This window comes from Leptolyngbya sp. UWPOB_LEPTO1 (assembly GCF_017302695.1).
GTDB lineage: Bacteria > Cyanobacteriota > Cyanobacteriia > Leptolyngbyales > Leptolyngbyaceae > Leptolyngbya > Leptolyngbya boryana.
In genome coordinates this window covers 57,672-115,342 of the sequence record NZ_JAFLCJ010000007.1, presented here as the reverse complement: position 1 = coordinate 115,342, position 57,671 = coordinate 57,672, and the positions used below count along the sequence as shown (strand labels likewise).

52 protein-coding genes (2 of these 52 cut by a window edge) are annotated in these 57,671 nt (G+C 47.3%); 25 read left to right on the top strand and 27 right to left on the bottom strand.

Annotated elements, in window-relative coordinates:
- The 4 genes from J0L70_RS12955 to J0L70_RS12940 all read right to left on the bottom strand — a co-directional run.
- Positions 1-163: the beginning of an HmpF-related protein gene (locus J0L70_RS12955; RefSeq protein WP_017287232.1), read on the bottom strand. Its footprint begins 293 nt before the window's first position; the window shows 163 of its 456 coding nt (coding positions 1-163); the start codon lies at positions 161-163; its stop codon lies off the left edge, out of view.
- A 317-nt stretch (positions 164-480) separates the two neighbouring features.
- Positions 481-3,597: a valine--tRNA ligase gene (locus J0L70_RS12950; protein WP_287454867.1), complete on the bottom strand. Its 3,117-nt coding sequence runs from the start codon at positions 3,595-3,597 to the stop codon at positions 481-483.
- A 118-nt stretch (positions 3,598-3,715) separates the two neighbouring features.
- Positions 3,716-4,453 (bottom strand): hypothetical protein, encoded by a 738-nt coding sequence (locus J0L70_RS12945; protein ID WP_017287230.1) that lies wholly within the window; start codon positions 4,451-4,453, stop codon positions 3,716-3,718.
- 381 nt (positions 4,454-4,834) lie between these two features.
- The gene (locus tag J0L70_RS12940) at positions 4,835-5,845 is read right to left on the bottom strand and encodes a phosphoribulokinase (protein WP_017287228.1); all 1,011 of its coding nucleotides are present in this window, start codon (positions 5,843-5,845) and stop codon (positions 4,835-4,837) included.
- 483 nt (positions 5,846-6,328) lie between these two features.
- On the opposite strand from J0L70_RS12940, the gene cpcD/petH reads away from it, so the two are divergent.
- The 3 genes from cpcD/petH (at position 6,329) to J0L70_RS12925 (ending at position 11,837) form a co-directional block, all read left to right on the top strand.
- Positions 6,329-7,570, top strand: coding sequence for a bifunctional rod-capping linker CpcD/ferredoxin--NADP reductase PetH (gene cpcD/petH / locus J0L70_RS12935; protein WP_026148517.1), 1,242 nt, complete (start codon positions 6,329-6,331; stop codon positions 7,568-7,570).
- 192 nt (positions 7,571-7,762) lie between these two features.
- The gene (locus tag J0L70_RS12930; RefSeq protein WP_287454865.1) at positions 7,763-10,360 is read left to right on the top strand and encodes a hypothetical protein; all 2,598 of its coding nucleotides are present in this window, start codon (positions 7,763-7,765) and stop codon (positions 10,358-10,360) included.
- Positions 10,317-11,837 carry a thioredoxin-like domain-containing protein gene (locus J0L70_RS12925; RefSeq protein WP_287454864.1) on the top strand — a complete coding sequence of 507 codons (1,521 nt, stop codon included), beginning with the start codon at positions 10,317-10,319 and terminating at the stop codon, positions 11,835-11,837. The genes J0L70_RS12930 and J0L70_RS12925 overlap by 44 nt, the downstream gene beginning before the upstream one ends.
- 4 nt (positions 11,838-11,841) lie before the next feature.
- On the opposite strand, the gene J0L70_RS12920 is transcribed toward J0L70_RS12925, so the two are convergent.
- From J0L70_RS12920 to J0L70_RS12905, 4 genes are all read right to left on the bottom strand, one after another.
- Positions 11,842-12,792 (bottom strand): GDP-L-fucose synthase family protein, encoded by a 951-nt coding sequence (locus tag J0L70_RS12920; protein WP_287454863.1) that lies wholly within the window; start codon positions 12,790-12,792, stop codon positions 11,842-11,844.
- 16 nt (positions 12,793-12,808) lie between these two features.
- On the bottom strand, positions 12,809-13,885 hold the full coding sequence (gene gmd, locus J0L70_RS12915) for a GDP-mannose 4,6-dehydratase (RefSeq protein ID WP_017287223.1): 1,077 nt from the start codon (positions 13,883-13,885) through the stop codon (positions 12,809-12,811).
- A 414-nt stretch (positions 13,886-14,299) separates the two neighbouring features.
- Positions 14,300-15,022 (bottom strand): undecaprenyl-phosphate galactose phosphotransferase family protein, encoded by a 723-nt coding sequence (locus J0L70_RS12910; protein ID WP_017287221.1) that lies wholly within the window; start codon positions 15,020-15,022, stop codon positions 14,300-14,302.
- A gap of 99 nt (positions 15,023-15,121) precedes the next feature.
- Positions 15,122-16,261 (bottom strand): glycosyltransferase, encoded by a 1,140-nt coding sequence (locus J0L70_RS12905; protein WP_017287220.1) that lies wholly within the window; start codon positions 16,259-16,261, stop codon positions 15,122-15,124.
- Positions 16,262-16,350: 89 nt separating this feature from the next.
- Here J0L70_RS12905 and J0L70_RS12900 point away from each other — a divergent pair, with 89 nt between their 5' ends.
- From J0L70_RS12900 to J0L70_RS12880, 5 genes are all read left to right on the top strand, one after another.
- Positions 16,351-17,913: a site-2 protease family protein gene (locus tag J0L70_RS12900; RefSeq protein ID WP_017287219.1), complete on the top strand. Its 1,563-nt coding sequence runs from the start codon at positions 16,351-16,353 to the stop codon at positions 17,911-17,913.
- A 21-nt stretch (positions 17,914-17,934) separates the two neighbouring features.
- Positions 17,935-18,648 carry a PIN domain-containing protein gene (locus J0L70_RS12895; protein ID WP_287454860.1) on the top strand — a complete coding sequence of 238 codons (714 nt, stop codon included), beginning with the start codon at positions 17,935-17,937 and terminating at the stop codon, positions 18,646-18,648.
- Positions 18,649-18,704: 56 nt separating this feature from the next.
- A complete protein-coding gene (locus tag J0L70_RS12890) occupies positions 18,705-19,484 on the top strand; it encodes a DUF8738 domain-containing protein (RefSeq protein WP_017287217.1) in 780 nt (259 codons plus the stop codon).
- A gap of 119 nt (positions 19,485-19,603) precedes the next feature.
- Complete coding sequence (locus tag J0L70_RS12885; RefSeq protein WP_017287216.1) at positions 19,604-21,244, top strand: SpoIIE family protein phosphatase; 1,641 nt, start codon at positions 19,604-19,606, stop codon at positions 21,242-21,244.
- A 3-nt stretch (positions 21,245-21,247) separates the two neighbouring features.
- A complete protein-coding gene (locus J0L70_RS12880; protein ID WP_017287215.1) occupies positions 21,248-21,685 on the top strand; it encodes an ATP-binding protein in 438 nt (145 codons plus the stop codon).
- A 120-nt stretch (positions 21,686-21,805) separates the two neighbouring features.
- Here the strand turns inward: J0L70_RS12880 and J0L70_RS12875 are convergent, their stop codons facing one another.
- The 4 genes from J0L70_RS12875 to plsX all read right to left on the bottom strand — a co-directional run bounded on the left by J0L70_RS12875 (position 21,806) and on the right by plsX (position 25,488).
- The gene (locus J0L70_RS12875; protein WP_268241988.1) at positions 21,806-22,474 is read right to left on the bottom strand and encodes a lysophospholipid acyltransferase family protein; all 669 of its coding nucleotides are present in this window, start codon (positions 22,472-22,474) and stop codon (positions 21,806-21,808) included.
- Complete coding sequence (fabD, locus tag J0L70_RS12870) at positions 22,471-23,349, bottom strand: ACP S-malonyltransferase (RefSeq protein ID WP_017287213.1); 879 nt, start codon at positions 23,347-23,349, stop codon at positions 22,471-22,473. The genes J0L70_RS12875 and fabD overlap by 4 nt, the downstream gene beginning before the upstream one ends.
- Before the next feature lie 75 nt (positions 23,350-23,424).
- On the bottom strand, positions 23,425-24,423 hold the full coding sequence (locus J0L70_RS12865) for a beta-ketoacyl-ACP synthase III (protein WP_017287212.1): 999 nt from the start codon (positions 24,421-24,423) through the stop codon (positions 23,425-23,427).
- Between the two features lie 33 nt (positions 24,424-24,456).
- A complete protein-coding gene (plsX, locus tag J0L70_RS12860) occupies positions 24,457-25,488 on the bottom strand; it encodes a phosphate acyltransferase PlsX (RefSeq protein ID WP_017287211.1) in 1,032 nt (343 codons plus the stop codon).
- A gap of 197 nt (positions 25,489-25,685) precedes the next feature.
- On the opposite strand from plsX, the gene J0L70_RS12855 reads away from it, so the two are divergent.
- Together J0L70_RS12855 and J0L70_RS12850 are read left to right on the top strand one after the other, a co-directional pair.
- On the top strand, positions 25,686-27,083 hold the full coding sequence (locus tag J0L70_RS12855; protein WP_287454859.1) for a DUF2079 domain-containing protein: 1,398 nt from the start codon (positions 25,686-25,688) through the stop codon (positions 27,081-27,083).
- Between the two features lie 408 nt (positions 27,084-27,491).
- Positions 27,492-28,034, top strand: coding sequence for an FHA domain-containing protein (locus J0L70_RS12850; RefSeq protein ID WP_017287209.1), 543 nt, complete (start codon positions 27,492-27,494; stop codon positions 28,032-28,034).
- Between the two features lie 160 nt (positions 28,035-28,194).
- Here J0L70_RS12850 and J0L70_RS12845 read toward each other — a convergent pair whose 3' ends face one another.
- From J0L70_RS12845 to J0L70_RS12830, 4 genes are all read right to left on the bottom strand, one after another.
- The gene (locus J0L70_RS12845) at positions 28,195-30,702 is read right to left on the bottom strand and encodes a phosphoketolase family protein (protein WP_287454857.1); all 2,508 of its coding nucleotides are present in this window, start codon (positions 30,700-30,702) and stop codon (positions 28,195-28,197) included.
- 203 nt (positions 30,703-30,905) lie between these two features.
- Entirely contained in the window at positions 30,906-31,595 is a 690-nt protein-coding gene (locus tag J0L70_RS12840; protein ID WP_017287207.1) for a pentapeptide repeat-containing protein, read from the bottom strand.
- 248 nt (positions 31,596-31,843) lie between these two features.
- On the bottom strand, positions 31,844-32,032 hold the full coding sequence (locus J0L70_RS12835) for a hypothetical protein (protein WP_017287206.1): 189 nt from the start codon (positions 32,030-32,032) through the stop codon (positions 31,844-31,846).
- Between the two features lie 226 nt (positions 32,033-32,258).
- Positions 32,259-34,850: an adenylate/guanylate cyclase domain-containing protein gene (locus J0L70_RS12830; RefSeq protein WP_190647709.1), complete on the bottom strand. Its 2,592-nt coding sequence runs from the start codon at positions 34,848-34,850 to the stop codon at positions 32,259-32,261.
- A gap of 220 nt (positions 34,851-35,070) precedes the next feature.
- Here J0L70_RS12830 and J0L70_RS12825 point away from each other — a divergent pair, with 220 nt between their 5' ends.
- Complete coding sequence (locus tag J0L70_RS12825; RefSeq protein WP_017287204.1) at positions 35,071-35,703, top strand: DUF1294 domain-containing protein; 633 nt, start codon at positions 35,071-35,073, stop codon at positions 35,701-35,703.
- Between the two features lie 39 nt (positions 35,704-35,742).
- Here the strand turns inward: J0L70_RS12825 and ccmO are convergent, their stop codons facing one another.
- The 3 genes from ccmO to J0L70_RS12810 form a co-directional block, all read right to left on the bottom strand.
- Positions 35,743-36,621, bottom strand: coding sequence for a beta-carboxysome assembly protein CcmO (ccmO, locus tag J0L70_RS12820; RefSeq protein ID WP_287454856.1), 879 nt, complete (start codon positions 36,619-36,621; stop codon positions 35,743-35,745).
- A gap of 47 nt (positions 36,622-36,668) precedes the next feature.
- Positions 36,669-37,130, bottom strand: a complete 462-nt coding sequence (locus tag J0L70_RS12815; protein WP_268241984.1) for a TspO/MBR family protein — start codon at positions 37,128-37,130, stop codon at positions 36,669-36,671.
- A gap of 175 nt (positions 37,131-37,305) precedes the next feature.
- On the bottom strand, positions 37,306-38,148 hold the full coding sequence (locus tag J0L70_RS12810; RefSeq protein WP_287454855.1) for a fasciclin domain-containing protein: 843 nt from the start codon (positions 38,146-38,148) through the stop codon (positions 37,306-37,308).
- A 169-nt stretch (positions 38,149-38,317) separates the two neighbouring features.
- Between J0L70_RS12810 and J0L70_RS12805 the strand changes: the two genes are divergently transcribed.
- From J0L70_RS12805 to J0L70_RS12785, 5 genes are all read left to right on the top strand, one after another.
- Complete coding sequence (locus J0L70_RS12805; protein WP_017287200.1) at positions 38,318-38,698, top strand: hypothetical protein; 381 nt, start codon at positions 38,318-38,320, stop codon at positions 38,696-38,698.
- A gap of 6 nt (positions 38,699-38,704) precedes the next feature.
- Positions 38,705-39,418: a DUF429 domain-containing protein gene (locus tag J0L70_RS12800; protein ID WP_287454852.1), complete on the top strand. Its 714-nt coding sequence runs from the start codon at positions 38,705-38,707 to the stop codon at positions 39,416-39,418.
- Positions 39,419-39,421: 3 nt separating this feature from the next.
- The gene (locus tag J0L70_RS12795; RefSeq protein ID WP_017287198.1) at positions 39,422-39,835 is read left to right on the top strand and encodes a DUF2752 domain-containing protein; all 414 of its coding nucleotides are present in this window, start codon (positions 39,422-39,424) and stop codon (positions 39,833-39,835) included.
- Positions 39,836-39,972: 137 nt separating this feature from the next.
- Positions 39,973-40,224, top strand: a complete 252-nt coding sequence (locus J0L70_RS12790; protein WP_190647697.1) for a forkhead box protein — start codon at positions 39,973-39,975, stop codon at positions 40,222-40,224.
- 95 nt (positions 40,225-40,319) lie between these two features.
- Entirely contained in the window at positions 40,320-41,384 is a 1,065-nt protein-coding gene (locus J0L70_RS12785; RefSeq protein ID WP_287454850.1) for an aromatic ring-hydroxylating dioxygenase subunit alpha, read from the top strand.
- On the opposite strand, the gene J0L70_RS12780 is transcribed toward J0L70_RS12785, so the two are convergent.
- Positions 41,378-41,578: a hypothetical protein gene (locus J0L70_RS12780; RefSeq protein WP_287454849.1), complete on the bottom strand. Its 201-nt coding sequence runs from the start codon at positions 41,576-41,578 to the stop codon at positions 41,378-41,380. The two genes, J0L70_RS12785 and J0L70_RS12780, sit on opposite strands and share 7 nt — an antisense overlap.
- Here J0L70_RS12780 and J0L70_RS12775 point away from each other — a divergent pair.
- The 3 genes from J0L70_RS12775 to J0L70_RS12765 all read left to right on the top strand — a co-directional run bounded on the left by J0L70_RS12775 (position 41,578) and on the right by J0L70_RS12765 (position 44,517).
- The gene (locus J0L70_RS12775; protein WP_239741306.1) at positions 41,578-42,087 is read left to right on the top strand and encodes a hypothetical protein; all 510 of its coding nucleotides are present in this window, start codon (positions 41,578-41,580) and stop codon (positions 42,085-42,087) included. The genes J0L70_RS12780 and J0L70_RS12775 overlap by 1 nt on opposite strands.
- 39 nt (positions 42,088-42,126) lie before the next feature.
- Positions 42,127-43,014 (top strand): hypothetical protein, encoded by an 888-nt coding sequence (locus J0L70_RS12770; RefSeq protein ID WP_017287193.1) that lies wholly within the window; start codon positions 42,127-42,129, stop codon positions 43,012-43,014.
- 216 nt (positions 43,015-43,230) lie between these two features.
- Positions 43,231-44,517, top strand: coding sequence for an aminotransferase class I/II-fold pyridoxal phosphate-dependent enzyme (locus J0L70_RS12765; RefSeq protein WP_017287192.1), 1,287 nt, complete (start codon positions 43,231-43,233; stop codon positions 44,515-44,517).
- Positions 44,518-44,620: 103 nt separating this feature from the next.
- Here the strand turns inward: J0L70_RS12765 and J0L70_RS12760 are convergent, their stop codons facing one another.
- The gene (locus tag J0L70_RS12760; protein ID WP_287454846.1) at positions 44,621-45,592 is read right to left on the bottom strand and encodes a HEAT repeat domain-containing protein; all 972 of its coding nucleotides are present in this window, start codon (positions 45,590-45,592) and stop codon (positions 44,621-44,623) included.
- A 68-nt stretch (positions 45,593-45,660) separates the two neighbouring features.
- On the opposite strand from J0L70_RS12760, the gene J0L70_RS12755 reads away from it, so the two are divergent.
- Positions 45,661-46,092 carry an SRPBCC family protein gene (locus tag J0L70_RS12755; RefSeq protein WP_017287190.1) on the top strand — a complete coding sequence of 144 codons (432 nt, stop codon included), beginning with the start codon at positions 45,661-45,663 and terminating at the stop codon, positions 46,090-46,092.
- Here J0L70_RS12755 and J0L70_RS12750 read toward each other — a convergent pair.
- The 4 genes from J0L70_RS12750 to J0L70_RS12735 form a co-directional block, all read right to left on the bottom strand.
- Complete coding sequence (locus J0L70_RS12750; protein WP_017287189.1) at positions 46,089-46,673, bottom strand: LURP-one-related family protein; 585 nt, start codon at positions 46,671-46,673, stop codon at positions 46,089-46,091. The two genes, J0L70_RS12755 and J0L70_RS12750, sit on opposite strands and share 4 nt — an antisense overlap.
- Before the next feature lie 102 nt (positions 46,674-46,775).
- Complete coding sequence (locus J0L70_RS12745; protein WP_017287188.1) at positions 46,776-47,714, bottom strand: branched-chain amino acid ABC transporter permease; 939 nt, start codon at positions 47,712-47,714, stop codon at positions 46,776-46,778.
- Positions 47,715-47,916: 202 nt separating this feature from the next.
- Positions 47,917-48,540 (bottom strand): phosphoribosylglycinamide formyltransferase, encoded by a 624-nt coding sequence (gene purN, locus J0L70_RS12740; RefSeq protein ID WP_225885708.1) that lies wholly within the window; start codon positions 48,538-48,540, stop codon positions 47,917-47,919.
- A gap of 68 nt (positions 48,541-48,608) precedes the next feature.
- A complete protein-coding gene (locus J0L70_RS12735) occupies positions 48,609-49,463 on the bottom strand; it encodes a type IV pilin-like G/H family protein (protein WP_287454845.1) in 855 nt (284 codons plus the stop codon).
- A gap of 344 nt (positions 49,464-49,807) precedes the next feature.
- On the opposite strand from J0L70_RS12735, the gene J0L70_RS12730 reads away from it, so the two are divergent.
- A complete protein-coding gene (locus tag J0L70_RS12730; RefSeq protein ID WP_287454844.1) occupies positions 49,808-50,851 on the top strand; it encodes a glycosyltransferase 61 family protein in 1,044 nt (347 codons plus the stop codon).
- Between the two features lie 111 nt (positions 50,852-50,962).
- The gene (locus J0L70_RS12725) at positions 50,963-51,889 is read left to right on the top strand and encodes a carbohydrate ABC transporter permease (protein WP_287454842.1); all 927 of its coding nucleotides are present in this window, start codon (positions 50,963-50,965) and stop codon (positions 51,887-51,889) included.
- Between the two features lie 122 nt (positions 51,890-52,011).
- Here J0L70_RS12725 and J0L70_RS12720 read toward each other — a convergent pair whose 3' ends face one another.
- On the bottom strand, positions 52,012-52,185 hold the full coding sequence (locus J0L70_RS12720) for a hypothetical protein (RefSeq protein ID WP_017287183.1): 174 nt from the start codon (positions 52,183-52,185) through the stop codon (positions 52,012-52,014).
- 238 nt (positions 52,186-52,423) lie between these two features.
- Here J0L70_RS12720 and J0L70_RS12715 point away from each other — a divergent pair, with 238 nt between their 5' ends.
- A complete protein-coding gene (locus J0L70_RS12715; RefSeq protein ID WP_036044499.1) occupies positions 52,424-52,672 on the top strand; it encodes a hypothetical protein in 249 nt (82 codons plus the stop codon).
- 22 nt (positions 52,673-52,694) lie between these two features.
- Here the strand turns inward: J0L70_RS12715 and J0L70_RS12710 are convergent, their stop codons facing one another.
- On the bottom strand, positions 52,695-54,059 hold the full coding sequence (locus tag J0L70_RS12710; protein WP_287454840.1) for a DUF2157 domain-containing protein: 1,365 nt from the start codon (positions 54,057-54,059) through the stop codon (positions 52,695-52,697).
- Between the two features lie 236 nt (positions 54,060-54,295).
- On the opposite strand from J0L70_RS12710, the gene J0L70_RS12705 reads away from it, so the two are divergent.
- Positions 54,296-56,464 carry a pentapeptide repeat-containing protein gene (locus J0L70_RS12705; protein ID WP_017287180.1) on the top strand — a complete coding sequence of 723 codons (2,169 nt, stop codon included), beginning with the start codon at positions 54,296-54,298 and terminating at the stop codon, positions 56,462-56,464.
- A 312-nt stretch (positions 56,465-56,776) separates the two neighbouring features.
- Positions 56,777-57,671: the 5' portion of an LCP family protein gene (locus J0L70_RS12700; RefSeq protein WP_287454839.1), read on the top strand. The gene runs 593 nt beyond the window's last position; the window shows 895 of its 1,488 coding nt (coding positions 1-895); the start codon lies at positions 56,777-56,779; the stop codon falls past the right edge of the window.

Here is a 57,671-nt window from a genome sequence, read left to right as displayed (position 1 = left end):
CCAAAACTAGCAAGCCATCCGCATACGTATTGGCTTCAGCCGAAAGAACCGTTTCTTCTTCCGGGAGCCTCGTCCAAACATGCTCAGACTTTTGAGCAGCCAATAAGCGCAATCCTGCCTTGCCTAGATAGCCTTTTTTTTGAACTTGCGCCAAGTGCAGCATTAATTTACTCTCGATATCATCTCAAAGGGAACGATGCAAGTCAGGGGTGTCTACAAGACGCTGGAGATGCTGCCTGGGCTGATTCGACAACATACTACGCTGTATCCCCGTTTCATCGCCCGTAGGTGCACTGACCTGATAAGTACCGTTATTGAACTGCCTCCGTTATAACCCGGGTGCTTCCACTATCTGTACCTAACATGACAGTATAACTTTTCCGTTTTCTCTGGCGATGCTCATTCTCCCTGCCTCATCGAATTAAAAAAAAAGACGCTAGATTTCAGCGTCTCTTGTTGAAAAATTAAGAATTGATAAATTTATAGGCGATCGAGCTTCGACTTGAGAATTTCTGCCTGTTTTTCTGCTTCGGCTAATGCATCGCGATTTGATTGCACCACTTCAGGCGGTGCTTTATCCACAAATTTCGGATTACTCAAGCGTCCCCTCAAAGATTGAATCTCGGCATCGACTTTCTTCAAATCCCGCTCAATCTTAGCTTTCATCGCTTCAAAATCGACCAGTCCAGCCAGAGGGATCGAGATTTTCACAGTTCCAGTAACCCCGACGATCGTTTGAACATCATCTATTTCGACATTATCCGCTGCTTCCGAGATCTGCGGTTCTTCAACGGGTGCAACTGCGACGATTGGCGCAGGTTCTCCAATCACTTCACGAGTAAAGGTTTGCACTTGCTTGAAGAAAACTTGGCGATCGTCTTTGTTCCAGAGTCGCGCTTTGGTAACCCAGATTGTATAGATAATCCCAACCACTTCAAGGAATGGTGCGAGCAATGGAATTTCGTGAATTCCACTGGTGACTGTCGCAGCAATCTTAATGGCGAAAATAATCGAGCCAATCAGCAACAGCGACAACAAAATGTTCTGATTCTTGGCAATAAAAGAACCAACGATGTCGAGAGCCATGACTAAAACTGGAGCATCGTCCGCGATCGCACTCGCTTTCGGGGCAGATACGGTTCTAGCAGGCTGATCTGCCGTACTCGTAATCGACAAGGTTTCAACTCTTGCCAAGTCTTTGATATAAGACTGTCCCGCAATCAGAGTTTGCTTTTCTTGCGGATCTTCGGTTTGCATCGCAACCGTGATTCTCGCTCCTGGCTTAATTTCCGCCCCGGCTCTCAAGTTCCGAATTGTGCGAATCGAGTTGATAATCAGGTCAAACTGCCGCTCTAAGTTGGCATCGATCGCACTTACGTCTGGGTTCGGATAAGGTTGGAGCGCTAACGATTCTGTGTCAGGCGCTTGAGTCAGCGTGTGCCAAATCTCTTCGGTAATGTGTGGCATAAACGGATGTAAGAGTTTCAGCGTTCCTTCCAACACATACGCCAGAGTTTGCTGAGCCGCCAAACGCGAAGTTGTCGGCTCTCCTTGTAAGCGCGATTTTACAAGCTCGATATATTGGTCGCAAAAATCGCCCCAAATGAACTCATAGAGACTCTTTGCGGCTTCTCCGAATCCATAGCGATCGAGCGCTGTTCGGACATCCTGCGCCACTTGATGAAATCGCGACAAAATCCAGCGATCGCTCAACTCCAACTGATCCGGCGCACCCAATTGAGCGGGAGTCTTCCCGTCCAAGTTGAGCATGACGAACCGCGACGCATTCCAAAGTTTGTTGGTGAAATTGCGCGAGGCTTCAACTGTTTCGGATTCATCGGTTTTGCGATCGTATGCGATGCGAATGTCTTGCCCTGCACCCGTCACTTCTCGAATCAGGGTATATCTCAGCGCATCCGTGCCATATTTATCGATCAAGATTAGAGGATCGATGCCGTTGTTGGCAGATTTCGACATCTTTTTATTGTTCTCATCCCGGACTAACCCGTGAATGTAGACATCCTTAAACGGCATTTGTCCGGTGAAATGTCCTGCCATCATCGTCATCCGGGCAACCCAGAAAAAGATAATGTCGAATCCTGTCACCAGCGTGGCAGTGGGATAGTAGCGCTTGTAATCCTCGGCATCGGTATCCGACCAGCCCAACGTCGAAAAAGGCCACAATCCAGAAGAAAACCAAGTATCCAACACATCCGGATCTTGCTCAATCTGAACCGATTCGCCAAACTGCTCGATCGCTTTCTGTTGCGCTTCGGCTTGAGATCTCGCCACAATAAACGGCGTATAGTCGGTGATCTCCCCATTGGTTTCACTCACTGCATACCAGGCTGGAATCTGATGTCCCCACCACAACTGCCGCGAGATACACCAATCTTTCAAACTCACCAACCAATCGCGATACACTTTCGTCCAGCGATCGGGCACGAATTTCGGAGAAGTCTGATCGTCTAAAAACGATAACGCCCGACTCGCCAGCGGCTCAATTTTGACAAACCACTGCGTTGACAGTAACGGTTCAACGGGAACTTTTCCGCGATCGCTATACGGAACCGTGTGCTTATACGGCTCAATTTTCTCTAAACAGCCTTCTTCTTCCAATCGTTTGACAACATTTTTACGAGCGACAAAACGATCTTGTCCCTGGAATTCTCCAGCATTCTCATTCATCGTGCCGTCTTTGTTCATCACATTGATTGACGGCAATTTGTGACGCTGACCCATCTCGAAATCGTTTGGATCGTGAGCAGGCGTGACTTTTACGCAACCTGTTCCGAAACTTGGATCAACGTGATCATCTCCAATAATTGGGATTTCGCGATATACCAGCGGCAAGATCAGCGTTTTACCGATCAGATGTTTATAGCGATCGTCATTCGGATTCACTGCAACAGCTGTATCTCCCAACATCGTTTCCGGTCGAGTCGTTGCCACAACTAAAAAACCGTCTCCATCCACGATCGGATATTTGAAGTACCAGAGATTTCCGTCTACTTCTTTGTTTTCAACTTCGAGATCTGACACAGCAGACTGACTGGACGGACACCAGTTGACTAAATAATTACCGCGATAGATCAAGCCTTCGTCGTGCAGCTTCACGAAGGCATCTAACACCGCAGCTGAAAGTCCTTCATCCATCGTGAAGCGTTCACGCGACCAATCGACGGACACCCCTAAACGTCGAAGTTGATTCACGATCGTGCCGCCGGATTCGGCTTTCCATTTCCAGGCACGTTCTAAAAACTGCTCGCGCCCTAAATCATTGCGCGTCTTACCTTCTTCTTTTAATTGCCGCTCCAGAATCGTTTGAACCGCAATACTCGCGTGATCGGTTCCAGGTAGCCACAGCGTATTCTTACCGAGCATCCGCTGATATCGAATTAACACATCGATCAGCGAACTCTCAAAGGCGTGACCCATATGTAAGCTACCCGTGACATTTGGTGGCGGAATCACGACACAATACGGCTCGCCAGGTTGACTCGGATCAGCCTTAAAGACCTGATTTTCCTCCCAGAACTTTTGCCATTTCGCTTCGGTGGTGCTTGCGTTGTATTGAGTTGGGAGAGAGGCAATCATGAGAAGTTTTAAAAAATCGGGGACATTTAGCCATCATAAACGCTTCTCAGCGTGAGCAGGCGTTAAAAATGGGCACTCCTTTTCAGAAGCGCCCATCGATTCAGATTGAATGAAATCTCTAGTCGATGAAGCCCATGAGCGTCGAAGGATCGTCAACATCGTTTGTGAAAATCGGTCGATCGCCCGGCAGTTTCTCAGCGTGCATCAAGCCGGATGCGCTTGCCATCACGGGACGATCGCCCGCTAGGGTCAATGCCGAGACAGAATGGAAATCGCTGTAAAAAATTGGACGATTGCCAGGCAGCATTTCAGCGACTTTCAAATTGCTTGCCAGAATGGGACGACCATTCAAAATCGTGCCGAATACTGCAAGATGGCTTGCTTCGATCGGGCGTTCACCGGACGAAGTAATGGTGCCAACAATTTCGATATCACTGGGCATGACGGGACGATTCCAAATCGAGAGACTGGGAACATCGCTACGAATTTCAATCGCGCTACCGTTTCCTTCAGCGGGAGTTGCTGTTGCTTCGATCACGTCTGCGTTACTCATAGGAGGTTCCTCCGGGATTGATTCTTTTGGAGTTGATTCTGTGGATGCTTCTTGAAAATCGCTGTCTAAAGCGGTTTCTGAAATGGGGTCAGTCGGTTCGCTGACTTCGGGTTGTTCACTGACGATGGGCGGTTCGTTAACTTCTAGCGATTCGCCAACGTCTGGACTTGGAGATTCTGAAGTCGCTTCTGGGGTCTCAGCCGGAGCAGGAGCCGAACTCTCAGGAGTTTCTGTGACCTTCGCGGCAGTGCGTCGATTACTGGTCCTGCGAGTACTGGTTTGAGTTCTGCGGCTGGTTGCCATCGCGCCATAACCTCAATATTGTTTACAGAATTACACTGTGCCAACCACCGGAAGAGTTTACCCAGGGCGCAGTATGTAAATTAGAAAATTACGATTCTTAGGAGATCATTATAAATTAAAGCGTTGCTTCAGATTGCATCAGATTCCGAAGCAGAACTTATCAAACCGATTAGTCGATCGCAACTCATTGCCGCGTTTCAGCTTCCCTTCGATCCGGATCAAGACTCAAGCACGAACTTTTCAAGATGCTTTGACCAAAACTGATTCGCTACGCGAGTTGAGTCGATTCAGACCGAACGCGATCGTCCAAAACCTTTATGACGAAATTTCTGACAAAAAAGGGACGCATTTCGCGCCCCATCATCATCATTTCAAATGGTTCTAGACATTTGCAGGCACTTTTGTTGCACCAGCTTGATTGGTCAGACGCTCGTACGTTGCACGCATCTTCAGACCCGTCAACACCTGGAACAAGCCTGTTCCATTGTTAGAGCCAGGATACTCACGGTGTTGCAACAACAATTCGGTTACTTCCCCGTTGTACTTCGCAGAAGTCTTGCTCAAATGCTGTTCGATGTAGATGACTTCTTCGAGCTTGTCGAATTGACCATCCACTTCGAGCACCGAAACTCCGTGCTTGTAGTACACATCCGGTCCGTAGTGCATTCTGATGCCGGGATATGAACAGGTCAGCTTCCGTCCACAAGGAGTCCAATCGATCGTCGAACCCTCATCAAACAGATAAACCGGGTCGTAGCCTTCAATGCCATCGCGTTGAATCATTTGAACACGCAGAACTTTCCGTTCTTTGTCCTCTTTGATCAACTGGGTCGGCAACACCTGAATCACAACATCTGCAAACTCTTTCTGCGGATCAATGTACGCATCAAAGTCAGGTTTGCGTGAGTTAATTTGTGCCAACACATCTTCGTAGCTATGACCACGCTCAGCCATATCGCGTTGAATCTTCCAAGCGATTTTGACTTCATCGCTAATGTCGAGATAGACGCTGAAATCAATCAAGTCGCGCACGCGCTTGTCATACAGCGGATGCAAGCCTTCGATCACAACGATGTGGTTCGGTTCGATCTTCTCAGGTGGATCAATTTCCCCGGTTTCATGGTTGTAAATCGGCTTATCGATGGTTTCTCCACTCTTGAGCGCTTTGATCTGCTCTGCCATCAGGTCAAAATTATTTGCCTTTGGGTTGAGTGCAGTGATGCCCGTTTCCTTGCGTTGTTTCCGATCCAGACTGTGGTAGTCGTCCAGGCAGATGACGGTGACGAAATCTTCCCCAAACAAATCTGTGATTCGGCGCAGAAACGTGGACTTACCGCACCCGGAGTCTCCGGCAACGCCAATCAGAACCACGCGGTCTGGCTTACTGGTCATAAGTTTCCTCTAAAAACAAAAAGTCAACGACGTTTTTTTGGGTCAGCCAGGAGAGTCTGGACTGTCTCGATAGCACTCTACCCTCACAAGTCACAGCACAAGGGTCTTTGGGCAAGAGCGATTGCCACAAAAAAACACCCTGCAAGCAGCCCCGCAAAGGCTCAAGGCATAGCGTAAGTATTTAGTACTATCAGCTAAGGGGATTCTACCAAATCGCGATCCCACGGACAAGGCTTAAAAGAACTTAAAATTTGAAATTATTTTTTATTGTGAAATTAAAAAGATTAATCTGAGTTTTATATTTTAGAGTGATCGAACGGTTCCAAGCCTCTGTAAAGTAGGGACGGTAGCGAAGTTGTCGCGTCCGATACGGTCTTGGCAGGTTGGGGAAATTTGCGATCGATCCCCAAACCATGCATATTTATGTAAATGGGCAGCTTGCAGCACAATTCATTCTAAATTAGGTCGGAGAAACACACAGCGATGTATTATTCCAGCGCGTCGGGTGCTGCGAACACCCAATCGGGGAACCGAGTTTTTCGGTATGAGGTCATTGGTTTGGGTCAAAGTGACGCAGACGGTTCCTCAGGTTCCACGGTTCGGAAAAGCGGGAGCACTTTTTTTAATGTCCCTTATAGCCGCATGAATTCGTTTATGCAGCGGATCTCCCGAATGGGGGGCACGATTGTTAGCATTCAGCCTTTAGATGCAAACGGCAGTGGCACTGGAAACGTTACTGTTGAACAGAAAGCTCCTGCGATCGCGCAGGAAAATGCTTCTGCGAGCAGCTCAACAGGATCTAAGCCGATGACACAAGCCAAGGCTAAAAAACACGCAGATGTTCCAGTCAACATTTACAAGCCGAACAGTCCGTTTATCGGGAAATGTATTTCTAACGATGAATTAGTGGGCGAAGGCGGAATTGGAACTGTCCGTCATATCAAATTTGATATTTCAGCAGGCGATCTGACTTATGTAGAAGGTCAAAGTATTGGGATTATTCCTCCCGGTCTTGACAAGAATGGTAAGCCAGAGAAGCTGAGACTGTATTCGATCGCATCGACTCGCCACGGCGATGATGTGGATGACAAAACCGTGTCGCTTTGCGTGCGCCAACTCGAATACAAGCACCCTGAAACAGGCGAAACTGTTTATGGGGTTTGTTCGACCTATCTCTGTAACCTAGAGCCAGGTGCAGATGTGAAGATCACAGGGCCGACCGGAAAAGAAATGCTCTTACCGGAAGAGACCGATACGAATGTGATCATGATGGCAACCGGAACCGGGATTGCTCCGATGCGGGCATACTTGTGGCGGCAATTCAAAGATAACGAGAGAGCAGCGAACCCCAACTATCAGTTCAATGGTTTCTCTTGGTTGATCTTCGGGATTCCCACCAGCGCAAATATTCTCTACAAGGGCGAACTTGAAGAGATGGCGCAGAAGTATCCGAATAACTTCCGCTTGACGACTGCGATCAGCCGTGAGCAGCAGAATAAAGATGGCGGCAGAATGTACATTCAAGACCGCGTCGCTGAAAATGCGGCTGAGTTGTACAAGCTGATGAAAGATGAGAAAACTCATACCTACATTTGCGGTCTGAAAGGCATGGAAGATGGTATTGATGCCGCTCTCGGTGCTGAAGCTGCAAAAGAAGGCGTGGAGTGGAAAGAGTTCCGCAGCGCGATGAAGAAAGCAGGTCGCTGGCACGTTGAAACGTACTAGAGTTCTGTAATTTTTAGCATAAGAAACCGGGGAAACTGAAAGGTTTTCTCGGTTTTTTGTTGAGATCCCACTCCCCACTCCCTACTCCCTACTTCTCTCACCGTGGAGATTCATCACGATCGCGTTCTGATCTACCAGATTTTCCGCTATAGTGCCGAAGGGAAAGCGTGATTTGATGTTAGGAGAGTACTGGTGTTAGGGATCATGCGCTGGCGAGGGACGGCTAAAACTCTTTCAGTCTCATTCGTGTTGGCAATGTTGTTGAATTGGGGGACAGCCCCTGCGTTTGCTGCCTCTTCAACTAAGCTAGCAGGCAAGATTTCAGAAGTGTCGCCGCCTGATGTAATTCAGCAGTTGCACGATCTGACTGATCAATATCAGCCTCAAGTCTCGATCGTATCTCCTCGTCAAAATGAGGTGCTGCAAGACAATACCGTTTCGGTGAAGCTGAATGTCAAAGACTTGCCGCTGCGCAAAGACGAGAAATTTGGGCTAGGGTCGCATTTGCACGTCTTTCTTGACGATCAGCCGTATCAAGCGGTTTACGATACGAGTCAGCCGCTCATTTTCAAGGATTTAGCAGCCGGAACCCATACTTTGCGAGTCTTTGCGGGTCGTCCTTGGCACGAAAGCTTTAAGAATGACGGAGCATTTGCTCAGACGACTTTCCATGTGTTTACAAAAACACCGACCAATAATCCTGATCCAAAATTACCGCTTTTAACTTATAACCGACCGCAAGCGACCTATGGCGCAGAGCCGATCTTATTAGATTTCTATTTAACGAATGCTCCGTTGCATCTGGTCGCTCAGGAAGACGATAAAGATGATGTGTCGGATTGGAAAGTCAAAGTAACGGTCAATGGCGATAGTTTTACCGTCGATCGCTGGCAACCGATCTATCTCCAAGGCTTTAAACCTGGCAAAAACTGGGTACAACTGGAGTACGTTGACGACAAAGGCAATCCCGTTGCCAATGTATATAACAATACGGCTCGCGTCTTCACGTATGAGCCGAACGGGAAAGATCCACTGTCAAGGTTAGTTCGTGGCGAAATTCCGTTTGCAGAGGCGGTGTCGATCGTTGATCCAACCTTTAAACCCGCAGCCAAAGCGCCTGAAGTTGCTCCAACTCTAGAACCTGCACCCGTAATTCCGCCTGTTGTTGTCCCTGCTCCTGAACCAGAATTCTCCAAGCCTGTTGAAGAACCGAAGGCAATTGAAGAACCCAAGCCTGTTGAGGAAGCTCCAAAACCGAAAGAAGCTGAAAAACCCGCAGGTGGATTCTTTAATCGATTCAAACGGTCTGAACCTACGAAACCGGAACCAGCCGTTGTAGCTCCTGCCGTTGTAGAACCCGAAGTTTCCGAACCGGAAGTCATTGAGCCAGAAGTGTCTCAACCCGAGGAACCAGTCATGGTCGCCCCTGAGACTCCTAAAGTGCCAGAGAAACCTAAAGGTGGATTCTTTAATCGCTTCAAGCGCCCCGAAGCTCCAGTCGTTCCGCCTGAACCGAGTCCTGCACCCGAAGTCATCACAGAACCAGAAGTGAAGGCAGAAGAGCCGGAAGTTTTAACGCCAATTGAAGTTCCGCCTGTGAAGGCTACCCCTGCACCAGGTGGATTCTTTAATCGCACTCAGCCGCCGATCATTCCAGTCGTTCCAGCTCCAACGGAAGTACCAACAATCGAGCCGTCACCCGTCGAAACAATCCCAGAACCTGTCGAAGTTGCGCCTGCTCCAGCAGTTCAAGAAAAACCAAAATCGAACTTCTTCGATCGCTTTAAGCGTCCAGAACCCAAACCCGCTCCAGTCGAAGTAGCGCCCGTTGAAGAACCGAAACCTGTTGAAGAACCACCAACAGTTGAAGCAGAACCTGAAGTAATTGAAGTTTCGCCTGCTCCGGCAGTCCAAGAAAAACCGAAATCGAACTTCTTCGATCGCTTTAAGCGCCCAGAAATCAAACCTAATCCGGTCGAAGTAGCGCCCGTTGAAGAAACGGCTCCAATCGTTGAAGAAACGCCAACGGTTGAAGCAGAACCCGAAGCAATTGAGGTCGCTCCGGCTCCAGAGGTTAAAGAGAAGCCAAAATCAAGTTTCTTCGATCGCTTTAAGCGCCCAGAATTCAAACCTGCTCCAGTCGAAGTAGCACCCGTTGAGGAACCGAAACCTGTTGAGGAACCATCAACCGTTGAAGCAGAACCTGAAGCAATTGAGGTCGCTCCGGCTCCAGAGGTTAAAGAGAAGCCAAAATCGAGTTTCTTCGATCGCTTCAAGCGTCCAGAACCTAAACCTGCTCCAGTCGAAGTAACGCCGATTGAAGAATCAAAACCCGTTGAGGTTATCCCTACGCCAGAAGTGAAAGAAACGCCAGTTGAAACACCGAAACCCGTTGAAACTGAGCCAGAAGTAAAAGCGACACCGAAAGTTAATCCGTTCGATCGCTTCAAACGCCCTGAGCCGAAACCCATCATTGTTGCTCCAAGCCCAACTCCAGTTCCTGATGCCGTTTCTGCTCCAGCAGTCGAACCTCCAGTCGTTCTAGAAACAAAGCCTGCTGAAGAAGTTAAACCCGAACCCAAGCTGAATCCTTTGGAAAAATTGCGTCAGGCAGTTCCCAAACCTGTTGAACCGCCAGTCGTGGAGAAAGTAGAACCGCCCGTAACCGAGGCAGAACCTGCTGCCCCTTCAGACTTTGAGCCTCAGACTGAGCTTGAGCGTCGTCTCGGTATGCCTCTGAAGCCTCGTGTTGCTGCACCTGCGCTATCGTCAGAAGGAAACGCAGAATAAAACGCTCATGGTTCGCGCACCGGAGTTTCCGAAAAATCTCACTTGGTTAAATGTTCAGCGTCCTCTGTCTCTCAAAGAGTTTAGGGGACGCATTCTTTTGCTAGATTTCTGGACGTATGGCTGTATTAATTGCATTCACAGCCTACCGGATTTGAAATATTTGGAAGATAAGTATCACGATCGCTTAACTATCCTCAGCATTCACTCCGCAAAATTCGAGAATGAAAGTTCGATCGAGAATATTCGCCAAGCCATTTTGCGCTATGAAATTACGCATCCGGTCTTAGTCGATCGCGATTTTCAAGTTTGGGAGTCTTATGCTGTTCGCGCTTATCCAACCTTCGTTTTGATTGACGCAAATGGGCGAATTGTAAGAACGATCGCTGGAGAAGGCAGAAGAGAATTACTCGATCAACTGATTGGCGAATTAGTCAACGGAATCGAGCCAAAAGACATCCAGTTTGAGTTAGAAGACATGCCAATTTCGCCATTAGCTTTCCCGGGAAAAGTTTTGGCGAGCGATCGCTTATTCATTGCCGATTCAGGACATCATCGAATTGTCGTTACAACCTTTGAAGGTGAAGTCTTAGACATTATTGGCACAGGTTTTTCAGGCTTAAAAGACGGTTCATTTGATGAGGCACAATTCTCAAATCCCCAGGGAATGACGATTCACCAAAATATTCTCTATGTTGCTGACACTGGAAATCATGCAATTCGCTGTATTGATTTAGAGAAGAGAATTGTCTCGACGATCGCTGGAACTGGCAATCAAAGCAAAACAATCTATCCGCATGGTGGCAAAGCTTTAGAAGTGGATCTGAATTCACCTTGGGATTTGGTGTGGAACGGCTATCGCTTATTTATCGCGATGGCAGGCGCACATCAGATTTGGGAAATGAAAGAAAATGTCATTCAAACTTTTGCCGGAACTGGAGCCGAAGCCAGTTTTGATGGAGCCATTCAAGAAGCGGCTTTTGCTCAACCGAGTGGGATTACGACAAATGGAAAAGAATTATGGATTGCCGACAGTGAAACAAGTTCGATTCGATCAATTGATTTAGCAACTTCTCAAGTGAAAACAGTTTGCGGTGGTGGAGATTTGTATAACTTCGGTGATGTTGATAGCATCGGGGAAACGGCTCGATTACAACATTGTTTAGATGTCGAATTTGCAGAACAATTGTGGATTGCAGATACTTACAATCACAAAATCAAGCGCGTAAACTCCGATGGATTTTGTCAAACCGTTTTCACAGAATCGTTTTCTGAACCATCTGGAATTAGCGCAACTGCAACGCACTTATTTATTGCAGATACAAATCATCATGCGATTCGGAAAATTGATTTGAAAACTTTGGAAATTTCATCGATCGACTTTCCAAGTCTCTGTGCTCCAACCGTCTGCTTTCCGCACTACATTTCAGCACTAAAAAAGGGGGACTCCAAAGAGCGCCCCCATGAACAAGGTGAATAGAAACTTACTGAGGATTTTGGCGATACCAATCGATCGTCTTTTTCAGTCCTTCTTCAAAGCTCACCTGAGCTGAGAATCCAAACTTCTCCTTCGCCCGCTGCGTATCCAAACAGCGGCGAGGCTGACCATTCGGCTTATCCGTTTCCCAAACGATCTCGCCCTTAAATTCCATCAAATCGCAGAGCAACGTAATCAAATCCCGAATCGAGATTTCATAACCCGTGCCTAAATTCACAGGTTCGCCCTCGCTGTAATGCTGAAGCGCAGTGATAATCCCGCGCGCTGCATCATCCACATAGAGAAACTCACGCGTCGGACTGCCATCTCCCCAAACGGGTAACGTCGCCGCACCCGCTTGTTGAGCTTCATAGACCTTCCGAATCAAAGCGGGAATCACATGCGAACTGCTCGGATCAAAATTGTCCTCCGGCCCATACAGATTTACAGGCAGGAGATAAATGCCATCAAATCCATACTGTTGACGATACGACTGAAGTTGCACTAAAAGCGCTTTCTTCGCGACACCATACGGCGCATTCGTCTCTTCTGGATAACCGTTCCAGATATCATCTTCTTTGAACGGAACAGGTGTGAATTTGGGATACGCACAAATCGTTCCTGCACAGACAAACTTCTGTACCCCTGCTTCGTAAGCAGCATGAATCAATTGCGTTCCCATCATCAAGTTGTCGTAAAACAACTCAGCAGGTTTTTCGCGATTTAGCCCGATGCCCCCAACATGTGCCGCCAAATGCACCACGACATCTTGTTGATCAACCGCTCGTTGGCAATTTTCCATCTTGCGAAGATCGAGATCGTGCGATCGCGGTACGGTAATTTTTTGTGGGTCAGCCCCCGATTCGCACAACTGACGAACCACTTGGCGACCCAAGAATCCTGCTCCACCTGTAACCAGAATGCGCTTATTGTGAAGATCAAACGTTGTTGAGGTCATGACTTAATTTCCTTGCTTAGAAAGAGACTCCAGCGAGGTTCTGGCGAACAGTTGCATAATCTGCTACCTTCGCGTGCCCATTACCAGGGGTACTGATTCCCAAAGCTTGCAGATCAGCATCCACCATCAGATGCACCAACTCTTCAAACGTTACAGAAGGTTCCCAACCCAACTGTTTCTTCGCCTTCGCTGGATCGCCAATCAAGAGATCGACTTCCGCCGGACGCAAGTAGCGTTCGTCAAATTCAACATAGTCCTTCCAATCTAAGTTGACGCGACCGAAAGCAATATCTAGAAACTCATGCACTGAATGCGTTTCACCCGTTGCTACAACGTAATCGTCTGGCTGCTCTTGCTGCAACATTAACCACATTGCCCGCACATAATCTTTCGCATAGCCCCAGTCGCGTTTTGCGTCGAGGTTACCCATGAACAGCTTCTTCTGACGACCTGCAACGATTTGTGCTACGGCACGAGTAATTTTGCGGGTCACAAATGTTTCACCCCGGCGTGGAGACTCGTGATTGAACAGAATGCCATTACAAGCAAACATGTCATACGACTCACGATAGTTCACGGTCTGCCAGTGCGCGAATACTTTTGCACACGCATAAGGACTGCGAGGATAGAACGGTGTTTCTTCGGTTTGCGGAACTTGCTGAACTTTTCCGTACATTTCTGAAGAACCCGCTTGGTAGTAGCGGACTTGTTCCCCGATGCGTTGCTGATAGTCCCGAACCGCTTCGAGAATTCTTAACGCGCCCATGCCAACCGCATCAGCCGTATATTCTGGAGCATCAAAACTGACGCGAACATGAGACTGCGCCCCTAAGTTATACACTTCCGAAGGCTTCACTTCTTCAAGAATGCGCCGGAACGTCGTACCATCGGTCAAATCCCCGTAGTGCAGGAAGAGGCGTGCGCCTTCAACATGAGGATCTTCGTAAATGTGATCGATACGATCGGTATTAAACGTCGAAGTTCTTCGGATAATTCCGTGGACTTCATACCCTTGTTCGAGTAAAAGTTCACTTAGATAGGAACCATCTTGACCCGTGATACCCGTTACCAGTGCGCGTTTACGTTGCGTCATTCTTTACTTTCCTCACCTGCAATTACAGAAACTGCTGGACATCAATTAAACCTGGGTTGTTGCGCTCGATCGCCATTTTCGGCGCACGAAACAAGCTGTACCTAGTTAACCCTAAGTGCAGCGCAAATAACACCAAAATAACACCCAACCTTACAGCAAAAGGTTCAACTTGTCTGTGAAAGAACCATGGACTTAGAATAAGATTCGCTAAATTTTAGAAGTTTCAGCCGCTTCAGTCACAATTTATCCCAGTCACAATTCGTTGATGGAGTCATCGATATGGCATCAGAACTCAATCGCTTCCAACTCGAAAATGGAAAGGATGCGAACTCGCCAAACTGCTAACCATTACGGAGATGATTCACGTAATCCGGATTACTCGACTCAATTTCGCAAGTTTGAACGCCAAACGGCTTAATACGCTCCGTTATTTTTCGGAAAGACAACGACTCCGATCGTTTTGACAATGATCCAGAGGTCGAGCAGAAAATTGTGACAGCTCGCATAATAGACATCAATGCGAACCCGCTGCGGGTAGGGAATATCATTACGACCCGACACTTGCCACAAGCCGGTAATTCCTGGGCGAATCGTTAAGACTTTATCGATATGAGCGCCGTATTTGGGGAGTTCTTCGACGACAAGCGGGCGTGGACCGACAACACTCATGTCTCCGACCAAGACATTCCAAAACTGGGGAAACTCGTCCAGGCTAGTAATTCGTAAGAACTTGCCGATCCAGGTAATGCGTGGATCAGATTTCAGTTTGAACGTCGTTTCAAATTCTTCGCGCATTTGTGGGGAGGTGCTGATTAGATCCATCAGCACTTCATCCGCGTTTCTCACCATTGTTCTAAATTTGATGCAGCCGAAGCGCTTGAAATCTTTTCCAACTCGCTCTTGGACATAAAAGATCGGCCCTGAAGAACTCAGAGCAATCAACAATGCCAAGATGAAATAGACCGGAGAGAAAAGAATCAGAACGGACAGCGAAAATACGATATCAAACAGACGTTTGGCAAAATCGGTTTCAAGCGCATTCCGAGTATTGAAAATTGACGGTTTACCAATCGGCTTACCACGCTTGAAGATTGACCGAATCCGCTTGCCGGGAACAAATTGGCTATCGGCAGTCATCTTACTCCTTACTTTTTCCACACCACACACACACAGTCCTGATCATAAAGCCATAGACTCGTTTCGCGTTAAATTTGCTCCCCAATTCGGCGAGTATTTTTAACGAGATTGAAATTCTCGATAGGCTCGATCGATGAAATCAAGATATCGTTGTTTGAAAATATCCGGGTGAAAGTTCATGGCAAATGATCTCGAAGCTTCGGGCTGAAAGATTGCCTGATGCTGTTCAAACGCTTGAACGGCTTCGACGATCGCGGCTTCTGTCTGATTTGGAAACAGAATTCCTGTACCTTGAGATTGGTATTCTCGTAAGTCTCTCACAGTTTCAGCCGTTCCACCCGCACCATAGGCAATAACAGGCGTACCACAGGCTTGCGCTTCGACCGGGGCAATTCCAAAATCTTCGTAGGCAGCATAGACAAACGCTTTTGCTTGTTTCATATATTGCTCTACAACGTCATCGGGCTGCCATCCTAAAATTTTGATATTCGGTTTTGCAATCTTCTGAATTGTTGACAATTCTGCGCCGCTACCGATCACAACTAAGGGAAGATCGAGTTGATTAAATGCCTGAACAATTAGGGGTATTTTTTTATAGCCAACCAGCCTTGAAACAGTCAGGTAATAATCTTGTTTTTGCGGTTCATAAGAGAAGCGATCGACTTCAACAGGCGGATAGATCACTTCAGCAGATCGTCGATAACATCGCCAAATTCTGCGCGCGGTATGGTGAGAATTGGCAATGAAATAGTCCACTCGATTCGATGAGATGACATCCCATTGTCGTAATTGATGCAAAAGATATCGCGTGAAAATTCCAGCAATTCCATGCCCAACCCGACTATTGCGGAGATATTCAAACGTCATATCCCAGACATACCGCATGGGAGCGTGACAGTAGCAAATGTGCAGTTGATGGGGAGAGGTGATTACGCCCTTGGCAACAGCATGATACGACGAGAGAATAACGTCGTATTCGTGGAGATCGAGTTGTTCGATCGCGATCGGTAAAAACGGCAAATATTTTTGCACCCCGTTTTTGGCGAAGGGAAAATGCTGCAAAAAGGTAGTTCCGATTTTGCGCCGATAGAGATAGCTGTTGGGATTGACCGATTCAAAATCGATCAAGGCATAGAGATCGGCATCAATATGTTTGAGAATTTCTTGAACGACGAGTTCTGATCCGCCTGTTGCTTTAGGGGTCAGCCACTCATGGACTAGGGCGTACTTTAAATTCACGATCGCGTATTTCTCATCTCTGGCACAGATTCTATCGTTATTTATGAGTGCAGACTGTCTGAGATTGCATTGTAGAGTAGATCAAAGTGATGGGCTTAGCGAATGAGAACTCGCTAGGGTACGAGAAGTCGTATATCGTCGATCTTGTAGTGTTCCATGCAATTGTGCGATCGAGTTTGGGGGTTGAGATGATTACTGCACTTGCCGTATTAGTGGCTTTAGGAATTTTAGCCGTAGGATTTAATCGTGCTCGTCCTTACGGCAAACTTGGCATTCTGGCTTGGTTTCAGTCTGTAGTACTGATGTCTCCGTGGATTATTTTTTTCGGCTTATTTTCGGCAGGAATTTATCTCAATTTGGCGGGAATGCTCCTGCTGTTTGTGATTTCGACGGGAATTTATATCTGGATTGGGCGAAAGCTGAGAGCCGAAGGGCAGGAATTCTTGGCACAAAGAGCAGCAGCGAAAGTCGCGATCGAGTCTGCTTTTCCTAAATCGGATGACGCGACTGAAGCGCCAGTCATGATTCCACCTGAGAGCCTATCGATTCCGAATGAAGATCTCCAAGCCATTAAAAGTATTTTTGGCATTGATACTTACTTTTTAACTGAAACGATTTCATATCAAGATGGCGCAATTTTCAAAGGGAATTTGCGCGGCGATCCAGACTCTACCCATGCAAAACTAACCGAGAATTTGAAAGCCCAAGTCGGCGATCGCTATCGGTTATTCCTCATCGAAAATCAGGAAGAAAAGCCTGTCGTCGTCGTGTTACCGAGCAAAAACGACCCGAAGCCGTTGACGTTAACACAAACTTTATTGTCGATCGTGCTGTTTCTTGCCACGATCGCTGCAAGTTTAGAAACAGGGGGCATTTTACTCGGATTTGATTTTTACGGTTCTCCAGAGCGATACGCAGAAGTACTGCCGTTTAGCATAGGGATTCTAGCGGTTTTGTTAGCGCATGAATTTGGGCATTGGATTGTCGCAAAACGTTACCAAATCAAATTAAATTTGCCGTTTTTTATTCCCACCTGGCAGATTGGCTCGTTTGGAGCGATCACCAAATTCGCGTCGTTGTTGCCTAATCGATCGACGTTATTTGATATTTCAGTTGCAGGGCCACTCGCTGGTGGAGCCGTTGCATTCGGGATGTTAATTGCTGGATTGCTGATGTCGCATGAAGGCAGTGGGTTTAAAGTTCCGACACAATTCTTTGAAGGATCGATCTTGGTTGGAACCTTGGCGCGTGTAATTATGGGAGCGGAGATTCAGCGATCGATTGTTGAAGTCAGCCCCTTGGTGGTACTGGGCTGGATTGGCTTAGTCGTGACGGCCATTAATGTCATGCCCGCAGGACAGCTCGACGGCGGTCGGATTGTACAAGCCATCTATGGACGCAAGATTGCGGCTCGCGCTACAGTCGCGACGATCATTATTTTGGGATTAGCTTCGTTTGTCAATCCGCTAGCGTTATATTGGGCGATCGTGATTGTTGTTTTACAACGCACACCAGAACGTCCCAGTCTCAACGAACTGACTGAACCCGATGATGCCCGTGCCGGGATTGCCTTAGTTGTGCTGTTTCTCATGCTGATGATTCTTCTCCCACTGACCCCAAGTCTCGCCGGTCGCCTAGGCATTGGCGGCTAGTTGTTTCACCTGCCCCAGATTATGTTGGATGCCCCTGAAATTTTCTTGCTCATCGACCTCAATACACTCTTCGCCTGTAAACCCTATGAGTGGCTGGAATTTAGCCCGATGGGTCGCTGTTTTGTACCAGAGGCAGTTCATCAAGAGTTAGAAGCTTGGGCAGGTCATCGGAGCGACACAGCCGAATCAAAAATTGCGCGGGAATATTGCCGATTGATGTTAGAAGGCGATTGGTACCTGGCACGATCGCCCATTCACGCCGACACACAGCGCCCATTCACGAGACGCGCCAGACTCGCCATCGATGTGCGCAACTCAGCCGAGTCCTTAGCGCAATCGAGTCCCAGACAATTAGTCGTAGTGGTATCGAACGATCGAGCTTTGCTTCAACAACTTCACGCCCTGCGTCTGGATAATCTCACTGGCGTTCCAGTGAGTACTTTCCTGACTTGGAGCCGCACGAAACGCCAGCCGCCTGTTGTAATTCAGCATGTGCGATCGATGCAGTCGCATTCTCTCCAAGTACTGAGTGCTGGAAATCACAGACACTTACGCCCATTCTTGACCTCAAATTATCCGAAGTTCTCTTCTCAGCCTGTGTATCAATCTACGTGGCGCGATCGTGTATTGCCACTGCTGCCTCTGATTTTAATTCTGAGTGGCTTAACGTTGGGGTGGTGCTTCGCACAGCCTTTCATTCAGCAACTTCCCTCTACCTCAGAGCAAAATCAGTAAGTAACTTGTGATCGCATCCGCGCGTCCTCTCTCCATGAAGCCCTCTGCGAGTGTTTATGCGTTCCCCTGTTCAGATCATTTCTGCGATCGTCTTGATGAGTGCCTTATCTCTTGGTAGTGGCATTCCGCTTTTGCAAGCCTCTGCCGCCCCAATACGTCATCCGACAGTCCTGCTGACCACTGCTTATCCAAAAACATTGAGTTGGCGAGTGCGAAAAGATCTAGCACGCCGAGTTGGAATTCCCACGACTGAGTTGAGGGTCATGCAAGCAGAACGCAAAACTTGGGGAGATGGCTGTCTCGAATTGCCAAAAACAGATGAATTTTGCACCCAACAACTCATTGAAGGCTGGAAAGTTGTGGTTGCTCATCAGAATCAAACGTGGGTTTATCACACAGATTTGCAAGGTCGATTGCTCAGACTCGCTGAATCTCAACCGTCCGAACTTCTACCCAAGAATGTTGTGTTTCGATCGCGCATGAGCGGCGGATTTGCAGGTCAAACGTATGACACCATTTTGTTGAGCGATGGCACAATGCAGCAAGCCATTGATATGGGGGGAGATCCACGACGAACTCAAAGCGCTTCTTCATCAGCATCACTGCGAGCTTGGAAGATCACACCCCAAAAAGTTGAAGAATTTCGCGAACTGTTGAAGCGTGAACAATTTCAGAATTTCAATCGCAAGACTTACTCTCCTCCTCAAGGTGCCGCCGATTTCTTCATCGTAACTTTAGCCAGTCCCGTAGGAACCGTTCAGTATGCGGACATTGAGCAAGAAAACTTACCGCGATCGCTCCAAACCATCATTCAAGCCTGGAACGCCCTCAAATAACCCCACTCCCCCACTCCCTACTCCCCACTTTCCGCAAATTCCCCTATCTCCCCCCTGTTAGTTCCCCGAATTCCCCGGGTACGTTTCATAAAGACTTTATACGGCATTCGAGGAAACGCATGAGGCGAGAAAAACTCAAGCTGTTGATCGTGGATGATGAGCCGGATAATCTCGATCTGCTTTACCGTACCTTCCGGCGAGACTTCGACGTGATTCGGGCGGAAAGCGCGATCGAAGCGCTCAAAGTCCTTGATGAACAAGGCGAAGTCGCAATTATTATTTCAGATCAGCGAATGCCAGAAATGCTGGGAACTGAGTTTCTCAGTCGAACCGTCGATCGCTTTCCGGACACGATTCGGATTGTGCTAACGGGCTATACCGATGTCGAAGATCTCGTCGATGCCATTAACTCTGGCAAAGTATTCAAATACATCACCAAGCCTTGGAAGTCTCAACAGCTTCAAGTCGTTGTCGAGCAGGCGGCTGAGACCTATCAAGTGCTAAAACAGCGCACAGCGGATTTACGACGGGCACTCAGACGCGAATCGTCGTTGAATGCCATTACAACCGCGATTCGCGAATCGCTGGATTATCAAAACATGCTGCACACGATCGTGGAAACGATCGGGCTGACCTTTGAGGCAAGTTGCTGCATGTTACATCCCGTCGAAGGTGAACGGTTGAAATCCAATTCAGCCATGTATTGTGCAGTGAATGTGCCCTTCAAGAGTTGTGAAGACGATCGCACTTCAGACCTGGTACAAATCGTACTGCACGATAGCACAGCCAGAATGAAGAGCCAAAATCCACCGCATTTTGTGCTGCCGTTGCGCTACCAAAAAGACCTCCTCGCGATTCTGTCTCTGCATCGAGAATCCGATCAGCCATTCTGGTCAACAGAAGACTTAGAACTGATCGAAGTCGTCACAGAACAAGCAGCCTTGGCGATTTCTCAAGCAAGACTCTATCGTCGAACTCAGGAGCAAGCGGAACAAATTCGAGCCGAGTTAGAAGTCGCACGCCAGATTCAGACCAATCTCCTGCGGCAGACGCTTCCGCGATTAGACAATCTTAAAGTACAAGCTTGTTGTCATCCCGCTCGTGAAGTTGGAGGAGACTTTTTTGAAGTCTATCAGCATCCCCAAGGCGATTTATGGCTAGCCGTGGGCGATGTCTCAGGCAAGGGAGTTCCGGCAGCTCTGTTTATGGCAAGTGCGATTTCCGTGTTGCGGCGGGAATTGTCACAAGAAGTTTCTCCAGAACCAGATGAAGTGATGCGAAATTTAAACAGCATTCTCTCGCAAGACTTAATGGGCACAAACTGTTTTATTACAATGGTTTTGGCGCGATATACCCGATCGAGCGGACAATTAGTTTATGCGAATGCAGGTCATATCTACCCCTTAGTTTGGTCAAAGCATACGATCGCGCAAGCCATTGAGCCAACTTATTTGAAAGTCCGAGGCATTCCCCTAGGGATATTACCGAAATGGAACGCGATTGCCGGAAAACGATTGCTTCAAGATGGAGAAATCTTATTATTAACCAGCGATGGAATTACTGAGGCAACCGTGCGACCAGAAGGAGAAGTCAATTTAGCGAGCGATCCCGCAAGGGCGATGTTACGACAAACCGGGTTATGGAAGTTACTACAGCAAGCGGGAGAAAGTTTGGATCTCAAACAGCTGCTTGCCCAAATTCAGGCGCACAATGCGATTCAAGAAGATGATCAAACGATTCTGTCTCTGGAGGTTCTCTAACCCATGAAGACTGAACTTCACGTTCCGAGCGATTTGCGATTTCTCACGGTAGTTGAATCCTGGCTATTAGAGAGTCTCAAAATTGAAATTGGCGACCAAATTGATTGGACACGACAATCGAGTCGGCTACGGTTGGCTTTGGTTGAGGCTTACTCAAATGTGGTGCGGCATGCCCACCGCAATCAACCGGATCTTCCGGTCGTGGTGCGATTGGAATTGAGAGATCGAGATTTAGCGATCGAGATCTGGGATCACGGACAGGGGTTTGACATTTCGAGCTATTTGGCTCCATCTCCTGAAATGATGCAAGAGCATGGCTATGGCTGGCTGATTCTAAATCGACTGATGGATCGGGTGGAATATCAGCTTCAGGTCAATGGGCGGAATTGTTTGAAACTTCAAGCCAATCTGCTAGAAATGTCAGCACAATCATCCAGATAATCTCAATTTTGAGCTTCAAGATAAGGTTCAACTCGACTCCACTCGCACCGATCGAGCAGCGAACGTGATGCAAATCTTGACTCCGCCATCCACGCGGAATGAGCGGAGCCGCCCCCTCGGTTAACGCCCCAAATCGTGTAATTCATGAATTGCATCCGCACAACGCTGCGTAATGGCTTCGAGTTCTGCCCGATTGGTCGTAGTTGGCGCTTCGATCACTTTTCCAATCCGAATCGTAATCGGCACAGGTTGAGGGAATTTTCCGTGCTTGAAAATCTCATGTGTCCCCCACAGACTGACCGGAATTAGCGGGGAGTTTGTTTTTGCAGCAATCCAAGCGGCTCCTAATTTTGGATCAGCAATTCGCCCGTCTGGCGTGCGAGTGCCATCGAGAAAAACGCCCGTTGCCCATCCTGACTCGATCGAGGTCATCGCCGCTTTCATCGCCGCGCGATCGCCGGTTCCGCGCTTCACAGGATAAGCTCCATAGGCAGTAATCGCCTGTTTGAGGACGGGCACGTTAAACAGTTCTTCTTTTGCCATGTAGGCGACAGGTCGCCCGATCGCACAAGACAATAAGGGCGGATCAAAATCGCTGGCATGGTTGCTCACGACGAGCAGCCGTCCTTGTTTTGGCACATTCTCCGCTCCGTAAATCCGTCCACAAAAGTAAGTGTGCAGAACCGGAGACACCACAGACCATTTGAACAGGTGATAGAGAACCAGACTGATCAAAGGTTCTCGATCGCGGGAAATTTCGGCACTCGGACGTTCGGAAGTTTGGCTCATAACAGATCAGCAAGGCTGCCCACATTTTCTAACACGAGATCGGGGCAAGTGCGTTTGATAATTCCAGTTAAAACTTTTCCAGGACCAACTTCAATCACGCGATCGACGTGTTCTTCTGGAAGTCTCAGCGAAATCTCTCGCCATCGCACCGAGCCTGTCATTTGCCGACTCAGCCGACTTTTTAACTCTCCGGCATTGCGGCTGGGAATCGGATCAACATTCGATAAGACAGGCATTTCAGCCGCTTTGAATTCGACCGCATCTAAAACGGTCTTAAATTGCTCCGCCGCGTCTGCCATCAGCGGCGAGTGAAATGCACCGCTGACGTTCAGCTTTACAGCCTTTTTCGACTTCACTTGCGCCATCACCGTTTCAACAGCTTCCGGTGTTCCAGAAATGACCACCTGACCAGAATTATTGTCATTGGCTAACACGGCACCTGGCGTGTCAGCTAAAACCGCTTCGAGTTGGGCGCGATCGAATCCTAACAAAGCCGCCATCATTCCATCGGAGGCGCTGTCCATTAACTCAGCACGCCGTTGCATCAGACGCAACCCGGACTCGAAATCAAACACACCTGCAGTGTACAGAGCAGAGTATTCGCCTAAACTATGCCCCGCAACAAAGTCGGGCATTTGCCCTTTTTCTTTGAGCAAATCTGCCAAAATCGTTTCAACAACGTAGAGACAAGGCTGAGTGTACAGCGTTTGAGAAACTTTATTTTCGGGACTCTGGCAGATCTCGACCACGGACCATCCTAAAATCTGTTCTGCTCGATCAAATGTTGCCTTCGCTGCGGGAAGTTCGAGTAAGTCACTGCCCATTCCAATTGCCTGAGATCCTTGCCCAGGGAACACCCATGCCGTCTTTGCCATTGTCGTGAATTGTTGTGAATTAAATTTAAAGTCAGTTTCGCCCTGATTCCCTTGAAGGTCAGGGCAGGAGGATTGCTAACGCCCCCATTGAAAAATTGCTGCACCCCAGGTCAAGCCAGCACCAAATCCTGAAGCTGCGATCGTATCTCCGGGCTTGACCAATCCATCTCGCACCGCTTCATCTAATGCAAGAGGAATCGATGCCGCTGAAGTATTGCCGTATTTTGCCAGATTACTAATCACTTTCTCGGAAGGAATCTTTAATCGATTCGCAACCGCATCCAAAATCCGCTGATTTGCCTGGTGCAATAAGAGCCAATCGACAGAATCAGTCTTCACGTTTGCCCGAAATAAAGCTTTTTCGATCACTTCCGGCACGCGTTTCACGGCAAATCGGTAGACTTCCTGCCCGTTCATGGTAATCGGCTGAAAGTTGCCCTGACCGATTTCACAATCTTCCGATAACTGCTTCGATTCGCCTGAATAAGCTAAATTCAAGCAGCGATTCTGAGTGCCATCACTGCGAAGTTCAAACCCGAGTAACCGATCGCTTTGATTTGCTTGGATCACAACCGCTCCGGCTCCGTCTCCAAACAAAACACAGGTGCGACGATCGCTCCAATCTACCCAGCGCGACAAGACATCCGCCCCAATCAACAAGACATTACGATAAGCTCCGGTGCGAATGTATTGTGCAGCGGTCACGAGTCCAAATACAAAGCCCGAACAAGCGGCTGTCAAATCAAACGCGACCGCTTGGGACGCTCCGATCGCGGCTTGTACCTGACACGCACTGCCAAATAAATCATCTGGGGTCGAAGTTGCCAGCAGAATCAAATCAATTTGATCGGGTTCAAGTCCAGCCATGTCGATCGCAGATTTTGCCGCTTGCGATGCCAGATCGACCAACGTTCCCGAAGGCTCGCTTAAGTGTCGTTGGCGAATCCCTGTGCGTGAAGCGATCCACTCATCAGACGTTTCGACCACTTGACTTAACTGATCATTCGTAACCGTCGGATTGGGCGCGGCTGATCCACATCCGGTGATGGCGACTCCGACCCCTGAATATTCCACCAAAATTGTTCACTCCAAATGGGTTGAGGTGAGTTAACTGTCCGCACGAACAGCAACCGTCGGATCGTAACTTGAGCGAATGCGATCGAGAACTGTGTTGTCGATCGCATCTTTCGCAAGTCGCGCAGCATTGAAGATGGTTGGAGCTTGCGAACTGCCGTGGCTGATAATGCAAACACCGTCTACACCCAGCAATAGACCGCCGCCATGTTCTGCGTGATCCATGCGTTGCTTAATTCGCTTCAGATTTGGACGAAGGAAGGTGACTCCGGCTTTACCATGCAATCCGCGCGGTAACTCTTCGCGCAAGATTTGCAGTGCGACTTCTCCCACCGCTTCCGCAAATTTCAGCAAGACGTTTCCAGCAAAGCCATCGCAGACAATCACATCAAAATGACCGGACAGAACATCGCGTCCTTCGGCGTTGCCGATGAACGGAATCGCTGGATTAGCACTTAGCAATTCATGCGTTTGAATTGCCAATTCGTTGCCTTTATTCGGTTCTTCGCCAATGTTCAGCAAGCCAACTTTCGGTTCAGAGTTGCCTAAAACATATTGAGAATAGATTGTCCCCATCAGAGCAAATTGCTCTAAGAATTTAGGGCGACAATCAACGTTTGCACCCACATCGAGAATCAGAACGGGCTTACCCGCGATCAGCGTCGGCAGAACTGCCCCGATCGCTGGACGATCGATTCCTTTCAACCGTCCCAATTTCAGAAGTGCAGCCGCCATCGCCGCACCAGAATGCCCTGCTGAGACGACCGCATCCGCTTGCTTCTTCTTCACCAAATCCATTGCCACATTGATCGAGGCTTTTGGCTTGCGACGTAGCCCGACGAGCGGTTCTTCTTCCATTTCGACTGTTCCTTCGGAGGGCACAATTTCAATATCAGAAGAATGCGTATGATGCTTTAAGGCAGCTTCCACTTGGTGTGGATCGCCGACCAAGACGACATCGACATCGAGTTCTGCATGTGCTCTCACCGCACCCGCGACGATTTCATCCGGGGCATTATCTCCACCCATTGCATCGATTGCAATTTTTACCCGCGTTGATCCCATTGGCTCTAAGTTCTTAAAAACCTTCCAAATTTTATCAGCAGATTGCGCTTAGATTCGCGGATGCCGAAGCGATCGCTCTAACCTCAATCTACTTTCTAAATCTAACGATTCGATTGCTCTATTTTGCCTTACTAGGGTGACATCTTGAGAAGTGTAGTAGAACACGTTAGGCTGTCTGCGTTCCCATTCTCTTGTCTATGCACGCGATTCTCGCCAAATTCTGGAAATCGAACCATCTTTTGCGATCGCTCGTGGTTGCCAGTTTTGCGATTTTCTTGATTTGTAGCATCATTCGACATTTACTCCTGCAATCGAATGCGTTGGATTTAGGATATTTCGATCAGGCGATTTATTTAATTAGCCAAGGAATAACGCCGATCATTTCGTTCCGTCCGTATCATGTGCTGGGTGATCATGCGGCTTGGATTTTGTATGCGATCGCTGGAATCTACAAGATTTTTCCAAGTGTGTATTGGTTGTTTGTGATTCAGAGTGCAGCCTTTGCGACTTCAGCAATTCCCGTTTGGTATTTAGCAAAACAGGCAGGATTAGATCGCGCAAAATCGAATGCGATCGCGATCTCTTTTTTGCTCTATCCCCTGGTTTTTAATCTCAATTTGTTTGATTTTCGTCCTGAAGTCATTTCACTGCCCTTGTTTTTCACGGCAATCTGGGCAGCGCGCGCTAATCGAATGGGTTGGTTTACGCTTTGCGTTGTGCTGATTTTGGGATGTCGAGCGTCTTTAGCCCTGTCGATCGCGGCAATGGGAATTTGGCTCATCGGCTTTGAGCAGCGCAAGCGATTGGGCGCGATCGCGTTAATTTTGGGAGTCAGTTGGTTCATCATTGCGACGCAGGGGATTATTCCTCACTTTCGTCCTAGCGGAGCCGATTATGTGATGCGCTACAGCTACTTAGGCAATTCGCTGACTGAGATTGTTCAGAACTTAATTCTGAGACCTTGGCTGTGGCTCGGTCGCCTCTTGTCGATCGACCGTTTATTTTATTTGCTACTCGTATTTATTCCGATTGGATGGGGATTTTCTATCCGGCACTTTGCGCCATTGATTGCAACCGTTCCAGTGTTTGCGATGAATCTCTTGTCTGAGATGTCGAACCAGCGAGATTTGGTGCATCAATATTCTTTGCCGATTTTGCCGTTTCTTATGGTGATGGCGATTTCGACTGTCGCGGCAAATCCGAATCGTCGATCGCGGTTGATTCTAGTTTGGTCGCTGATTGCATTTTTGGCTCTGGCAAAATTTGGCTACTTTGGGTCACGGTATCTAGAACGTGTTCCAATGCTGTCAGGAGCCTATACCGCGATCGAGCAAATTACGACTAAAGAACCCGTCTTAACAACTAGCTATTTCGTGCCTCACCTAACGCATCGAGTCATGATCGACTACACGAAATTTACGGAACCGCCGAAAGATTTAAATAAGTTTCGGTATATTCTGCTGAATCTAGAGCAACCCGGTTGGGCAAGTCGTCCGGAGTTGGCTCAACAAATTTTCTCTGAAGCGCAGGCGAATTCAGCCTTCCAGCTTCAATATCAACAGGATCAACTCTACTTGTTTGTCAAAAAATCCTGATCAGATCTCTCGCCCAACGTAGATGAGAGTAGTGTTCCTCCGTTTTATCGTTATATCCGTAAATACCGAAGCAACGATGACAACTTTGAATGCTCAATGATGCTGAGAATTCATGAAAGTTTAAAGATCTAGGTCAGTAGCCGTAACCGTATAAAGCTAGCAAGAAGAGAGGCTCAAAAATATTGCGCCTCCTCCTTAGGTAGTGTTTAGTCTACGTAGTTCCGTGCATCTCACCCACCAGGGTGATAGGTTGTTTTCAGACCTCTTGCTTTCACCTAGCAATTTTTTGAGCAAGTTTTAGTCGCATTTAAACCTTGCTTGATTTAGCTGAATCAAGGTTTCAAGCGCCGCTGTTGTCGTCACACTTCCTCAATCCTGTCGTTAAACGGTTTTGCCCGGACACTTGTTATGTTAAACCTGCCGCCATCAAGCAATAGTGGCGATCGTGCGCTCCAATTCTTGAAAACCTATCCCGCTCTTTCGCGATCGCTTTTACTGGATTGTGGGCACGACATCGATAAAATTTCCACATTGGTTGAGCCGATTTTAGAAGCTCCAAAGCGCTGTGCCACAGCTTATTACATTCAGGCGGTCACGACTGGACGTTCGGCATTTCTGACGACAAATTTAGTAGATTCAGACCAAGTACAGTTAACAGCGATCGCTTCGACTTGGTTGATCGGCAGAAGCCGAAATTGTGCAATTTCGCTGTCACAGCCCTCGATTTCGCGCTGTCATGCCGTGATTGGACATCAGCCAGAAGGGTTTTACATCATGGATGTCGGCAGCAGTAATGGGACGTTTTTAAAGGGGCAAAGATTACCTGTACTCGAACGCCGCACCCTGTCCGATGGCGATTGCATTGCATTGAGTCATCTTCAGGTTGAATTTTTTGTTGTGAGTATGCAAGGAGGATTTTCGGATTGGGGAGAAGCGACATCTCCGGGATGAGCAGTGAAAGAGCAGAGTTGTCTTGATCACAGTCGCTTTGATGGGGGAGTGGGGGAATAGGGAGCAATCTGAGTCTGGTTTACTCCCCATTCTCCCACTTTTCAAAATTGTCGATGAGTAGGAGAGAGATTCCATCCTCATTCCACTCTTCAATTCTTGACTAATACGCCGATCGCGCTAAATCTTCCGCTTGCTGAATCGGTGAATTTCCATCTGTTTGAGGAATCACCTTCTTCTCGGCATTTGAGCCGCTATAGTACTGCCACTTCCAATCCTCAACTTCTGGCATATCACGACCGTGTTCGACGATATAACGCTTATGTTTCGTCAATTTATCGCGTGCGATCTGCTTTACATATCCGCCGACATTCGTGAGTTTTGGAACTCGATCGATGACATCTTGCGCTAAATGAAATCGATCCAAATCGTTCAGGACAACCATATCAAATGGGGTGGTCGTCGTGCCTTCTTCTTTGTATCCCCGCACATGGATATTATGGTGATTCGTTCGACGATAGGTGAGTCGGTGAACTAACCACGGATAGCCATGAAAGGCAAAGATAACAGGCTTATTCGTTGTGAAAATTGAATCAAAATCGCGATCGGATAAACCATGCGGATGCTCAGATTGCGGTTGCAGGGTCATCAAATCGACGACATTCACAAATCGAATCTTCAAGTCTGGAAAATGAGCGCGGAGAAAATCGACTGCCGCTAAAGCTTCCAAGGTTGGGACATCGCCCGCACTTGCCAGAACTACATCTGGTTCAAACCCGCGATCGTTACTTGCCCAATCCCAAATTCCGAGTCCTGCGGTGCAATGTGCGATCGCTCTTTCCATATCTAACCATTGCAACTGAGGCTGTTTACCAGCCACGATCACATTGACGTAATGGCGGCTTCTCAGGCAATGATCCGCGACCGATAACAAGGTATTCGCATCGGGTGGAAGATAAACCCGCGTCACCGTTGGCTTTTTGTTCATGACCACATCGATAAAGCCTGGATCTTGGTGAGTAAATCCGTTGTGGTCTTGTCGCCAGACATGAGACGTGAGTAAATAATTCAGCGATGCAATTGGTCTTCTCCAAACAATATGACGGCAAGCTTCTAGCCATTTCGCATGTTGATTAAACATCGAATCAACGATGTGAATAAATGCCTCATAGCATGAGAAAAAGCCATGACGACCCGTGAGCAAATAGCCTTCGAGCCAGCCTTGGCAAAGATGTTCGCTTAAGATTTCCATCACTCGACCATCGATCGCAATGTGATCATCGTTCGGCAGAATCTCGCCTGTGAAGACGCGATCGGTGGCTTCTAAAACCGCATTCAATCGATTGGAATTATTCTCATCGGGCGAAAACACGCGGAAATTCTGGTTGGCTTGGTTTTGCACCATTACATCTCTGAGAAACTTGCCTAAAACTCGTGTGGATTCCGTTTCGACCTGTCCAGGTGCATCGACTGGAACAGCATATTTTTCAAATTTGGGCAGGTTCAAATCTCTGAGCAGTAATCCACCATTCGCATGGGGATTTGCACCCATTCGGCGATCGCCCTTGGGAGCTAGTTCTGCCAATTCTGGAATGAGCCGACCCGTTTCATCAAATAATTCTTCAGGTTTATAACTTCGCATCCATTCTTCCAACATGCGGAGGTGATCCGGCTTACTTGCCATTTCGGCAAGCGGAACTTGATGCGCGCGGTACGTATTCGCAACTTGCACGCCATCGACGATTTTAGGTCCTGTCCATCCTTTTGGCGTTCTCAAAATCATCATCGGAAACTGAGAACGCTCTTTGAATCCATGCGTTCTGGCTTCGCGTTGAATGCCTTGAATTTCCTGCACAATTTCATCCAAGGTCGCCGCCATCAATTGATGCATCGTGTCTGGATCGTCACCTTCGACAAAATAAGGCTTGTAGCCATAGCCGATAAAGAGATGTTCTAATTCTCGATCGCTAAGCCGCGCTAAAACAGTCGGATTTGAAATCTTGTAGCCGTTGAGATGCAGAATCGGCAACACTGCACCATCACGGGCTGGGTTCAAGAATTTATTAGAATGCCAACTGGTCGCTAATGCGCCTGTTTCAGCTTCTCCGTCGCCAACCACGCAGCAGACCAATAAATCAGGATTGTCGAAAGCTGCACCGTAAGCATGAGCGATCGAATATCCCAATTCTCCGCCTTCATGAATTGACCCAGGCGTTTCGGGTGCAGCGTGACTAGGAATTCCACCAGGGTAGGAGAATTGCGTAAACAGCTTATCCATGCCTTCTGCATCTTGAGTGATGTGAGGATAAAATTCGCTGTAGCTTCCTTCAAGATATGTATTGGCAACCATCCCAGGCCCCCCATGTCCTGGACCCGCAATGTAAATGCAATTGAGGTCGTAGCGACAAATCAAGCGATTGAAATGAGCATAGATAAAATTCAAACCCGGCGTTGTTCCCCAGTGTCCAAGCAGTCGGGGCTTAATATGTTCAATCTTTAAAGGTTGTTTGAGTAAAGGATTATCTCTGAGATAAATTTGTCCAACTGAAAGATAGTTGGCAGCAGACCAATAAGCATTGATTTTATGCAGTTCTTCCGAACTCAAAGGACTAGAAACGGATGCCGAATTTGCAACTGTCATAAAGATTTTCGCCAATGAATCGCGCTTCATCTTGGAAAATATGGCGCGATTCTGTCTCTGTCGATCGATAGAACTTGATGACTGAGAGAAAATTTCGGCTAGTCAAGGGCGTGGAATGTGGGGTGTGGGGTGTGAAGGAATGGGAGAAATAGGGAGATAGGGAGCAATCTCAGTTTGGGTTCTCCCTACTCCCTATCCCTTATCAGATTTGTCGCGGTAAACGCCTGGCCTGGCTATACCTCAAAGATTGCACCTCTTTGAGTCAAATCTCGCTTCATTTCTCTAGAAAACCAGCGAGGCTCGTTAAATCGAGTCCGCTCTACATTTGCACCAATCAGATTGGTATCTGCAAGTACAGCACCCCGCAAATCTGCACCACTCAGATCTGCACCATACAGACTTGCACCGCTCAAATCTGAATTGGTCAGATGTGCCCGCCGCAACGTTGCATAGCTTAAATTCGTTTCGCTGAGTTTTGTTGCAGTTAAATCAGCGCTCGTCAACGTCGATCGACGCACATCTGCAAAACTTAATTTTGCTTGCGTCAAGATTGCACCTGTTAGATTTGCATTATCTAACGTCGCATTCACTAAAATCGCGCCAGATAAATCGGCGTTGATCAGAGATGCACCCGTGAGCGTTGCGTCAGTCAGGTTAGCTTGACTCAGTTTACTGCTGATCAGTCGAGCGTCCGTAAAGTCTGCGCTGATCAGGTTTGCACCAATGAGCGTCGCTTCGATTAAATCTGCATTTGTCATGTTTTTCGATCGCAGATCAATCCCGCTTAAGTCTGCTTCCGAAAAGTCTTGCAGCGGGTTCAATCCAGCGATCTGTGCTAAATCAAAAAAGTCGTCGGTATCAGCGGTCTTAACTTGCTCGATTAAATTCAGAAGAAGTTGAAGCGAGTGATCTTTGGTCATCATATATGCCTTGCCTAACTGAGACCATGTGGGGACATCTGGACGTTGCCCAGTTAGGAATACAAAACAGCCTTTACGAATTTCGTAAGAACCGAATGACAATTTGAGAGGATTGTCGGTCTCAGCGAAGATAGAAACAATCCTGATATCAGCAGACGTTAGGAATTACATTGTAGTATAAATTTTACGATCGCACATGTACGGCACGATCGCAATTCCGGATTACTCCTCAGTCCTCTGGAATAAAAAGCTTAACGTCGATTTGCGTTGTGCTGATGAAGTTCGATTAACCGCTCGATAATTGCTCGCTTGTTGCTGCTGAGATTGTTCGGAATCAGCGCTTCTCGACTCGCTGGGCTAGTCGTCACACCTGATATCTGCTCATCGTCAGAAGTGATCGCGATGGAAGCAGGGTGACCGTTTGAGTTAGAAGAAGACATAAGTAAACTGGGGGTTGATGAGCTGCAAAAAAACGATTGTGAAACACTAGAGGATTGTTCGATCCTCAGGTACATGAAGTACATGCCTCTGATACCGCCACTATAGCTCTTACGACCAGAAAATCGCATGACCTGAGTAGACGACGCGCTGATGCCTGGGTTCAGAATAGCATCGCTCTTAGGAGAGTGTAACTGCTATACAAAACTTTTATTTTGAGATGCAGGTCTACTTCTCAGTCAGTGACCAAGACCCATCCCACTGTTCCGGAGGGGGAGTTGTCAGCCAATGTTCACACCGCTTCATGTGCAGTAATGCTGCTTTATCCTGTTTGTCGATTTCCAGAACAGAAGCAAACTCAGCAACGGCAAAGGCGAATTTGCGATCCAAGTAATGCTTTCGTGCCAAGTGATAATGCTCAATCACTCGCTTTTTCTCATCTGAAATCTGGTCAGACTTCAGCCCAACGAGTTCGTAGACTGCAACAGGTTTGTTTTTGCCTTTGACTTTAATAAAGTCGAGTTCTCTTGCCCAAACGCGATCGGCACAAGGACGATAGGTGCTCTCACTAATTACAATATCGGTTCCATAGATTTTACTTGCACCTTCGAGCCGCGAACCGAGGTTCACACCGTCGCCGATCGCAGTAAATTCCATCCGCTTACTGCATCCGATGTTGCCACTAATCACGGTGTCAGAGTTGATACCAATGCCGATATCGATCGTTTGTTCATTGCGACCATGCCGCAATTTATTGAATGCGGCTAATCGCTGGCGCATTTCTAATGCGGTTTGAACTGCCATCCATTCGTGGTCATCCAAAGGCAAAGGCGAGCCAAACACCGCCATGATTGCATCGCCAATATATTTATCGAGAATGCCTTTGTGCATGAACACGGCTTCAACCATTGACTCGAAATACTGATTGAGCATTTCGACCACTTCTTCTGCTTTGAGCGTTTCGGTCAAGGTTGTATAGCTGCGAATGTCTGAAAACAGAACCGAGACATCTTTGCGATCGCCGCCCATTTTTGCAGCATCAGGATTTTCTAAAAGCTGTTCTGCGAGTTCCTGAGTCATGTAGCGATACATCGTACTTTTCAGCCGCTTTTCATCGCTAATGTCATCCATCACAATCAGCGCACCGGAGACTCGCTGAGCATCGGTCGCATCTGCGATCGTATTAATCGACAAGTTAATACTATGCTGCTCTTCGCCTCGAATCGGCTGCAAGGTCTGATCGGGATAGTACTGCTCTCGACTGCGAGCACTGATCGATTGATTAAACCAATGATAGAAACTACCTTTTTCGAGTTTGATTAACTTCGTAATTGCTTGTCCTTCGATCGCGTCTTCTTGCTCTAATCCCAGGAGTTTCTTGGCGCTGTCATTTGCCGCGATGATATTTCCTTCTTTGTCGGTTGAAATTACGCCATTGGTCAGCGATCTCAAAATGTCTCGCTGCATTTGCTCTTGCTGCTTCACTGTTTCAAACAGTTTGGCATTCTGTAGGGCAACCCCTGCCTGAATGTTGAAGGTTTCCATGAATTCCTGGTCGCTGCGGTTGAAGCTCGCTCTCCAACGCTCTGGAGCTTGAGGAAAATCTTCGGGGCTGTAAGGCGGGAATTCGCCTTTCTTCGTTTTATTGACGAGCTGCGTGACTCCAATTAATTCTCCGTCTGCGTTGCGAACGGGCATACAGAGCAGGCTACAGGTTCGATATCCGTTCGCTTGATCCGTTTTCTTAGCCGTCTCAGCGCCTTCTCGATTGTATAAATCAAACGGAATGTTGATGACTTCACCGGATGCCGCAACTTGTCCAGCAAATCCAACGCCGATCGGTAAGCGCAATTCTTTCATGGCTCCGTCAGCAGTGGGAATGCGTGTCCAAATTTCATTGCGATCGCGATCGATTAACCACAAAGTACTGCGATCGGCATTCATGAGCGCTTTCGCTTCGTCCATGACTCGTTTCAAAGTGTCATCAAGGTCTAAGCTACTTTGGCTGAGAGATTGAGTCGCTTTGATCAGGGCATTTGCTGCGCGTTGTTTTTGGGTGGCGAGATAGAACGATCGCGAAGATTCCAGAATTAGCCGAATCGATGGAGCGAATTCTCGGAAAACTTCTTCGTCATAGGTGGTGAAACCTTCTAGAGCAATGATTTCGTCAAGGGGAAGTGTGCGATCGCATTTTGGACGGAGTTTATTAATCAATTGCACGACTGCAACGAGGTTTCCCTGCTCGCCGAGCAAGGGCATTGTCAGCATTGTGTAGGTGCGATAGCCAGTTTTGTTGTATTGAATTTTGGCTTGCGTGGAGCGGGGATCGTCGAAAAAGTCGTAAGGGATATTGACGGGACGTTTGAACGTTGCAACTTCTCCAGCAATGCCTTGATCGGCGGGAAAGCGGATTTCATACGAGCGTCCTGATCCTTCATTCACGGTGGTATGAAGCTCATTTTTCTCCTCGTCGAGAAGATAGATCGTAGTGCGATCGGCGTTGAGCAGTTCTCCCGTTTTCGCTGTGATCGAATTGAGCATTTCTTCTAAAATCGCGTCGAACCCTTGCGCATCAAGCATGGAGAGGGTTTGATTGACGATTTTTAATTTGTGTTCGACTTCGTGAACAACTTCTTTGAATTTATCCTGGGTGAGAGGAGCAAGAAAAGACGAGAATTTACCTTTCGGCGCAAGTCCGCCTCCCGAAGTGACTGCAAGACTAGAGTCGAGTTTTGGAGAATTGACCGAGATTGTGATGGTCTGAGGATCTTTTTGCAGTGAACGGGGCTGGTCGGGCAGATGCGAAGAAAGGGAAGTCATAGTCGGTGCAGGATTCAGTTAAAGGGACTTATAACAGGCACATTGAATTGAGCACTCAATGAACCTACGCAATCTGAAAGAGCAAAACGGTCGAACCGATCCGTAGACTTCTTCCAGAGTTCCCTAAAGCTGAAGTTTTGATGCTGTAAGCTCAAGTTTTCTTGACCGAGTCAGATTGGGCAGACTAAGCAACTGAACTCTAAAAAGACTGAATTTATTTATGCAGAGAGGGATTTTGAGGACTTGGAAAGACGATCGAGGATTTGGCTTTATTGAATCCAGTGTGGGTAAGCGACGGATCTTTCTACACATCACAGCAATTCGAGAAAGTTCTTACCGTCCTCAAGTTGGAGATGTAATTTACTTTCATCTTGAACGAGACGAACAAGGAAGATTACGCGCCTCTAACGCTTGGTTCGAGACAGATAGACCGAAACCTCCAATCCAATCTCCGGTCGTGTCAAAAAAAGCACCTAAATACCAAAGTTCATTTTCACCTGCACCCGCTTTGCTCTCGATTCTGCCAATGTGGGGAGCGTTCGATTTTATGTTCAGAACTCGCAATGCGTTTCCAGCGTTAGCTTACATAGCGCTTGGAATTCTGACATTTCTGCTGTACCGCGAAGATAAAAATCGCGCTGTCTCAAAAGCGTGGAGAATTCCAGAGGCTCAGTTGCATCTGTCCGAATTGTTTGGCGGCTGGATTGGGGCACTAGTCGCGCAGCAAGTTTTTCGACATAAAACTCGTAAAACTTCTTATCAATTGGTGTTTTGCTCGATCGTTGCTCTGCATTCGATCTTCTGGTTCGACTGGCTCTTTCTAGGAAGAAACCTGGCTAAATCATTTATGTAGGAATATTTAATCGAGCGTTATTGCATCCGTATTCTCACACTAGCTTTCCTCTTGGTTTTCAGGAGGAGATTCAGGTTCAGGCAGTTCTAACTTCTCAAGTGGGGCTTCGGGTTGCGTGAGTTCAAGGGCTTCTTTTTCCTCGATCGCTAGTTCAAACTCCGCCGCTTGTGCTTCCGGTAATGCTTTTTCAACTTGAGCAGGCAACTCTAACGGCTCAGGTTTCGCGAGTTCAGGCAACGCGACCAACGGTTTCTCGACTTCTTTGACCGTAATCGGAATCTGTAGCGGTTTGAGTTCTTCGACCCAACAAGACGCGATCGGTAAAGTTTGATCTAAATCGTCTAACGCACGCGGAATCACCATGACAGAATGCAGTTCTCCAACTCGCTCCGCTTCTTGCATTCCAACATCAACTGCCATCGCGACATTTGCAACCGTTCCACGCACGATCGCAGTACACAGACCATCTCCGATCGTGTGATATGCAGTCAACGTCACATCTGCCGATTTCAGCATTGCATCAGCTGCGGCTACCATCGCTGGAAAACCACGGGTTTCAAGCAATCCGACCGCCATGTTGCGAAATTGGCTTGTGCCTTGATTGCCGATCATCGCTGCGAGTTTGCTGCCGATCGGTAAAACTGCATCTAAATTTGGCATCGGGCGAGGAATGACGATCGTCGAAACCTTCATGCCAAATTGCTCCACCAAATCGGCTCCGACTTCAACGGCAAGTCGTACATCGGAGATTCCCCCGCGAACCACAGCAGTACAGTAGCCACCACCAATCATTTCGTAACCGACAAGCGTCACCCCGGAAGACTTTAACATCATGTCAGCCGTACCCACGATCGCGGGGAAGCTTTGGGTCGAAACGAGACCAAGGGCTGAGTCAACGTAGGGATCTTGGCGGTTCATGGGCACTGAGGCAACAATATCACTCTCATCTTAACGTTACGAATGATTTAAAACGATTCGGGGTTGAGTTTTCCCATTTCCCAAGTAGTGTACGTTCCGATCGGACTCCAGATTAAGTATGGCAGCAGTAAAAGCCCGGCAGTAGTTGAAACTGGGAAAACCAGAACCGCAAGGAATAAGCCGAGCAGAAATCCAAGTCCACCTATGATCGTGCCGTTTCGCAAACTATGAGTCCACAACAAGACAGGAGAATAGGCAACGATTACAGCTTCAACCAGAATATAAAGTGCCATGGTCTGCCAGCTTTGGGTCATTTCCCAAACAATGTAGGCTGACCATGCGCCACAGATAAATACAATTGTCCAGATTAACGGAATTGCTTTTTCAAAGGTCAGCCATCTTGGACGCTGTAAGCGATTGAACCATTTGACATCTTTGGGGCGGAGAAAGCTGCTCCCTAACGCAATCAAAAATGTGACCCCACCAATGACTAACCACGAAGGAAGCATAATTTCTCGCTCTAAATCTATTCGATTAGTATTGTGTCAGAGGCGAGACCCAGAGAACTCGATCGTGAGAGTGAATTCTGTTTGCTCACTCGAATGCGATCGACTTGTTCTCCCTGAAGCTCCGATATCTAGGAGATTCAGGGAAGAGATTTTAGCAATTACAAATGAATGTAATTTATCGAACCCCTGGATTAGCCGAAGCTCGTGGCGCTAAATTCGCCAATCTCGATTGCAAGTCAGGAGTCAGAATCAGTTGATCAACGGCATGAATCGTCCCGTTTTCAGCCGAGATATCTGCTCCAAGCACACGAGCATTCCCAACGGTCAAAGCGCCTGCACCACCTTGAGCCGTCAGCGGATTGCCTGCAAGCGATCGCACTTGTTTTGTCGCTAAATCACTCGATGAAACTTTCCCTCGCACGACGTGATTTTCCAGCACTTGCGCTAACACAGCCCGATTTTCGGGTTGGACTAACGCCTTAAAAGTTTCAGCCGGAATTGCTGCTAATGCTTCATCCGTCGGAGCAAATACCGTGTAGTCAGAACTTCCTGCAAATTGTCCAGCGAACGTTCCTTGGGATTCTGCCACCCGTAAGAGCGCATTGAACAATTCAAATGAGCGATTGGTACGGACAATTTGATCGATCGACTGATTTTCTGAACCTGAGAAAGCAGAGGAATTCGTTCCAGTGTTACCTGTCGGCGAGGATTCACCCGTGGGTCGATTTGCAGGAGTGACGACACCGGGAACACTTTGATTTTGATCGCCCGGAAGATTCTGATTTGGGGAAGTGTTAGGAGCACTTTCGCGATCGTTGGAGGGAGTCGTTTCGCTGTTCGGGGCAGTTTGAACTGGCGGAACACCTGTATCGCGATTGGCGGGAGGAGGAGATTGGGGAGCGTTCGCTGGTGTATTCGCAGGGCTAGGAGTGAAATCGCTTTGCGCTAATGAAGGTAAGGCAATACCGAAACTAAAACTGAGGATGCCAGCCGTTAGAAACTTAAGAGATGGTTTCATTGTTAGTAATTTTGAACACTTCGCTTCATACCCTAAGCAAGAATTCGCACGTTTTCGTCCCCCCAATGAACTACGCCGATCCTCTTAATTAAGACTGTGCGATCGTGAATATTTAACCCGACTCTAGAACGATTACAGTAAGATCAAATCACTGAATTACAAGATATCTATGACGACTGATACTGTTGTTCGGCTATTACAAAAAAGTTTTCGAGTGACGCTTGGCGCAACCGCTTCACTCGTCGAAATCCTGCAAGATCCTCAAAGACGGGAAGCAAATTTAACGAAACTCAAGACTGATCTAGAAGAACTGACGCAGGAATGGGCAGAGAAAGGGGAAGTGACCGAGATCGAAGCTCGGAACTATGTTGATAATTTCATTGCTCAAAAACGCAGTGAAATGAGTTCTGCATCGACAACAGTGCCCACAACCGCAACCGAGGTTAAACCTGCATCACCTGAAGTTCAACTTGAATTACAAGAGCTAACCGCACAGTTAGCCGCGATTCGGGCGGAAATCGAAAGATTGAGAACGGAAGAACATCGGTAGTTTTTTGTGAGATGTTTGGGGATTGATTTAGCCTGGAGTGCAAATCCGAGCGGTTTGTGCTGCTTGGAATTTGTCAATCAGGAATTGGTTGTGTGTGATCTGCGTCGGGAAACTACGATCGCTGATATTTTCGATTGGCTCGATCGCTATTGTCCGACTGATGGAATTGTTGCAGTTGATGCTCCCACCCTGATTCCAAATCAAACCGGGAGCCGCGTTCCCGATCGCTTAACGCACAAGTATTTTGGCAAATATCATGCGGGAGCTTATCCGGCGAATTTAGGTTTAGCATTTGTCGATCGCACTTTAGAAGTCGGTCTAAGTTTAGAAGCGCGCGGATTTGAACATGCGCCAACGATTAAAGCTCAAGTGCCCGGACGCTATCAGATCGAAGTGTTTCCGCATCCAGCTATGGTTCATTTGTTTGGGTTAAATCAGATTCTGAAATACAAAAAAGGAGCGATCTCCGATCGCAAACTGGGATTAGCAAAATTCAGACAATTGATCTTAGATAAATTACCGAATATAGAACCGCGATTAAACATTACAACGCTGCCTGAAATTCCAACTAAAGGCACTGATCTCAAAGCATTAGAAGACCAACTGGATAGTTTGATCTGTGCTTATGTTGCTGCGTATTGGTGGTATTGGGGAACTGAAAAGAATTTAGTTTTGGGCGATCGAGAATCGGGCTATATTGTAGTACCTACAGCCATTTGAGTTATGTTTGCTGCATTGGTGCGATCGCGAAAAATCTGTCTCGGTTTAATGGGATTCGGAGTACTGCACTTAGGTTTGATCACATTGGGACTACCGAGTTGGCAATGTCCGATTCGACATGGGTTAGGGGTGCCTTGTCCGGGATGTGGATTGTCTCGCGCAACGATCGCGCTGATGCAGGGACACGTTCATCATGCGCTAGAAATTCATGCGTTTGCACCGATCGTGTTGCTCAGTGGCGGATTGATAATCAGTGCGATCGTGTTACCTCACTCAAAACGCTCAACACTCGTTCAACTCTTGGAGCAATTAGACTATCGGCATCGTTTGACGATTCTATTAGCAGGGAGTTTCTTAGGCTATTGGTTAGCTCGATTGTTGTTTTCTAGAGACGCACTTTATCAGCTCGTTATGTAACAAATTAGACATACAGCAACATACGCTCTGAAACTACATCAAATTTCTCTCGGCGATGATGAAGTAGTTTAAACAACACGGTCAAGTTAGCACTTATATGGTTTTATTACTAAATAGTTTGCTTGAGGAGCGTGTGAATGGAACCTTTAATCGGGCTAATTGCCATTGTTGCGTCGATTACAAGTTTGGTGTGTTTGATTCTTGTTCTGATCAAACTCTTTCCTGATAAGGGTGTGGGTTGGGGAATCTTCGGGATTATTTGCGGGATTTATACATTCATTTGGGGCTGGCAGAACGTCGATCGCCACAACCTCAAAAACATCATGATCATTTGGTCAGTCGCGATCGCTGCGAATATTCTCATCCGTATTCTGGCGCGCGGTACTTGAGGACAGTAATTCTCAACTTGAAGTTAAGGGGGAAGGTCTGCCCCTTTTTTTGTTGCTAGGATGAGTCACACGGATTCCAGAGGAAGAATTAAGTGATGCTCGAACTGGCAAATACACTTTCCACATCATTACAGGGTCAGACCATCCAAAATCGAGTTCGCGAAGTTGGAATTAACCCAAATTATTGGTACGCCGTCTCCTGGGCGCATGATTTGAGAGTCGGAAAAATTTTACCGATCCGCATTTGGAATCAATCGATCGCGCTGTATCGTGATTCTCAAAACCAAGTGCAAGCCGTCGAAAATGTCTGTCCCCACAAAGGCGTTGCGATGGATAAAGGCAAAGTGCAAGGCGATGCGATCGTCTGTGGCTACCACGGCTGGGAATTCAACGGACAAGGCGAATGTGTTGGAATTCCCTACTGGAATCAAGGGCAAAAGCTTCCCTGCGCTCAGATGAAACCCTTTGCCGTTCAGGAAAAATATGGCTTGATTTGGATTTTCCCCGGCGATCGCGCTTTAGCTGCAACCCAGTCCCCTCCTCAAATCCCTGAATACGACGATCCGAATTGTCTGATGATTCCGCTTGGGGCTGCGTTCAAAGCCCACTTCTCGATTTGCAACGAAAACACGATGGATGTCTTTCATGGCTACCTCCATCAAAATTTACAAGGCTGGTTTGATCCTGTCCTGATCAAGCTTGGCGAAACTGAAGAATCGATCCTTGCGGAGTACCGGGTTTCTTATCGCGGGTTTCTCACAAAGCTACTTGGATTTAGCAAAGATGGCGGCATTACAACCAAGACAATTTCGATCGATTATCAGTATCCAAATTACATTAATAAACTCGAAAACGTCTCCTCACTCTACTTGATGCGACTGCCCATCTCCCGAACCGAGAGTCGATCATTTGCATTGTTCTTTTTGCGACTTCCGATACCAACCTGGTTGCTCAATCCACTCCGTCGAGCATTGCAGCCGCTAATCTTACATCTATTGTTCTTGCCATTCCTGCATCAAGATATTGAAATGATCGAATCCGAGCAGGAAAACTATCTCAAAGATCCTCAGCGCCGCTATGTTGAAGTGAATCCCGCGATTATTGCCATTCAGAGATTGATTGTGAAGCAGTACGATCGCTATCGGAACACCGATCAATAACAATTTTCTCCTTTCATTGCAAAGTACTGCGATCGCGTGAAATTCGATTTAAATCCTTCTACATTAACAAGGAGCCTCTGAATTTTGTAGCGATCGTAGCCATCTCTAACTTGGGTCGGTTGCAACAAAATAGGCAACAGCGTAAATCGATCGTATAGTCCATTTTCCAACACTCCATATGAGACACCAAGCATTGACTTTCACAAATTGGCGGCGTGGGATCGTCGCCATGATGTTAGCGATCGCCTTATTCATTAGCGGCTGCACAGCAAAAGAACCTTCTCGTTTTGCAGAAGCCCAGAAGGAAAGTAACCAACCCGGTGTCGTTGCAGTCAAGAAAGATGCAACCCAAGGCAGCCAATTTAACAAGTATTTCCCGAAACCGGGTGCAGGATATGAACGGGTTTATACCCAAGAGAAAAAAGGATTTGCTGAAGCCAAATTGAAGAAAGACGGCAAGGATCTAGCAATGTTGTCGATCTCGGATACTTCCAGCCTGCCAGCAGCAGCAGCAAAGTATCAAAACACAACTGAGAAGATTAACGGCTTCCCCGCCATGACGATGGGAAATACCCAAACGGGAGTCTTGGTTGGCAAGTATCAAGTTAAAGTGCTATCGCGTGATCCTGCCTTTACGAAAGCCGATCGCGAACAGTGGATCTCGAAATTCGATCTCAAAGGACTCTCTCAGCTAAAAAGCTAAAACGAGCCTTGCTTCTGAAATTTTCATCATAGGTTGTTTATGAGTAAACCGATTTTTGAACTGGTAGACGAACTTCCCACCGGGGGCACGACGGTCAAGGCTTTACATGCACTGGACTTTCTCGTTCCTGGACAATGGCAGAATCTCACTGGGTTCACCAATACCATTCGCGTTGTCACAGGCGAAACCGACGAGAGCATGATTCAAGCGATCGGGGAACGCGCTGTGTATCTCTACAACGACGAATCCCAAGGCTATCAGCGGGCAATGTGGCTTTACCAAACAGTCGATAATGCCGCAGGTGCGCTAGGAGCGGCAGCGCTGGCAAATAAAGTCGGTCAAGATATCTCTTTCTTGGGTTTTTTGAGCAATCTCACCCCGAAACCCGAAAAGGCTCAAAGCATCGACCTCTGCGTCAAACTTGTCGTCGAACTCGTTGCCTTCTGCCAAATTAATGGAATTCCAGGCGACAGCATTGGAGATTTTCTCGCGTCTTTAGGAGACTACAGCGGCGAATCGCTGATGCGGATGGCGGCATTAGTCAGCTTTGACGGATTGATTCCTTTAGGGGGCGATTTTATCCAGAAGGGGCTGTCTACGATTAGCAATACCACCCCTCAAGAATTGGAGAAGAATCAATCCTTCAGCAGCGTCCAATCTTTGATCCCTGGCAATGATGCGGCTGGCAAACTGGGATTTATTGGACAGAGTTTTGATTCGGTGAAAGGTTGGATGGGCGATTTTGTCTCTTCCCGCAATTTGAGCCAGCAAACCCTACTTGATCGCGTTCGGGGGGTTGTAGACGTTTCTGCTGACAAACTCGACTATGTGGGCGCATTTCTCGATGTTGCCGTGAAATACTACACCCACACGGGAACGCAAACTCTTGCACGCCGTCTCGTAGAACGGGCAGTCGCAGAAATCTAGGGGATTGACTTCCTCAGAAACGGCGATCGCACACTGAATTGCGATCGCTGTTTTTTTTGGATTTCTATGAGTCCTGATAAGCTGTTATCACGTCTTAATAATTTGAGACATGCCAATCAGAATTGCGCCTGATTTATGAGCGAAATTCATCATAGGCAAATATACTGTTGAGTCAGAAGCAAATTGCGAACGTCATGCAGGTGAGAGGAGTAAACTGTGCAAGTTGTTAAGGAATATGTGCGGCGTTGGTATGAAAGTGAACTCGACCCGGATGAGTATCTCTGTCATCAACGCCAGGGAAACATGGTGGAAATTGAGGAGGCTGAAACCGGGAAACGACGCACAGTTCTAACGTTTTGCACGAACGATGTGCTGGGCTTGACTCAAAATGAAGCGGTGAAGCAGGCTGCGATCGATTCGATTTTTCAATACGGCACGTCAAACAGTTCAACTTCGGTGTTGAGTGGTCGCATCGATTTGCACCGCCAGCTTGAAGATGAGGTCTCGAAATTTAAGCATTTGCCTCATACGCAGCTTTTTCTGAATGCTTGGATGGGAATGCAAGCGTTGATGGATGCGTTTTGCCATTTAGCGATTCCGGTTCCAGGGTTTGAACATACTCGTGAAACTCTGATCATGACCGATGTGCTGAATCACGGCTGTATCGTGTCCGCTCTGGCTCATGCGGGAACTCGCTCTGGGAAACTTTTCGGCTATAGTCCTAGAGTTCGAGTGAAGGCGTTTCGCCATTGCGATATGGAAGATTTGGCGCGCAAGTTAAAGCGCTATGCTCAACCGGGCGATCGCATTATGGTCGTGTCGGATGCAGTATTTTCAATGGATGGCGATATTGCTCCATTGCCAGAGATGATCGAGATTTTGTCGAATTATCCCGATAGTACGCTGCTGATGGACGAAGCGCACGCAACAGGCGCGCTCGGTAAGACAGGACGCGGAATTTATGAGCATTTTGGCTTGAAGCCACAAGATGCGATCGATCGCGGGATTAATCCGTTAATTCTCTCGACGTTTGCAAAATTCGGCGCTTCAGTAGGAGCGGCAATCAGTACGCATGTGGCGGAGTTGAAGCCGTTGATGAACTGTTCGCCGACTTCGATCGGGACTTGTTCTTTGGCTCCACCTTTGACGGCTGCTGCGTTGCAGAGTTTCCGGGAAGTCCAGAAGGAGCCTGAGTTGGTTTCGCGGTTGCAAGAAAGCACGCGGTATTTGCGATCGCGCTTGGCGGCTCAGGGATTTGAAGCGATCGGGGAAACGAATGTGGTTCCAGTCTTGCTTCCGCCTGAGATGAATCCGAAGATGTATGCGCGGGAGTTGCTCGATTTGGGAATTTGGGTGTCTCCGATCTGGTTTATTGCGAAGCCAAGAATTCGGATTACCGTGAATGCGCTGCATACTCGCGAGGAGATGGATCAACTCGTCGCTGGAATGGTGAAAGTGCGGGAGATGATGTACAAGCAAGAAGCTGCAACGATTAGCGCTTAGTTCAAAATTCTTGCAACGATTAAGCCCCCTAGTTTTTCTAAAGACTGGGGGGCTTAGTTTTTGAATGATTTCAATCAATTCGGCTCCTGGGAGCACGAGTGGATCACACTCTACTTGGCTTTTTTACTTTTTCTAACATTTGCTGCGCAACTTGTACCGAGGGAGGCTTGCCATACTGCAATTTTAGGTTTTGCAGGGCACGGTTGGCGGCTTTTGTCACACTACCTGACGGACTCCGCAACGCTTGTTCCAGATACGGCAGAACTTCCTGAGATCGAATCGTTCCTAACGATTGAACCGCATACACCCGAACTTTCACATCAGAATCATTGGTCAGTTTACCAAGCACCGGAATCGATCGCTCAACATCCCCCCGCATCGGATGAGCGCTGACAATCCGACCTAACGAGGTTGCAACGTGACTCCGCACGATCGCATCCGAATGCGTCGCATACTGCATGAGTTTTGCCAGATGCTTCAGGTCTTTCGATTGCCCCCAAGCCAGGATCTCTTGCGTCAAATCTTCGAGCTTGCCATCATTCGGGCGTTTCGGGTCTTGAATCGTCGGCGGAATCATCACCTCAGCAACTTCGGCTCTCGGTTCAAGCAACTCCTGCCGAACCGGATCTTGAATCACCGGAGGAAGAATGATGTCTTCAACTTCATCTCTCGGCTCGATCACATTATCAACGTCGATCGCTGGCGCTACGGGTTCAGAAATTAGCTCACTCACGGATTCCTCAGCCACAGTCGATTCAGGCTCAGAAATTGGCTCATTCACGGATTCCTCAGCCACCTCAGCCACAGTTGATTCAGGCTGAGATTCCGTCACTTCTGGAACACTCGGTTCAGGAATCGATTCTTCAGGAGCTTCAGAGACGACAGATTCAGGCTCCACTGATTCTGAAACCACAGGTTTAGGCGGTTCTGGAGGACTGGGTTCACTCACAGTTGGTTGAGTGATCAATTCGATCTCATCCTCTTGCTTGGTCGATTTCTCAAATCGAGCCACCCCAAAAATCACGCCGCTAATCACTGCCATGAAAGTCGCGATCGCAATTAAACTCTGAACCATAACCCCAATCCTTGCAATTCAGCCTTAATATTTTGTCTTATATAGGCACAATTGCTGGATTTTTTAACATGTCTGAATGGTTAGAGCATACGGTTCAAGTCGAAGTCGAACAGCCGATTGACCGAGTTTGGCAGCTTTGGGCAGATGTAGAGCAGCTTCCCAATTGGATGAATTGGATTACCTCGGTGCAAGTTTTAGAGAATCAGCCCGAACTCTCACGCTGGACGCTCTCAACCGCAGGATTGCAATTTAGCTGGAAGTCGAAAATTACCAAACAAATTCCCAATCAAATTATTCAATGGGAATCGATCGATGGTTTGCCCAATCGCGGAGCCATTCGATTTTACGATCGCGCAACCAGTACAATTGTAAAAATGACCATTTCCTATGCAGTGCCTGAATTGCTCGCGCGGGTGATGAATACACCCTTTGTCGGTCGTTTTGTGGAATCGACCATTCAGGCAGACCTCGATCGATTTCGAGACTATGCCATGCGTTAGCCGCGATTGCGTTCTAACAGAATCATCATCATCAAACTCAACAAAATTTGAGCCTGTTCGCGATCGCTGATTTGATCGACTTGATGAATGATAAATTTACGCGACCAGAACGTCGGGCGCTTAGATAATTTCATCACCGTTCCTGCACCCGGACGGTTCACAAGATAGGTCGGGTTGAACAAGTAACCCGTGAAAAAGTTGCCGAAAGGTAACTCAGACAACAATGAGTCGATCACCTTAATCCAAGGATTTTCTTCTTCGATCGTGAACACAATTTGATCACCATCAAACACATCAAAATGCGCCTTCCAAATCGATCGCAATCCCCGACGCTTGACGGCTCCAACGACCATGCCGCTGGGATCTGAGAAGTTATAGCGGGCTGAAAAATCGATAATTCGATCGGCTTTAATCGTGAAGAGTTCTTGCGATCGCTGGGTATCAGCGAAGACGTTGATCACTTCCTTGAGGCGGAAGAGTTGCTGACGCACATAGAAATAGGGGTTTCCTTGAGCGTCAGCGATCGTCATTTGAGGAGTCAGCGACCAGAATTTGAACGTTAGTTCTAAAGGGTATTGCATATTCAAAGATTGAGAAGACTGTGCCTAGTGTCCCCAAATTTCTCGATTCAAATCATTGAAAACCGTGCGGCTGAGATTTTCTCAAATCTAGAGAATAAATTACTAGGTCGTACCTTTGAACAATCCCTGCGGACGGAACAACAACACCAGCACCATAATAAACAAAGCAAATCCCAGTTTGTATTGAGCCGTAAAAATGCGCGTATTGACGATCACATCGACGATCGGATTTCCAGCCCAAGGCGTTAACAAATCCGAAATTCCCGCACCAACTTCTTGAGCAATCCCAATCACCAAACCGCCCGCGATCGCACCGTACGGATTGCCAATGCCCCCCAAAATCACCGACGCAAACAACGGCAAAATCAAGAACCATCCCATATTCGGACGCACCGCCTCAACCAGCCCCAACATACTTCCGCCCAATGCCGTCATACTGCCTGCAATCACCCAAGTCCAGATCACGACTTGATCAACATTGATTCCCGTCACTCGTGCTAAATCCAAATCATCCGCGACTGCCCGCATTGCCTTGCCGATTTTGGTGTTTTGCAACAGATAGTGCAATCCGGCAATAGCAACGATCGCTAATAAGATCACTAATATCCGGTTAAACGAGAGCGTAATTCCCAGAAACGATAAGGCTGGATTCACGGCAAGATTGTATCGTTGATTCCCACCGCCCCAAAACAAAATAATGCCGTTGCGAATAAATAACGCCAGCCCGATCGAAATAATAATCAAGGTAGTCGCTGTGGCGCGTTTCTGTCGCATCGGTTCCCAGAGTAGCTTTTCGCAAATCAGGGTGACTCCAACAGTCGCGATCGACGAAAGAATCATGGCAATCCAAATATTGATGCCGAACGCATTCAATAACAGCGTGAAGTAGGCTCCCATCGTCATGAAATCGCCATGTGCGAAATTCGATAAACGCAGAATCCCATACGTCAGCGTCAGACCAACCGCAGACAGGGCGATAATACTTCCAACCGAGATTCCGTTGACAATTAATTGAGCCAATTGAGCAAAAAACGCATCCATTCGCGGCACTGATAACGCAATAACGCTAGATTGTGCCTGAATTAGGTGGCTTTGGAAAGCGTTCTGAAAAATTGGCAATAAAAAAGCAGTCCCTACCCGGTTTGGACTGCCCTTGTGTTAGACGATGAGCTTCTCAATCTGCTCATATCATGCCGTCTCAAAACGGCATTCACATCATCCTTAAGACTGATGAGAATGGGCATCAGTGGGAAGCTTGTATCGCAGCGATCGCAATTGCAGCAGGATAGATTTGATGTTCCTGTGCATGAATGCGAGCCTGCAATGCTTCGACGGTATCGTCTTCGAGTACAGGAACAGCGGCTTGTATGATAATTTTGCCGCTATCGACTTCTGGAACCACCAAATGAACCGTGCAGCCTGTGATCTTAACTTCTGCCTCTAGGGCTTGATGAACCGCTCGATTTCCTTTAAAGCTCGGCAACAAACTCGGATGAATGTTCAAAATCCGATTCGGAAAAGCATTGATCAATACAGGCGTAACAATCCGCATCCAGCCTGCCATAATCACCCATTCGACTTGATGATCTTTCAACGTGTTGACGATCGCTTGATCGAGGTCTTCTCGACTGTCGAATTCTCGATGATTCAGCAAAACGGATGAAACGCTGAATCGGTTGGCACGTTCAGCAACTTTGGCATCGGGATTGTTATAAATCACGACTTGAATGTCTGCATTCAAGTGCCCATCTTGGATCGATTGTGCGATCGCTTCAAAATTACTCCCACTGCCTGAAGCCATCACGCCTAATTTCAGCCGTGGGTGCGGTGGGAATTCAGAATGGTCAGGAGAAATCAGCGTAGCCATGAGAGCCATCTCGGAAAGTAGCGTCTCAGTTTACCGTGGTTGTTGCGATCGTATCTAGAAACAATTTCTTAAAACTTCACCGCTTCTGAACCAATGCCGCAGACCGCTCGACTATCATTTGGCGCAAAAGGAGACCCCAGACGTGGAAGGGGTGGAGCAAATAAGGATGGACGAATAGACTGACAAACCGTAGTCGTTGCAAAATCAATTTTACGCTCAGTGCCTGTGACGACCACACTGATATAGCTCTTGAGATTGGCTTTTTTAGGACGAGCAATGATCGTGATTTGCTTCGGCTGAGTTTGAAGCTGATAGCGGTAGTTTGCAGTATTGTTCGTCGGCAATCCCAATTCTTCTAATGTCGTTGGAAATTTGCCAGATTCAACCGTCGAGAACAATGCGGATTGAGCTAACGCCTGCATCACGATGCGTCCTTCTGCTTCAGAAGATTGTGCAGCTTGAGTAAATTTTGCAGCATCTAACGGCTCGATCGCTCGATCGCTGACTTTCTGCATTTTGGTCTGATCGGTGAACTTTGTCGGACGTGGTTTTCCTGGATTCGTATCGCTCATTTGAATCTGCAGCGTTTGCGGATCAGGAAAATCCGCGATCGTCAAAACGGGTTCTTTCGCATCCGGAATCGTGATATCCAGATGCATCGGCTTTGTCGTTGCATCGACTTTATAGTTTACGGTCGTGCCTGCAAGCACAGTCGGCTCAGCGCCATTCATTCCAAATACCATAACGAGCTTCCCTTCTGGGGAAAATAAAAAGCTCATCGGATATTTGTCGTTAAATGTGCCTTGCCAGCGTCCAGCGATCGACGAAGGTTGCACAGCTTCTGTGGTCGGCAGAGCCATTACACTTTGCGAGATCAAAACGACACCGATCAATCCACTCATCCAGCCTATTGTTTTCATCATTCTTTTTCCCTAAACCGTTGCCTGCCCCCATCTGCGGAGGTCTCGATAGCCTTCCCGTTGCAGATTTTCCTCTGAACGGGCTTTGCCATCCAGATTGTACTTTCTGTAACCAACTCCGACCGGAAAATCCATCGCGACCCAAAGCTACAGAAGCAGTGTTTTAAAGGAATTGGATTGCGAAGTCAATCTAGAAGTTTTCGAGACTGTGATTTTTTCGTTAAAACGGCGGTTTTGTCTTCCACCGAGTTTTTTCGTTCCGAATCCAAATATATGAGCATACTATACGGAGATATTTTGATGTGATTATTTACATCCGTACATCAGTGCATGGAAGGAGTATTACAATGCTCAATCTAGCTCTTCTAAATCAACGAGGATTGCGTCTTCTAACGGGTCGTAAGACTTGCGAAGATCTGTGTGTCAAGCAATGGACTCTTTCTCCTTCAAAGAAGTTTTTCTCTCCTTCAGCGATCTATTTAGACGGGGAATTACATAAGGTGACGGGTGTTCAAGAAGACACAACTTACACTGCTGAACTGCAAAGAGTTCAAGAGGGTGTGAAGGAATATGCGGCGACTATCGTATACCAATTGCAGGATGTGACAATTTACGATGGGTATATGTACAAAGGGGCAATGAAGTATCCGCTCACAACCGCTAAGGAATCCTTTTTTAGATCAGGGGAACTAGAAAATATTCCTGAAGCTGCCCTAGCCTGTACTTTTGTCGGCAATCTATATTTTGGTCATTGGGTCAGAGATGATTTAACCTTGACCTTGGCAGCGCAACAGTTTGCACAAGCGGTCAGAACCGCTCAAAAATTAACGAATCATCAACAGGAATATAGCCATCTTCTTAACATTCACAGTACTCCAGTGAGTAAAGCCAGAATTAAGGAATTGACCATTTTTGAAGATTTTGGACAAAATCAATATAAACGTGAACGGTATGAATACATCCGCTCTAAGTTCAGCAGCTTGTCTTCCCATCAAACGGTTGAAGGAGTCATGTTGCTGCGCGGAAATCCTAGAGTCCAGCGACTCTTAGTCAATGAGAATCAGATCGCAGAATTCCTCAGAAATCAAGGTTTTATCATTGTCGATCCTGAAAAAACCTCTGCAACTGAGATTGTTCGCCAAACTCTGGGTGCGAAAATCGTGGTTGGAGTTGAAGGGAGCCAATTGGCACATGGATTATTCACGCTGAGGGAATCCGGGGTAATTTTAACGCTGCAACCTCCTTATCGATTTAACAACGTCTATAAGGAATGTGCAGATTGCCTAGGACTCAAATATAGTTTTGTGGTTGGCAACCAGGTGGCAAATGGATTTGAAATTAACCTAGAAGACTTAGCCAGAACTCTTGATATGATTAGTGCTCGGAGTTAAATAAGCTATAAGACTCAAGATTGAAAGCATCGCACTCAGCGCGAATCCAGCCAATGTTTTGCATTGTCTAACTTCTGTCTTAAAGTAGTCCTATTCATTGGCTCGATCGTTATGCGTTTACCCCTTAACGCCAAAATTCCTAGTGATTCCAGATTTTCACGCCTGCTCGATCGAGATACAGTTGCAGCCTGGGTTTTCCTTGCTCCTGCATTGATTTTGCTCGGAATTTTCGTGCTGTATCCCATTGCATATTTATTTTTTCTGAGCTTTACGACCGATAGCTTTACACGAGCAGGAATGCGCTGGATTGGATTGCGAAATTATTGGCGATTGCTGCTCAGTCCCGATTTTTGGCAAGTTTTGGGGAATACGGTTTACTTTACGATCGCAACAGTTATTCCAAGTCTAGTTCTACCGTTGGGATTAGCTGTGTTGCTAAATCAATCCATTGCGCTGCGAGGATTGCTCAGAGCCGCTTATTTCATTCCTTCGATTACTTCACTTGTTGCAGTCGGTTTAGGATTTCGCTGGCTCTTTCAAACCGATGGAATCGTGAATGATGGGTTAGCAGCGTTAAATATTCCTGCGATTCCTTGGTTGCAAGATACATTTTGGGCAATGCCTGTGCTGATTCTGCTGAGCATTTGGAAGCAGATTGGATTCAATATGGTCGTGTTTTTGGCGGGATTGCAGACGATTCCGATCAGTCGATATGAAGCGGCGGAACTCGATGGAGCTAATGCTTGGCAGCAGTTTCGCTATGTGACTTTGCCAGGATTGCGTCCCACGATCGTATTTGTCACAGTCACCACGGCAATTTTCACGCTGCGAAGCTTTGAGCAGGTTTATGTGATCACAGGCGGTGGTCCCATGAATTCCACCAACTTGCTCGTTTACTTTATTTACGATCAGGCGTTCGCTCAATTTGATTTTGGCTATGCAGCGGCAGCGGCAACAATTCTGCTGATTGTGGCGTTGCTGTTGGTCTATTGGCAACTGCGATCGCTGCGTGAAGCGGAGCGACCGAATGAGGAGTGAAGTTGCTGAAGATTGTGAATCGATCGTCAATCGCTTTGATGTTGCGAAGTAGGGAGTGGGGAGAAACCAGATGCAGATTGCTCCCTAGCTCCCTATCAGATTGATTGGTGTGAACGATTCAATTAAGCGTCGGGAAACGTCTGCTTAAATTCGTCAATCAAAATATCCATTTCTTCGAGTGCTTGATTGACATCAATCCGCAACGTGCCTAAATTCGGTTGCTCCATCAGTTTCAGCAATGATTCTCGCTTACCTTCGATCAGTTTTATCCGTTCTTTAATTGTTTCTGCGTCCATTCCCGAAGCTCCTATTTATCGATCGTGTTCAATTGTTAAGCATTCTTCAATTTTAGTCAGATTTGCGAGAAAACGGGCAATTCCCGATGGGTTCTAACTTTGCGTATTTCTACCTTTTGGTAGATTAAATTTGTCTAAAAAAATACACCGAATCTTTATATAAAGCGTTAGGAGAAATCCGGTTGGCGGGTAAAGTAATGTGTACTGTCCCGATAGTATCCTCCTCCAAATAATTGGTATGACTAGAAAAAAACACCCCCCGGTCTGGATTGTCGTGTTAGTCTGTAGCGCTGCTGGTGTTGTGTTGGGCGGGTCTGCAAGTTGGGCAGATAGCAATCAGTGTATGCAGGAAAAAGTTGTTACTGATCAATGTCTGACTCAAGATCCGTTGAAGAAAACGAGTGAAGGAATGATTGCTGGAATGGTAGCGGGAGCGGGAGCCGCAGTAGGTGCAACTTGGAGCCAACGCAAGCGATCGCAAGAATAAAATTTTTCCAATTTATTGCCGCTCAAATTCTCCCGCTCATAGGAGATTTGGGCGGCTTCTCTGATTTGTAATCGGATCGCGCGATCGCCATCGAATTCATATTTGAGCGCAATCGAGATTCAAACCAGAGTCCAGCTACGATAGCGCTTACGCCACAGACAACGCAGACTAGAGATTTCATGAAAACTGTCGTGTCATACTCCAGCAATCGACTCACAATCTGCAAACCCAATAAGAGAATTCCAAACCAAAACGCGCGACGTTTTCCATTGCTTAAACTGGTTCGCACAGATCCAAGCGCAAGTCCAATCAGTAGCACATTGAAGAGAATGGGCGCAAAAATCGGCAAGGGCTGAATCCGCAGATGCCAGAAGTTTACGATCGTACTCAATCCAATGCTGAATCCAATTCCGATGGTATTGAAATTCATCGATCTGACGTTCCTCAGCATATACAGCCATTGTCCGATCGCAATTCCTGCAAACAAAACAACACTCGGCAGCGATCTCCATTCTGGAATTCTGGTGTACCACGTCAGACTGCCATTCCAGACCCAATGAAACGAAAACCAGAAGAACAATCCGCCGAGAAATAACACGGCAAGTTGACGCGCGATCGGTTGAAATGATTTGCCAGAACTCCAAAGCGAATCATCATACGACCACAGCAATGCCGCTGGAAGAATACTCAGGAGCGCAGGTAAAACACTTGCTTTTGTGACAATTGCCGCTAAGCTGCTCAACAATGCAGAATGAATCGCGATCGCGCTGAGTAAAAAAATCGCTCTCGATCGACACCAATACGCCAACGGCAAAAACAGAATGGCAGACACGATCGGCATTTGCAATCCGATCATTTCGATGCCCGTGGGACTGAAATAAATTTGACTCCAACTTGTCCAGTAGCCAATTCCGATTAAAGCGATCGCCAAAATTCCTAATCCCTTGAGTCTTAAACCGTAAGCGATCGCTAAACATCCAATTCCCCAACCCAAAAATAGAGCAAATCCAGTCACGTACTGCGCCAGATTTGCCCCCAATGCAACTGCGCCAAAGAGCAGCAATATTTCCCCAAATCGCTGATACTTCGAGCGTTTCCAGAGTGCCAGTCCACCGCCATTCAGCCCAAAGAAGAGTCCGAGTAACAGCACGCTTCTGCCGAGGTGCGAAATCCCGTTCCAGTTTGCAACAATGAACGTGACGACACCAATTCCAATAAAACTCAACCCTAATCCTAATAAGACTAGAGTGAAGCGACCTGCGTGATCGACTTGATCGAACTGATAGCGATCGCTGAGTTTTTGAAATTGCGACTCGGAGATGTCACCATTCGCTCTCCAGTGCTGCGCCTCTTGCCGCAACTGCCGCCGAAATTTTTCAGAATGCATAAACCAATCGAGAAGAGTCAAACAAACCGGGGAAATACGGGGGCTTCTCTCAGGTGAGGCGACCTGATCTCAGTAATCTCCTCAGATTATGGCATTTGAGAAATCGGGGTGGGGAAACTTTATGCGATCGTTAACATCGCAAATCTCGCAAACGCCCAACCCCTCACAGCAATGTCCTTGCAAGCAACATGACCGAGATCTGGTATAAGTAGCGATCGCAGTCTCTAAAATTTGTTGTGCAATCGTTCTTTGCCCTGCTGTTTGCGATTTTGATTCTGTTCGTTCCGGCACTCCCGACTCAGGCAGCGCAATTCGAGCGAACGCCTTTGACATTGGAATTATTGCAAGAACGATTGCGTACGCCAATTCCGAGTGAAGGAACGCGCATGGTCGATCTCAAACGCATGACAATCGATCTACGCCCCGAAAATTCAGCCTTCCGAGATCAGTTTTATCGACTGGTGCAAGCACAGCTTCAAACGCCAGGCGTGCCCGTCGGATTGGATTTGAGCAATTCCGTCATCGATGGAGACTTTACCACTAGCAAACTGGGATTACGTGCGCCCCTGTATGACGGAGAAGCCTTATCTAAATTATTTACGCTGACTGAACAAGCGCAATTGAAACGCGATCGCCGACGCTTATATCGATTAAGCACCCTTTCACAGTCGCTTTTAATTACTCCAAAATCGGTCGAAACCGCAGCACCACTTCAACTGACAGTCTTTCGTGCGCCCTTGAAACTGGTGCAAACACGAGTCAACGGCTTTGCCGACTTCTCGAATACTTTTTTCCTCAATCGCGTCGAAGCCCAAGGCACACAATTTCCCGCTGGAGCCGACTTTTCTCAGACTCGTTTTAGTCTCCCCATGAACTTTGCGAGTGCAAATTTTGGGCGAGAAGTGCAGTTCCGCAATGCGATCTTTTTTGCAAAATCAGAATTCAATCAAGTTCAATTTCGGGGCAATGTGAACTTTCAAGGTGCAGAATTCCAAAATACGGCAAATTTCAATCAAGCCACGTTCTATCAGCCTGCGAATTTTACAAAAGTGCAGTGGCAAGGCAATGCGGACTTCGCTCAGACCCGATGGCGTGACCAAGCGCTCTTTAGTAAAAACAAATTTAGTCGATCGCTCTTTCTCACCGATGCCACGTTTGATCAAGCGGTCTTGTTTCGAGAATCTCAATTTAATGGATTCGCCAATTTACGCGGCGCAACCATTCTCGATCGTGCTGATTTTAGCTATTGCAGTTTCATGAATGGCACATATTTGAACGTTCCAGGGCTGCGATTCGATTCAGATAAAGCAAAAATTTTGGGCGACCCTGGGCAAATTGGGCGCGTTATTACCGTTCCAACCTTGCAAGGCAATGAGAATTTATTACGCGAATTGGTGCGAAATTTCCGCAAATTAGAACAGATCTCGGATGCGAATCAAATCGATTACATGACTCAGAGTTTGCGATCGCGCCAGCTTCAACGTCAACTGTTTGGAACCGATCTCAATACCGCCTCTCTACTCCAGTTAAAAAACGTCGGATTTAGCGAAGTCCAAGCTGGTGCAATTATTCAACGCCGCTTAGAACAACCGTTTCGGAATTTGCCCGAATTACTCACACTCGATCCGGTTGGCATTGCCACTTACATTAATGTTCGCGATCGCGTGATTGCTGCTGATCCATTACCGCCCGTGCGAAATTTTTGGCGCAAAATTTCGACAGGAGTGCGTTGGCTCAGTTTAAATTCGCTGCTGCTTTTGACTCGAAATGGTACCAGTTTTTGGCTGATTTTCGGGGTCGGTTTAATTACAGTTGCGTACTTCAGTGTATTATTTTGGACTGTGGATCGCGCTCGAAGACGGCATCCAAAAGCAATTTTGCCGACCGTCCCTGAGATCATTTCCGTTCTCAGTTTCTCGATCGTGCTGTTTTTACTCGGGTTGACCGCAATTTTTCAATCGGCTGACCGCCCGGTGATTACGCTTTTGTGGTGGTCGATTGTCGTGATCCCTGTGCCGTTGATTTTATTAGGGCTGCTCTATCGCCAAGGTCGCTATCACTCCTTAATGGAAACCAGCTACTTTGCAGAAGAAGGCACATTACGACAGTTGAGAATTTTAATCGGACGCTTGCCAACCATTCCGAGATATCCCTTATTTCGAGAACGCTATTTACCGCTCTTGTGGGATCGTCGGTGGAATTGGCTCAATTATTTCGACTTTAGCTTCAACAATTTTCTTCGCTTCGGCTTTAATGATATTCGCGTTCGAGACGAGCATCTACCCAGCGTCGTGTCGATTCTCGTCTGGTATCAGTGGTCGCTTGGCACCCTGTACATTGCGTTGTTATTGTGGACTCTCTCACGGACGATTCCCGGACTGAATCTTCTGATCTACTTTAAGTAGAATAGAGCCGTAATTTTCTACTTTTGGAGGAGCCATTTTCAAAAAAAACGAGCCATTTAATTCTTTACTTCTAAAATCAATGCAGCCCTCGATCGCACAAATTTTAGAGGGCAAGCTAAAAAATCTGGCGTTGTCCAGTTTTAACAGACAAAATATGGGAAATATTGATAACATTCTGCTTTCAGCGATTGGCTCAAAGCAAGAGATCTTTCAATAAAAGCGCCCATTCGGGCTTTATTGCATACAATACAAAGTCCGAATTCCTGTGAGCGATTGTTTTTTGTCAAAAATTTTGGTGTGGTGAGGAGTCCTGTGAAAAGCGCGAATCAACGTTCTGTGAATAAGAAAGTTCAGCCGACAAAACCTGTGCAAAAGCCGATGCCCAAAGCTGCTTCAGCCCCAACTAAGCGCAAAAAGAAACCGGCTAAGCGATCTCAGGGAATGCGGCTGTTGTTTATGTTTCTTTCTTTGAGCGGCATTGCGATGATTTCAGCTACGGCAGGCGCATTGGTTGCCGTTTCTCTCGCCAGCACACCCTTAATGCAGCGGCAACTTTCTCCGGCAGAAGCCTCGATTTTTGGTAAGGGCGATCGCTTCTCGACCCGCATGAGTTTGCAACTGCCCGCCTTGACCCGTCCCGTCAATATTCTGGTCTTGGGCACCAAGGTTCTTACCAGTGATGTCAATAACGCTCCAGAAAATCTCAAGAAGCTCCCCTATCACGCATTGGTGAATTCCTTTGAGGGATTGACGGACACCATGCTCCTGCTGCGCTTTGATCCTGAAACGAAGAAAGTCGTCGTTCTCTCGATTCCGCGCGATACCCGCACATATATCGCTGACCATGGGATGACGAAGATCAATGAAGCGAATGCTTACGGCGGCCCCGCGCTCAGTGCAAAATCAGTGAGTGAATTGCTCGGTGGCGTGGGTATCGATCGATATATCACGATTAACGTCCAAGGGGTGCAAGCACTCGTTGATGCCCTCGGTGGTGTCACCATGCATGTCCCAAGAGACATGAAATACCAAGACGATAGCCAACGTCTTTACATTAATCTCAAAGCAGGCAGACAGCAACTCAATGGCGAGAAAGTTTTGCAACTCCTGCGCTTCCGGTACGACGAAAACGGCGATATCGGGCGGATTCAGCGCCAGCAAATGGTCATGCGAGCTTTGATGGAACAGTCTTTGAATCCTTCGACTG

Coding starts and splice junctions, on each gene's coding strand:
- J0L70_RS12950 (WP_287454867.1), bottom strand. CDS start 3,597: ATGATTGCCTCTCTCCCAACTCAATACAACGCAAGCACCACCGAAGCG.
- J0L70_RS12945 (WP_017287230.1), bottom strand. CDS start 4,453: ATGGCAACCAGCCGCAGAACTCAAACCAGTACTCGCAGGACCAGTAAT.
- J0L70_RS12940 (WP_017287228.1), bottom strand. CDS start 5,845: ATGACCAGTAAGCCAGACCGCGTGGTTCTGATTGGCGTTGCCGGAGAC.
- cpcD/petH (WP_026148517.1), top strand. CDS start 6,329: ATGTATTATTCCAGCGCGTCGGGTGCTGCGAACACCCAATCGGGGAAC.
- J0L70_RS12920 (WP_287454863.1), bottom strand. CDS start 12,792: ATGACCTCAACAACGTTTGATCTTCACAATAAGCGCATTCTGGTTACA.
- gmd (WP_017287223.1), bottom strand. CDS start 13,885: ATGACGCAACGTAAACGCGCACTGGTAACGGGTATCACGGGTCAAGAT.
- J0L70_RS12910 (WP_017287221.1), bottom strand. CDS start 15,022: ATGACTGCCGATAGCCAATTTGTTCCCGGCAAGCGGATTCGGTCAATC.
- J0L70_RS12900 (WP_017287219.1), top strand. CDS start 16,351: ATGGGCTTAGCGAATGAGAACTCGCTAGGGTACGAGAAGTCGTATATC.
- J0L70_RS12895 (WP_287454860.1), top strand. CDS start 17,935: ATGTTGGATGCCCCTGAAATTTTCTTGCTCATCGACCTCAATACACTC.
- J0L70_RS12890 (WP_017287217.1), top strand. CDS start 18,705: ATGCGTTCCCCTGTTCAGATCATTTCTGCGATCGTCTTGATGAGTGCC.
- J0L70_RS12885 (WP_017287216.1), top strand. CDS start 19,604: ATGAGGCGAGAAAAACTCAAGCTGTTGATCGTGGATGATGAGCCGGAT.
- J0L70_RS12880 (WP_017287215.1), top strand. CDS start 21,248: ATGAAGACTGAACTTCACGTTCCGAGCGATTTGCGATTTCTCACGGTA.
- J0L70_RS12875 (WP_268241988.1), bottom strand. CDS start 22,474: ATGAGCCAAACTTCCGAACGTCCGAGTGCCGAAATTTCCCGCGATCGA.
- fabD (WP_017287213.1), bottom strand. CDS start 23,349: ATGGCAAAGACGGCATGGGTGTTCCCTGGGCAAGGATCTCAGGCAATT.
- plsX (WP_017287211.1), bottom strand. CDS start 25,488: ATGGGATCAACGCGGGTAAAAATTGCAATCGATGCAATGGGTGGAGAT.
- J0L70_RS12855 (WP_287454859.1), top strand. CDS start 25,686: ATGCACGCGATTCTCGCCAAATTCTGGAAATCGAACCATCTTTTGCGA.
- J0L70_RS12850 (WP_017287209.1), top strand. CDS start 27,492: ATGTTAAACCTGCCGCCATCAAGCAATAGTGGCGATCGTGCGCTCCAA.
- J0L70_RS12845 (WP_287454857.1), bottom strand. CDS start 30,702: ATGAAGCGCGATTCATTGGCGAAAATCTTTATGACAGTTGCAAATTCG.
- J0L70_RS12840 (WP_017287207.1), bottom strand. CDS start 31,595: ATGATGACCAAAGATCACTCGCTTCAACTTCTTCTGAATTTAATCGAG.
- J0L70_RS12835 (WP_017287206.1), bottom strand. CDS start 32,032: ATGTCTTCTTCTAACTCAAACGGTCACCCTGCTTCCATCGCGATCACT.
- J0L70_RS12830 (WP_190647709.1), bottom strand. CDS start 34,850: ATGACTTCCCTTTCTTCGCATCTGCCCGACCAGCCCCGTTCACTGCAA.
- J0L70_RS12825 (WP_017287204.1), top strand. CDS start 35,071: ATGCAGAGAGGGATTTTGAGGACTTGGAAAGACGATCGAGGATTTGGC.
- ccmO (WP_287454856.1), bottom strand. CDS start 36,621: ATGAACCGCCAAGATCCCTACGTTGACTCAGCCCTTGGTCTCGTTTCG.
- J0L70_RS12815 (WP_268241984.1), bottom strand. CDS start 37,130: ATGCTTCCTTCGTGGTTAGTCATTGGTGGGGTCACATTTTTGATTGCG.
- J0L70_RS12810 (WP_287454855.1), bottom strand. CDS start 38,148: ATGAAACCATCTCTTAAGTTTCTAACGGCTGGCATCCTCAGTTTTAGT.
- J0L70_RS12805 (WP_017287200.1), top strand. CDS start 38,318: ATGACGACTGATACTGTTGTTCGGCTATTACAAAAAAGTTTTCGAGTG.
- J0L70_RS12795 (WP_017287198.1), top strand. CDS start 39,422: ATGTTTGCTGCATTGGTGCGATCGCGAAAAATCTGTCTCGGTTTAATG.
- J0L70_RS12790 (WP_190647697.1), top strand. CDS start 39,973: ATGGAACCTTTAATCGGGCTAATTGCCATTGTTGCGTCGATTACAAGT.
- J0L70_RS12785 (WP_287454850.1), top strand. CDS start 40,320: ATGCTCGAACTGGCAAATACACTTTCCACATCATTACAGGGTCAGACC.
- J0L70_RS12780 (WP_287454849.1), bottom strand. CDS start 41,578: ATGCTTGGTGTCTCATATGGAGTGTTGGAAAATGGACTATACGATCGA.
- J0L70_RS12770 (WP_017287193.1), top strand. CDS start 42,127: ATGAGTAAACCGATTTTTGAACTGGTAGACGAACTTCCCACCGGGGGC.
- J0L70_RS12760 (WP_287454846.1), bottom strand. CDS start 45,592: ATGGTTCAGAGTTTAATTGCGATCGCGACTTTCATGGCAGTGATTAGC.
- J0L70_RS12755 (WP_017287190.1), top strand. CDS start 45,661: ATGTCTGAATGGTTAGAGCATACGGTTCAAGTCGAAGTCGAACAGCCG.
- J0L70_RS12750 (WP_017287189.1), bottom strand. CDS start 46,673: ATGCAATACCCTTTAGAACTAACGTTCAAATTCTGGTCGCTGACTCCT.
- J0L70_RS12745 (WP_017287188.1), bottom strand. CDS start 47,714: ATGGATGCGTTTTTTGCTCAATTGGCTCAATTAATTGTCAACGGAATC.
- purN (WP_225885708.1), bottom strand. CDS start 48,540: ATGGCTACGCTGATTTCTCCTGACCATTCTGAATTCCCACCGCACCCA.
- J0L70_RS12735 (WP_287454845.1), bottom strand. CDS start 49,463: ATGATGAAAACAATAGGCTGGATGAGTGGATTGATCGGTGTCGTTTTG.
- J0L70_RS12730 (WP_287454844.1), top strand. CDS start 49,808: ATGCTCAATCTAGCTCTTCTAAATCAACGAGGATTGCGTCTTCTAACG.
- J0L70_RS12725 (WP_287454842.1), top strand. CDS start 50,963: ATGCGTTTACCCCTTAACGCCAAAATTCCTAGTGATTCCAGATTTTCA.
- J0L70_RS12720 (WP_017287183.1), bottom strand. CDS start 52,185: ATGGACGCAGAAACAATTAAAGAACGGATAAAACTGATCGAAGGTAAG.
- J0L70_RS12715 (WP_036044499.1), top strand. CDS start 52,424: ATGACTAGAAAAAAACACCCCCCGGTCTGGATTGTCGTGTTAGTCTGT.
- J0L70_RS12710 (WP_287454840.1), bottom strand. CDS start 54,059: ATGCATTCTGAAAAATTTCGGCGGCAGTTGCGGCAAGAGGCGCAGCAC.